50 protein-coding genes and 1 tRNA gene (2 of these 51 only partly in view) are annotated in these 56,478 nt (G+C 68.9%); 13 read left to right on the forward strand and 38 right to left on the reverse strand.

What is annotated here, in order from left to right; all coding sequences use genetic code 11:
• The 13 genes from rpoB to HBB12_RS11255 all read right to left on the reverse strand — a co-directional run.
• Positions 1-609 carry the 5' portion of a DNA-directed RNA polymerase subunit beta gene (gene rpoB / locus HBB12_RS11195; RefSeq protein ID WP_236989406.1) on the reverse strand. The gene continues 3,516 nt to the left of window position 1, outside the view, so only the first 609 of its 4,125 coding nucleotides appear in the window; its start codon is at positions 607-609; the stop codon falls past the left edge of the window.
• 355 nt (positions 610-964) lie between these two features.
• Positions 965-1,342 carry a 50S ribosomal protein L7/L12 gene (rplL, locus tag HBB12_RS11200; protein WP_236989407.1) on the reverse strand — a complete coding sequence of 126 codons (378 nt, stop codon included), beginning with the start codon at positions 1,340-1,342 and terminating at the stop codon, positions 965-967.
• A gap of 51 nt (positions 1,343-1,393) precedes the next feature.
• Positions 1,394-1,927 carry a 50S ribosomal protein L10 gene (gene rplJ / locus HBB12_RS11205; protein WP_203157569.1) on the reverse strand — a complete coding sequence of 178 codons (534 nt, stop codon included), beginning with the start codon at positions 1,925-1,927 and terminating at the stop codon, positions 1,394-1,396.
• A gap of 584 nt (positions 1,928-2,511) precedes the next feature.
• Positions 2,512-4,125 carry a B12-binding domain-containing radical SAM protein gene (locus HBB12_RS11210; protein WP_236989408.1) on the reverse strand — a complete coding sequence of 538 codons (1,614 nt, stop codon included), beginning with the start codon at positions 4,123-4,125 and terminating at the stop codon, positions 2,512-2,514.
• Between the two features lie 184 nt (positions 4,126-4,309).
• Complete coding sequence (gene rplA / locus HBB12_RS11215; RefSeq protein ID WP_048430286.1) at positions 4,310-5,017, reverse strand: 50S ribosomal protein L1; 708 nt, start codon at positions 5,015-5,017, stop codon at positions 4,310-4,312.
• A 12-nt stretch (positions 5,018-5,029) separates the two neighbouring features.
• The gene (rplK, locus tag HBB12_RS11220) at positions 5,030-5,479 is read right to left on the reverse strand and encodes a 50S ribosomal protein L11 (protein ID WP_048430287.1); all 450 of its coding nucleotides are present in this window, start codon (positions 5,477-5,479) and stop codon (positions 5,030-5,032) included.
• A 182-nt stretch (positions 5,480-5,661) separates the two neighbouring features.
• Positions 5,662-6,195, reverse strand: coding sequence for a transcription termination/antitermination protein NusG (gene nusG / locus HBB12_RS11225; protein WP_109975431.1), 534 nt, complete (start codon positions 6,193-6,195; stop codon positions 5,662-5,664).
• Between the two features lie 66 nt (positions 6,196-6,261).
• Complete coding sequence (gene secE, locus HBB12_RS11230; protein WP_236989409.1) at positions 6,262-6,567, reverse strand: preprotein translocase subunit SecE; 306 nt, start codon at positions 6,565-6,567, stop codon at positions 6,262-6,264.
• A 208-nt stretch (positions 6,568-6,775) separates the two neighbouring features.
• Positions 6,776-6,852 (reverse strand) — tRNA-Trp (locus HBB12_RS11235).
• Positions 6,853-7,332: 480 nt separating this feature from the next.
• A complete protein-coding gene (gene tuf / locus HBB12_RS11240) occupies positions 7,333-8,523 on the reverse strand; it encodes an elongation factor Tu (protein WP_048437545.1) in 1,191 nt (396 codons plus the stop codon).
• 109 nt (positions 8,524-8,632) lie between these two features.
• Positions 8,633-8,998: a hypothetical protein gene (locus HBB12_RS11245; RefSeq protein ID WP_236989410.1), complete on the reverse strand. Its 366-nt coding sequence runs from the start codon at positions 8,996-8,998 to the stop codon at positions 8,633-8,635.
• 133 nt (positions 8,999-9,131) lie between these two features.
• Positions 9,132-10,832, reverse strand: a complete 1,701-nt coding sequence (locus HBB12_RS11250) for a lysine--tRNA ligase (RefSeq protein WP_236989411.1) — start codon at positions 10,830-10,832, stop codon at positions 9,132-9,134.
• 111 nt (positions 10,833-10,943) lie between these two features.
• A complete protein-coding gene (locus HBB12_RS11255) occupies positions 10,944-11,969 on the reverse strand; it encodes an LLM class flavin-dependent oxidoreductase (protein ID WP_236989412.1) in 1,026 nt (341 codons plus the stop codon).
• A gap of 289 nt (positions 11,970-12,258) precedes the next feature.
• Here HBB12_RS11255 and HBB12_RS11260 point away from each other — a divergent pair, with 289 nt between their 5' ends.
• A complete protein-coding gene (locus HBB12_RS11260) occupies positions 12,259-13,041 on the forward strand; it encodes an SDR family NAD(P)-dependent oxidoreductase (RefSeq protein WP_236989413.1) in 783 nt (260 codons plus the stop codon).
• Positions 13,042-13,051: 10 nt separating this feature from the next.
• Positions 13,052-13,840: an SDR family NAD(P)-dependent oxidoreductase gene (locus tag HBB12_RS11265; RefSeq protein ID WP_236989414.1), complete on the forward strand. Its 789-nt coding sequence runs from the start codon at positions 13,052-13,054 to the stop codon at positions 13,838-13,840.
• Between the two features lie 10 nt (positions 13,841-13,850).
• Here the strand turns inward: HBB12_RS11265 and HBB12_RS11270 are convergent, their stop codons facing one another.
• Positions 13,851-14,648: a transporter substrate-binding domain-containing protein gene (locus tag HBB12_RS11270; protein ID WP_442919355.1), complete on the reverse strand. Its 798-nt coding sequence runs from the start codon at positions 14,646-14,648 to the stop codon at positions 13,851-13,853.
• 169 nt (positions 14,649-14,817) lie between these two features.
• Between HBB12_RS11270 and HBB12_RS11275 the strand changes: the two genes are divergently transcribed.
• Positions 14,818-16,686, forward strand: a complete 1,869-nt coding sequence (locus tag HBB12_RS11275; RefSeq protein ID WP_236989416.1) for a glycosyltransferase family 2 protein — start codon at positions 14,818-14,820, stop codon at positions 16,684-16,686.
• Between the two features lie 4 nt (positions 16,687-16,690).
• Here HBB12_RS11275 and HBB12_RS11280 read toward each other — a convergent pair whose 3' ends face one another.
• The gene (locus HBB12_RS11280) at positions 16,691-17,287 is read right to left on the reverse strand and encodes an SCO family protein (RefSeq protein ID WP_236989417.1); all 597 of its coding nucleotides are present in this window, start codon (positions 17,285-17,287) and stop codon (positions 16,691-16,693) included.
• Positions 17,288-17,550: 263 nt separating this feature from the next.
• Between HBB12_RS11280 and serA the strand changes: the two genes are divergently transcribed.
• Positions 17,551-18,798 (forward strand): phosphoglycerate dehydrogenase, encoded by a 1,248-nt coding sequence (gene serA / locus HBB12_RS11285; RefSeq protein WP_236989418.1) that lies wholly within the window; start codon positions 17,551-17,553, stop codon positions 18,796-18,798.
• Between the two features lie 116 nt (positions 18,799-18,914).
• Here the strand turns inward: serA and HBB12_RS11290 are convergent, their stop codons facing one another.
• Positions 18,915-19,328 carry a hypothetical protein gene (locus HBB12_RS11290; RefSeq protein ID WP_236989419.1) on the reverse strand — a complete coding sequence of 138 codons (414 nt, stop codon included), beginning with the start codon at positions 19,326-19,328 and terminating at the stop codon, positions 18,915-18,917.
• A gap of 97 nt (positions 19,329-19,425) precedes the next feature.
• Positions 19,426-20,316, reverse strand: coding sequence for a hypothetical protein (locus HBB12_RS11295; RefSeq protein ID WP_236989420.1), 891 nt, complete (start codon positions 20,314-20,316; stop codon positions 19,426-19,428).
• A 428-nt stretch (positions 20,317-20,744) separates the two neighbouring features.
• Here HBB12_RS11295 and HBB12_RS11300 point away from each other — a divergent pair, with 428 nt between their 5' ends.
• Both HBB12_RS11300 and amaB read left to right on the forward strand, forming a co-directional pair.
• On the forward strand, positions 20,745-21,779 hold the full coding sequence (locus HBB12_RS11300; protein WP_236989421.1) for an aspartate-semialdehyde dehydrogenase: 1,035 nt from the start codon (positions 20,745-20,747) through the stop codon (positions 21,777-21,779).
• 109 nt (positions 21,780-21,888) lie between these two features.
• Entirely contained in the window at positions 21,889-23,418 is a 1,530-nt protein-coding gene (amaB, locus tag HBB12_RS11305; RefSeq protein ID WP_236989422.1) for an L-piperidine-6-carboxylate dehydrogenase, read from the forward strand.
• Between the two features lie 21 nt (positions 23,419-23,439).
• Here the strand turns inward: amaB and HBB12_RS11310 are convergent, their stop codons facing one another.
• Both HBB12_RS11310 and HBB12_RS11315 read right to left on the reverse strand, forming a co-directional pair.
• Positions 23,440-24,813: a hypothetical protein gene (locus HBB12_RS11310; protein WP_236989423.1), complete on the reverse strand. Its 1,374-nt coding sequence runs from the start codon at positions 24,811-24,813 to the stop codon at positions 23,440-23,442.
• 146 nt (positions 24,814-24,959) lie between these two features.
• Positions 24,960-26,129: a M20 aminoacylase family protein gene (locus HBB12_RS11315; protein WP_236989424.1), complete on the reverse strand. Its 1,170-nt coding sequence runs from the start codon at positions 26,127-26,129 to the stop codon at positions 24,960-24,962.
• 299 nt (positions 26,130-26,428) lie between these two features.
• Here HBB12_RS11315 and HBB12_RS11320 point away from each other — a divergent pair, with 299 nt between their 5' ends.
• The 5 genes from HBB12_RS11320 to HBB12_RS11340 all read left to right on the forward strand — a co-directional run bounded on the left by HBB12_RS11320 (position 26,429) and on the right by HBB12_RS11340 (position 32,340).
• Positions 26,429-28,036, forward strand: a complete 1,608-nt coding sequence (locus HBB12_RS11320) for an ABC transporter substrate-binding protein (protein ID WP_236989425.1) — start codon at positions 26,429-26,431, stop codon at positions 28,034-28,036.
• 330 nt (positions 28,037-28,366) lie between these two features.
• Complete coding sequence (locus HBB12_RS11325; RefSeq protein ID WP_236989426.1) at positions 28,367-29,347, forward strand: ABC transporter permease; 981 nt, start codon at positions 28,367-28,369, stop codon at positions 29,345-29,347.
• A gap of 16 nt (positions 29,348-29,363) precedes the next feature.
• The gene (locus HBB12_RS11330) at positions 29,364-30,308 is read left to right on the forward strand and encodes an ABC transporter permease (protein WP_236989427.1); all 945 of its coding nucleotides are present in this window, start codon (positions 29,364-29,366) and stop codon (positions 30,306-30,308) included.
• A 5-nt stretch (positions 30,309-30,313) separates the two neighbouring features.
• Complete coding sequence (locus HBB12_RS11335) at positions 30,314-31,297, forward strand: ABC transporter ATP-binding protein (protein WP_236989428.1); 984 nt, start codon at positions 30,314-30,316, stop codon at positions 31,295-31,297.
• Positions 31,294-32,340 carry an ABC transporter ATP-binding protein gene (locus HBB12_RS11340; protein ID WP_236989429.1) on the forward strand — a complete coding sequence of 349 codons (1,047 nt, stop codon included), beginning with the start codon at positions 31,294-31,296 and terminating at the stop codon, positions 32,338-32,340. Before HBB12_RS11335 ends, HBB12_RS11340 begins: the two co-directional genes overlap by 4 nt.
• A gap of 44 nt (positions 32,341-32,384) precedes the next feature.
• Here the strand turns inward: HBB12_RS11340 and HBB12_RS11345 are convergent, their stop codons facing one another.
• From HBB12_RS11345 to HBB12_RS11370, 6 genes are all read right to left on the reverse strand, one after another.
• On the reverse strand, positions 32,385-32,783 hold the full coding sequence (locus HBB12_RS11345; protein ID WP_236989430.1) for a hypothetical protein: 399 nt from the start codon (positions 32,781-32,783) through the stop codon (positions 32,385-32,387).
• 49 nt (positions 32,784-32,832) lie between these two features.
• Entirely contained in the window at positions 32,833-33,690 is an 858-nt protein-coding gene (locus HBB12_RS11350; RefSeq protein WP_236989431.1) for a hypothetical protein, read from the reverse strand.
• A gap of 11 nt (positions 33,691-33,701) precedes the next feature.
• Positions 33,702-34,568, reverse strand: a complete 867-nt coding sequence (locus HBB12_RS11355; protein ID WP_236989432.1) for an SMODS domain-containing nucleotidyltransferase — start codon at positions 34,566-34,568, stop codon at positions 33,702-33,704.
• A gap of 305 nt (positions 34,569-34,873) precedes the next feature.
• The gene (locus tag HBB12_RS11360) at positions 34,874-35,779 is read right to left on the reverse strand and encodes a carbohydrate ABC transporter permease (RefSeq protein ID WP_236989433.1); all 906 of its coding nucleotides are present in this window, start codon (positions 35,777-35,779) and stop codon (positions 34,874-34,876) included.
• On the reverse strand, positions 35,776-36,645 hold the full coding sequence (locus HBB12_RS11365) for a carbohydrate ABC transporter permease (protein ID WP_236989434.1): 870 nt from the start codon (positions 36,643-36,645) through the stop codon (positions 35,776-35,778). Before HBB12_RS11365 ends, HBB12_RS11360 begins: the two co-directional genes overlap by 4 nt.
• A 397-nt stretch (positions 36,646-37,042) precedes the next feature.
• The gene (locus tag HBB12_RS11370) at positions 37,043-38,422 is read right to left on the reverse strand and encodes an ABC transporter substrate-binding protein (RefSeq protein ID WP_236989435.1); all 1,380 of its coding nucleotides are present in this window, start codon (positions 38,420-38,422) and stop codon (positions 37,043-37,045) included.
• A gap of 316 nt (positions 38,423-38,738) precedes the next feature.
• Between HBB12_RS11370 and HBB12_RS11375 the strand changes: the two genes are divergently transcribed.
• On the forward strand, positions 38,739-39,827 hold the full coding sequence (locus tag HBB12_RS11375) for a mandelate racemase/muconate lactonizing enzyme family protein (protein ID WP_236989436.1): 1,089 nt from the start codon (positions 38,739-38,741) through the stop codon (positions 39,825-39,827).
• A 7-nt stretch (positions 39,828-39,834) separates the two neighbouring features.
• On the opposite strand, the gene HBB12_RS11380 is transcribed toward HBB12_RS11375, so the two are convergent.
• Positions 39,835-41,067, reverse strand: a complete 1,233-nt coding sequence (locus tag HBB12_RS11380) for a GGDEF domain-containing protein (protein ID WP_236989437.1) — start codon at positions 41,065-41,067, stop codon at positions 39,835-39,837.
• Positions 41,068-41,424: 357 nt separating this feature from the next.
• The gene (locus HBB12_RS11385) at positions 41,425-43,836 is read right to left on the reverse strand and encodes a heavy metal translocating P-type ATPase (protein WP_236989438.1); all 2,412 of its coding nucleotides are present in this window, start codon (positions 43,834-43,836) and stop codon (positions 41,425-41,427) included.
• A 136-nt stretch (positions 43,837-43,972) separates the two neighbouring features.
• On the opposite strand from HBB12_RS11385, the gene HBB12_RS11390 reads away from it, so the two are divergent.
• On the forward strand, positions 43,973-44,611 hold the full coding sequence (locus tag HBB12_RS11390; RefSeq protein ID WP_236989439.1) for a DUF1007 family protein: 639 nt from the start codon (positions 43,973-43,975) through the stop codon (positions 44,609-44,611).
• Here the strand turns inward: HBB12_RS11390 and HBB12_RS11395 are convergent.
• From HBB12_RS11395 to HBB12_RS11445, 11 genes are all read right to left on the reverse strand, one after another.
• A complete protein-coding gene (locus HBB12_RS11395; protein ID WP_236989440.1) occupies positions 44,578-46,014 on the reverse strand; it encodes an ATP-binding protein in 1,437 nt (478 codons plus the stop codon). The two genes, HBB12_RS11390 and HBB12_RS11395, sit on opposite strands and share 34 nt — an antisense overlap.
• Positions 45,983-47,107, reverse strand: coding sequence for a lysylphosphatidylglycerol synthase domain-containing protein (locus tag HBB12_RS11400; protein ID WP_236989441.1), 1,125 nt, complete (start codon positions 47,105-47,107; stop codon positions 45,983-45,985). Before HBB12_RS11400 ends, HBB12_RS11395 begins: the two co-directional genes overlap by 32 nt.
• 169 nt (positions 47,108-47,276) lie before the next feature.
• A complete protein-coding gene (locus HBB12_RS11405; RefSeq protein WP_236989442.1) occupies positions 47,277-47,900 on the reverse strand; it encodes a uracil-DNA glycosylase family protein in 624 nt (207 codons plus the stop codon).
• Entirely contained in the window at positions 47,897-48,646 is a 750-nt protein-coding gene (locus tag HBB12_RS11410) for a PIG-L deacetylase family protein (RefSeq protein ID WP_236989443.1), read from the reverse strand. The genes HBB12_RS11405 and HBB12_RS11410 overlap by 4 nt, the downstream gene beginning before the upstream one ends.
• 370 nt (positions 48,647-49,016) lie before the next feature.
• A complete protein-coding gene (locus tag HBB12_RS11415) occupies positions 49,017-50,252 on the reverse strand; it encodes a glycosyltransferase family 4 protein (protein WP_236989444.1) in 1,236 nt (411 codons plus the stop codon).
• Positions 50,249-51,073: a sugar phosphate isomerase/epimerase family protein gene (locus tag HBB12_RS11420; protein ID WP_236989445.1), complete on the reverse strand. Its 825-nt coding sequence runs from the start codon at positions 51,071-51,073 to the stop codon at positions 50,249-50,251. Before HBB12_RS11420 ends, HBB12_RS11415 begins: the two co-directional genes overlap by 4 nt.
• Positions 51,070-52,626, reverse strand: a complete 1,557-nt coding sequence (locus HBB12_RS11425; protein WP_236989446.1) for a YcaO-like family protein — start codon at positions 52,624-52,626, stop codon at positions 51,070-51,072. The genes HBB12_RS11420 and HBB12_RS11425 overlap by 4 nt, the downstream gene beginning before the upstream one ends.
• Positions 52,627-52,864: 238 nt before the next feature.
• The gene (locus HBB12_RS11430; RefSeq protein ID WP_236989447.1) at positions 52,865-53,899 is read right to left on the reverse strand and encodes a Gfo/Idh/MocA family protein; all 1,035 of its coding nucleotides are present in this window, start codon (positions 53,897-53,899) and stop codon (positions 52,865-52,867) included.
• Positions 53,899-55,071, reverse strand: a complete 1,173-nt coding sequence (locus HBB12_RS11435; RefSeq protein ID WP_236989448.1) for a class I SAM-dependent methyltransferase — start codon at positions 55,069-55,071, stop codon at positions 53,899-53,901. Before HBB12_RS11435 ends, HBB12_RS11430 begins: the two co-directional genes overlap by 1 nt.
• A gap of 103 nt (positions 55,072-55,174) precedes the next feature.
• Entirely contained in the window at positions 55,175-56,101 is a 927-nt protein-coding gene (locus HBB12_RS11440; RefSeq protein WP_236989449.1) for an HD domain-containing protein, read from the reverse strand.
• A gap of 2 nt (positions 56,102-56,103) precedes the next feature.
• Positions 56,104-56,478, reverse strand: the 3' portion of a protein-coding gene (locus HBB12_RS11445; protein ID WP_236989450.1) for an inositol-3-phosphate synthase. The gene runs 816 nt beyond the window's last position; only the last 375 of its 1,191 coding nucleotides appear in the window; its start codon lies beyond the right edge, outside the window; the stop codon is at positions 56,104-56,106.

Raw genomic sequence — 56,478 nt, forward strand, 5'->3', positions numbered from 1 at the left:
GCGCGCGTGCACGATGTCCTTGGCGTCGAACTCGACGTCGAGCCAGGAGCCGCGATACGGGATGATGCGCGCCGCGAACAGGAGCTTGCCCGAGGAGTGGGTCTTGCCCTTGTCGTGGTCGAAGAACACGCCCGGCGAGCGGTGCATCTGCGAGACGATGACGCGCTCGGTGCCGTTGACGATGAAGGTGCCGTTCTCCGTCATCAGGGGCATGTCGCCCATGTAGACGTCCTGCTCCTTGATGTCCTTGACCGACTTGGCGCCGGTATCGGGATCGACATCGAACACGATCAGCCGCAGGGTCACCTTCAGCGGGGCGGCGAAGGTGATGCCGCGCTGGCGGCACTCGTCGACGTCGTATTTCGGCTGCTCGAACGTGTACTTGACGAACTCGAGGAGCGCGGTCGAGGAGAAGTCGGAGATCGGGAAGACGGACTTGAAGACCGATTGCAGGCCCTCGTCGGCGCGCCCGCCTTCGGGCTCGTCCACCATCAGGAACTGGTCGTATGACGCCTTCTGGACCTCGATGAGGTTCGGCATCTCGGCGACTTCCCGAATCTTGCCGAAGAACTTGCGAATGCGCTTGCGACCGACCAGCGTGTTGGCCATGGGTTGACCTCGCTCCTCATCCACCGCTTATACGGCCCCGGTGGGACGCTGGCCGAATCGAGCCCGCATCAACCTGCCGTCACCGCGCGGACCGCCCGTGCACCGGCCGCCCGCATCCCTTGAAAACCTATATGGTGATCCGTACCCCGGATCCCGAGGGGGTGCGCCAAGTGTCTCTCATGAAACTCCCGATCACCGTCGTCGCTCGCTTGTGGCCACGTCGGCGCAGCGGGAGTTTCATGAGAAGCACTTGAAGCGACCATAGCCCGCGAGCGCGAGGCCCGCGGGCTGGTGGCCCCGGACCAGCCTGAGACTGGTCCGGAGCGCGCGGCGGGCCGGGTGGCCCGCCACCGTCTTACTTGAGCTCGACCTTGGCGCCGGCCTTCTCGAGCTGGGCCTTGAGCTTGGCGGCGTCGTCCTTGGACACGCCCTCCTTGATCGGCTTCGGAGCGCCCTCGACCAGGTCCTTGGCCTCCTTGAGGCCGAGGCCGGTGATCGCGCGGACCTCCTTGATGACCTCGATCTTCTTGTCGCCGGCGGCGGCGAGCACGACCGTGAACTCGGTCTGCTCCTCGACGGGGGCGGCAGCGGCGCCACCGGCCGGGCCGGCAGCGACGGCGACGGCGGCAGCGGCCGAGACGCCCCACTTCTCCTCGAGCATCTTCGCGAGCTCGGCGGCCTCGAGAACGGTCAGCGAGGACAGGTCGTCGACGAGCTTGGCAAGATCAGCCATTTTTCACTTCCTGATGTTGTCGGTTTGAACGGTTTGGTCTCGAACAGCCCGTTAGGCCGCTTCGTCGGTCTGGGCGTCGCCGGTCTTGGCATAGGCCCCGAACACGCGCGCGAGCTTGGCGGCCGGCGCGTTGACGACCTGGGCGATCTTGGTCGCGGGAGCCTGGACCAGGCCCACGATCTTGGCGCGCAGTTCGTCGAGGGACGGCAGCGAGGCCAGGGCCTTCACGCCGTCCGGGTTCAGGGCGGTCGTCCCCATGGCTCCGCCGAGGATGACCAGCTTCTCGTTGGCCTTGGCGAAGTCCACCGCCACCTTGGCGGCCGCGACCGGATCGCTCGAATAAGCGAGCAGGGTCGGGCCCTTCAGGAGGGGCTGAATGGAGGCGACGTCCGTGCCTTCGAGAGCGATGTTGGCGAGGCGGTTCTTCGCGACCTTCACGGTGGCGCCGGCCTGCTTCATCTGCGAGCGCAGCTTCTGCATGTCGGCGACCGTGAGGCCCTTGTAGTGGGCCACGACGACGACGGAGGTGCTGGTGAACACCCCGTTGAGCGTCGAGACGAGATCAGCTTTTGCTGCTCTGTCCACCTTGGCTCTCTCCGGTTGGCGGAACCCGGATGGGCCCCGCCGGTTGCAGTTGCCGCCCAGGATGAGCCGGGGCCTTCACAGGAAGACCGCGGCGTCCCGAACGACGCTTTCACGGCCCTGCCCCCGATGCCAAGGACCGTGCGGTCCCTCGCCTCGGGCGAGATGGTTCAAACCGACGCCCCGCTTGACCCGGGTAAGGCCAGGGGGCGGTGAAACTCGGTCTTCCCCGTCTGTGCAGGCTTTGCGGATTAAGCCGGCGGATGCCGGCGCCTGCAGTCTCGGACAGGACATGGCCGGACGGGGCGCGAGGGGTTTCCCCCTGAGCCCTTCCGGCCACTCTGGTCACCCGGTCGCCCGGGGACCTCTCTCCAGGACCGGCCTGTCGGCCGAATCCTTTCGATCTCGGAAACGTGGAGCCGGGTCTATAGCGGCGTGCAAACGCCCTGCCAAGTGCCCCGGCAGGGGAAATTTCGCCCGGCACGAGGAAATTCGGTCGCAGGGGCGGATTTCCCGTCAGACCCTCCAGGTCATGCCGTTGGATTCCCGACCTTCGCGGCTCACGCCAGACTCGTGGTCGTCGCGGCTCACGCCGCCTGCCGGGCCCCTCCCCTCGCGGCGGCCTCCGCCTTGGCCTTGTCCTGTGCCGCGTAGAACGAGGCGTTGTGCTCGCCGCGCAGCGCCTCGCGGGTGAAGCGGATCAGGTGGTGGGCGACGAAGCCCATGTTGAACACCGCCTCGATCTGCCCGCGCTTGAGGGCGTATCCCGCCGCGCGCCAGAACGGCTTGCGGTAATCCGAGAACAGGCCGACCCGGGTGACGATGTTGAAGCCGAGGATCAGGCCGCGGCGCAGGTTGGTCAGCGTCAGCTTGCCGGCCGTCGGCGTGGTGATCCGGTTCGGGTAGGTGACGTCGCATTGGCGCTTGAAGCGCTCGAACAGCTGCTCGGGCGAGTAGGCATGGGCGATGGCCCGGCGCCAGGATCGCACCACGTCGTCGTGCGGTCGCTTGAACAGCACGTTCGATTCGAGGCTGGCATCGTGGACGAGCCGGCCCTCGCGCTCCAGGCGGTCCCAGAGCGGGGTCTTGGGCAGGGCCTGGAGCAGGTTGATGGTGAGGACCGGAATCGCCGAGCGGTCGATGAAGTCGATCAGGTTCTGCTCGGACTTGTCGGTGTCGGTGTCGAGGCCGAGGATGATGCCCGAGGTCACCTCCAGCCCGTAGGAGTTCAGGGTCTCGATCGCCTCGTACATCGGCACGGCGGCGTTGTGGGTCTTGTCGATGCCCTTGAGCGCGTCGGCCTCCGGGGTCTCGATGCCGACGAACACCGTCATGAAGTTGGCCTGGCGCATCAGCTCGAGGATCTCGGGCTGCTTGGCCATGTTCAGCGTCGCCTCGCAGGCGAACTGCAGGGGATAGTTGTTCCGCTTCTGCCACTCCACGAGGTGGGGCAGCATCTCTCGGGTCGCCTTGCGGTTGCCGATGAAGTTGTCGTCGACGAAGTAGACCACCGCCGGGTGAGCGGGCTGCGCCACGATCGCGTCGAGTTCGGCGCAGAGCTGCTCGGGCGTCTTCAACCGCGGCTGGCGGCCGTAGAGCTGCGGGATGTCGCAGAACTCGCAGCGATAGGGGCAGCCCGACGAGAATTGCAGCGAGCCGATCAGGTAGCGCTTGAGCGGCACCCGCTCGTAGGCCGGGGCCGGGAAGTCGGAGAGCGCGAGCCGGTCGGCGGTCTCGAAGCGCTCGGGCTCTGCCGGCACCGCCACGGTCTCGTCGAGGCGCCGGATCAGCCGGTCGGTGGCGTCGCCGATCTCGCCGAGATGGAGGTAGTCGAAATCCGGGTACTTCTCCGGCGCGCCGGAGACGGACGGGCCGCCGAGGACCGCGACCTTGCCGGCGGCATGGGCCCGGCGGCCGATCTCGTGGATCTGGCCCTCCTGGATATGCATGCCCGAGACGAAGACCGCGTCGGCCCAGGCGAAATCCTCGGGACTGGCCCGAGCGATGTTCTCGTCGATGAACCGCACCTCCCATGCCTCCGGCATGTAGGCGGCGATCACCAGGAGCCCCTGCGGCGGCATGAAGGCCTTGACGCCGCCCATCAGCGGATAGGCGTGCGAGAAGGTGCCGAACGAGGGCGTGTAGGCGGGGAAGACGCAGAGGATGCGTCGCGAGGAGGAGACCGGGACGGTGCTGCGCATGGGGCCTTATCTAGCACAGCGTCGCCGGAAGGCTGCCCCGGCGCGTCAGCTTTTCGCGCAATGCGGCCGCCGGCCGGGCCCCCTGATGCCGCAGGGTCAGACGACCGGGCCGGCCCCAACGCGAAACGCCCGGTCCGTTGCCGGACCGGGCGCCTCAGATCGGTGTCGCGACCGTCGCGCCGGCTCAGGCGCCGGCGGAGACCAGCACGCTCGAGGGATCGACCTTCACGCCCGGGCCCATCGTCGAGGAGACGGCGATGCGCTGGATGTAGGTGCCCTTGGCACCGGCGGGCTTCGCCTTGGCCACGGCATCCGCGAAGGCACGGATGTTCTCGACGATCTTCTGCTCGTCGAACGAGACCTTGCCGATGCCGGCGTGGACGATGCCCGCCTTCTCGACGCGGAACTCGACCGAGCCGCCCTTGGCGCCGGCGACGGCGCCCTTCACGTCCATGGTGACGGTGCCGACCTTCGGGTTCGGCATCAGGCCGCGCGGGCCCAGCACCTTACCGAGGCGGCCGACCAGCGGCATCATGTCCGGGGTGGCGATGCAGCGATCGAAGTCGATCGTGCCGCCCTGGATCGTCTCGAGCAGGTCCTCGGCGCCGACGATGTCGGCACCGGCGGCCCGCGCCTCGTCGGCCTTCGGGCCGCGGGCGAACACCGCCACCCGCACGGTCCGGCCGGAGCCGTTCGGCAGGTTGCAGACGCCGCGGACCATCTGGTCGGCGTGGCGGGGATCGACGCCGAGATTCATCGAGACCTCGAAGGTCTCGTCGAACTTGGCCTTGGCCCGCTCCTTGATCAGCTTCACCGCCTCGTCGAGCGGATAGAGCTTGGTGACCGCGATGCCCTCGCGGGCGGCGCGGATGCGCTTGCCTGTCTGTGCCATGTCGCCCTCCCCTTACGCGGTGATCTCGAGGCCCATCGCGCGGGCGGAGCCGCGGATCATGGCGACGGCGGAATCGACCGAATCGCAGTTCAGGTCGGGCATCTTCTTCTCGGCGATCTCGCGGATCTGCGCCTCGGAGACCTTGCCGGCGGGCGCGCCCTTGCCGGGGGTCTTCGAGCCGGAGGCCGGCTTCTTGCCGATCTTCAGGCCGGCGGCCTTCTTCAGGAAGAAGGAGACCGGGGGCTGCTTCATCTCGAAGGTGAAGGAGCGGTCCTGATACGCGGTGATGATCACCGGGATCGGGGTGCCCTTCTCGATCTGCGCGGTCTTCGCGTTGAAGGCCTTGCAGAATTCCATGATGTTGAGGCCGCGCTGACCGAGCGCGGGACCGATCGGCGGCGACGGATTGGCGGCGCCGGCCGGGACCTGAAGCTTCACGTAGCCCGTGATCTTCTTCGCCATGGGACTGCTCCCAGAATAGCCCTAAACAATGAGGGCGGTTGCAGGTCGCGGTGCGGCCCGGGCTCCCGGAGGCGTTTCCGGGCGGGCCTTCCGCGGGTGAGGGGCGGATCGTTCGGGAACGTAAAAAGACGAGGCGCGCTGCCGCGCCCCGTACGGTTCCCGAACCGATCCGCCGGGTACGATCAGAGCTTCTCGACCTGACCGTATTCGAGCTCGACCGGGGTCGCCCGGCCGAAGATGGAGACCGCCACCTTGAGGCGGGAGCGGCTCTCGTCGACTTCCTCGACGACACCGTTGAAGGACGCGAAGGGGCCGTCCGCGACGCGGACCTGCTCGCCGACCTCGTAGGCGATCGAGGCCTTCGGGCGCTCGGTGCCTTCCTGGACCTGGCCCTTGATGCGCTCGGCCTCGGCATCCGGGATCGGCACCGGCTTCGACTTGTCGGCGCCGAGGAAGCCCGTGACCTTCGGGGTGTTCTTGATGAGGTGGTAGACCTCGTCGGTGAGGTCGCACTTCACCAGCACGTAGCCGGGGAAGAACTTGCGCTCGGCATCGACCTTGCGGCCGCGGCGCACCTCCACGACCTTCTCGGTCGGGACCATGACCTCGTCGAACTTCTCCGTCAGGCCGCGCTGCGCCGCCTGATCCTTGATCGACTGCGCGACCTTGTTCTCGAAGTTCGAATAGGCGTGGACGATGTACCAGCGCTTCGACACGGCGTTCACTCCAGTCCGGCGGCGGCCCCGTCGCGGGCCGGCATCTGCCGGGTCATCTCTGCTCGATCAGGCCCCGATGCCCAGCACCAGCGTCACCGCATAGCGCAGCACCTGGTCGACGACGGTGAAGAACACGCTCGCCACCACCACCATGACGAACACCATCAGGGTGGTGACCAGGGTCTCCTTGCGGGTCGGCCAGGTGACCTTCCGGCCCTCGTCGCGCACCTGCTGGAGGAACTCGAACGGACCGACGCGCTTCTGCGCCGGACGCACGGGCGGGGTCGGAGAAGCGCCGCCGCGGGCCGGCGGGGTGCTGCGGGAGGCGTTGCGCCCGAGGTCCATCTTCTTCGTCGCTTCGTTCGATGCCATGGCTCGGACAACCGATGCGCTCGAAACCAACGGCGGCACGCGGGCTACAGGATCACCCGAAGGATCACCCCGGCCCGCCTCGCCGCCTGTTCGATCTGGGATGGGCGCAGCGTCTAGCGCAGTTGCCTGCGCTTGTCGACTGTCCCGGACGGATTGTTATTCGGAGGTCTGCCGGTGATGGCGGAGGCTCCGGTCGGCTCGCGGTCTCTGGCAGGAGTGGAGGGACTCGAACCCCCAACCCCCGGTTTTGGAGACCGGTGCTCTGACCAGTTGAGCTACACTCCTGCAGCGCCGCGGCGCGACCGCTCTGTAGCCGGATCGCCGGGGGCGATGCAAGCGGAATGTCGCGACAGGATGCGACATCGGCTCGATCGCCCGGCGCGTGGCCGCGGTCCCGCCCGGCTCCATCGCGTCGCAGGGTTGCGTTGCAGGGCCTGCCAGGTGCCCTGACAGCCCGAGCAGGCTTGGCCGGGCATCTCGGGCTGGGATTGCAGCACCTGTCTCCCATTAGCGACCTCATCCTGAGGTGCCCACGCAGTGGGCCTCGAAGGAGGGCTCCAGAAGCCTGGACGATCCCTGGAGCCCTCCTTCGAGGTCAGCCCACCTTCGATGGGCTGACACCTCAGGATGAGGTCCAAGGTGAGATGACGTGAAGTGCCAAGAGCCGAATCGCATTCGAGCAACGAAAAAGGGCGGGCGCCCGGTCAGGCGCCCGCCCCTTCGCTTCAGAGCCCGAGGCCGCCTTGCAGCCCCGGACCGGTCGACTTATTCGGTGATGGAGGCGACGACGCCGGCGCCGACGGTGCGGCCGCCCTCGCGGATGGCGAAGCGCAGCTTCTCCTCCATGGCGATCGGAACGATCAGCGTCACGTCCATCGTCACGTTGTCGCCCGGCATCACCATCTCGGTGCCCTCGGGCAGCTGGCACACGCCCGTCACGTCCGTCGTCCGGAAGTAGAACTGAGGACGGTAGTTCGTGAAGAACGGCGTGTGGCGCCCGCCCTCCTCCTTCGTCAGGATGTACGCCTCGGCCTTGAACTTCGTGTGCGGCTTCACCGAACCCGGCTTGCACACAACCTGCCCACGCTCCACGTCCTCGCGCTTGGTGCCGCGCAGGAGAACGCCGACGTTGTCGCCCGCCTGGCCCTGGTCGAGCAGCTTGCGGAACATCTCGACGCCGGTCACCGTCGTCGTCGTCGTCGGGCGGATGCCGACGATCTCCACCGACTCGCCGACCTTCACGATCCCGCGCTCGACCCGGCCCGTCACCACCGTGCCGCGGCCCGAAATCGAGAACACGTCCTCGATCGGCATCAGGAACGGCAGGTCGATCGGACGCTCAGGCTGCGGGATGTAGGCGTCCACCGTCTTCATCAGCTCGAGGATCGCCTCGTGGCCGATCTTCGGCTCGCGGTTCTCCAGCGCGCACAAAGCCGAGCCCTTCGTGATCGGGATGTCGTCGCCCGGGAAGTCGTACTTCGAGAGAAGCTCGCGCACCTCCAGCTCGACCAGCTCGAGGAGCTCCGGATCGTCGACCATGTCGACCTTGTTCATGAACACAACCAGCGCAGGAACGCCGACCTGGCGCGCCAGAAGGATGTGCTCGCGGGTCTGCGGCATCGGGCCGTCGGCCGCCGACACCACCAGGATCGCGCCGTCCATCTGCGCCGCACCCGTGATCATGTTCTTCACGTAGTCGGCGTGCCCGGGGCAGTCGACGTGCGCGTAGTGCCGGTTCGGGGTCTCGTACTCGACGTGCGCCGTCGAGATCGTGATGCCGCGCGCCTTCTCCTCCGGCGCCTTGTCGATCTGGTCGTACGCCGTGAACGTCGCGCCGCCAGACTCGGCCAGGACCTTCGTGATCGCCGCGGTCAGCGAGGTCTTGCCATGGTCAACGTGACCGATGGTGCCGATGTTGCAGTGCGGCTTCGTCCGCGAAAACTTTTCCTTGGCCATATCCCTCACCTGCGGCAAGCCCGCCCACGACGTCCAGCCGGGCGGAAGGCGCGGCCCGCTTAGAGGGTTAGCGCCGGTTGATCAAGTCCGGCATCGCGCGGGCACCCCCTCAGGGGGTCCCGGCGACGCGCCGGCGGTCGAGGCTGCGGGCATAGGCTTCCGCCGTCTCGCGCTCGTGGTCGGAGAGCAGTTGCTCGACCGCGCCGACGAGGTCCGGCGCCTCGGTGAAGCCCGCGGCGACGAGGGCCACGGCCTTGGCCCGCGCGGCGTCGCGCTTGGCCGGGAGGCAGATATGCTGGGCCCGCACGGCGAAGTGCTCGGCCGTCTCGTGGCGCGTCCGCGCCGCGGCCGATTCCCGCGCCAGGCAGCCCTTCAGCCTTGCGATCGCCGCCGCCTCGCGGGCCGGCCGCGCCACCTCGATGGCGTGGGACGGACCCGACAGGGCGATGAGCAGAAGCGGCATCACGGCGCGCATGGCGAGGTCCCGGGGCGTTTGTTCCTGTTCTGTTCCATACCACCACTGATTCCCTGCTGCCAAGGTAACCGGGGGAATGGATGGGGACAACGCCGGGACGACCCCCGCCGCGAGGCGGGGGCCGATGCGTGGATCAGGCCGCTTCCGGAGCCTTGCGGCTCTTCAGGAACGCCGCGTGTTCCTCGGCGAGCGCCCCCGACAGGGCGCGGGCGATGAGTGCCCGGGTCTCCTCGACGCCGTAGAGCGCGACGAAAGAGCCGAAGCGCGGGCCCCGGGCCTCGCCGAGCAGGATGCCGTAGAGCGTGGTGAACCAGGTCTGCGACACGCCCGGCCGCCCGTCCGGGCTCTTCGACTTGCCCGACAGGTCGGGGAAGTGGCGCCGCCCGACCTCGTAGACCGCAGCCTGGAGGGCCTCCGGATCGGTCGAGCCGGTCTGCGCAGCGAGCGTTTCGGAGAGGTCGCGCAGGGCCGCCGCCTCCTCCTCGCTCGGGGCCCGGTAGGTCTTGGCCGGGCGCACGAAGTCGCGGAAGTAGCGCACGGCGTGTTGGACCAACCGGTCGAGGCGCGGATGCGTCGCGGGCGAGGCCTCCGGCGCGTAGCGGCGGATGAAGCCCCAGAGCACCGCCGGATCCTCGGTATTGGCCACCGCCACGAGGTTGAGCAACATCGCGAACGGGATCGCCCCGCCATTCCCGACCCGCTCCGGCTCCGGCGGCGCGCCGGCATGCAGGTGCCAGACCGGGTTGCCGAGCTTCAGCTTCGGCTCCTGGCCGGGGAACTTGTCGAGGAACGACAGGTAGTCGTCGACGTGGCGCGGGATGACGTCGAAATGCAGGCGCTTGGCCTCGCGCGGCTTGTTGTACATGAACAGGGCGAGGCTCTCGGGCGTGCCGTAGGCCAGCCACTCGTCGATGGTGAGCCCGTTGCCCTTCGACTTCGAGATCTTCTGCCCCTTCTCGTCGAGGAACAGCTCGTAGTTGAAGCCCTCGGGCGGCTCGGCGCCGAGCGCCCGGGCGATCTGCCCGGAGAGCTTGACCGAGTCGATCAGGTCCTTGCCGGCCATCTCGTAATCGACGCCGAGCGCGACCCAGCGCATCGCCCAGTCGGGCTTCCATTGCAGCTTGGCGTGGCCGCCGGTGACCGGGGTCTCGTAAGATTCGCCCGTGGCGGGATCACGCCACACGATGGTGCCCGAGGACACCTTCACCTCGTCGATCGGCACCTGCATCACATGGCCCGTGACCGGGTGGAGCGGCAGGAACGGCGAGTAGGAGGCCGAGCGCTCGGCGCGCAGGGACGGCAGCATCACCGCCATCACGGCGTCGTAGCGCTCCAGCACCCGCAGCAGGGTCGCGTCGAACCGGCCCGAGCGGTAGCACTCGGTCGCCGACAGGAACTCGTACTCGAAACCGAACGAATCGAGGAAGCGGCGCAGTTCGGCGTTGTTATGGGCGCCGAAGCTGTCATGGGTGCCGAACGGGTCCGGCACCGCGGTCAGCGGCTTGTTGAGGTTCTCGGAGAGCAGCGCCTTGTTCGGCACGTTCTCCGGCACCTTGCGCAAGCCGTCCATGTCGTCCGAGAACGCGACGAGGCGGGTGGGAATGCGATCGCCGGTCAGCGTCCGGAAGGCCTGGCGCACCATCGAGGTACGGGCGACCTCGCCGAAGGTGCCGATATGCGGCAGGCCCGAGGGACCGTAGCCGGTCTCGAACAGCACCTCGCCTTTGCCCGTCCGTTCCAGCCGGGCGACGAGCTTGCGCGCCTCCTCGAAAGGCCAGGCGGACGCGGAGGCGGCGGCCTCCGCCAGGGCGGGATCGATGCTGTATACGGACATGGCGAGGGGGTTTTCGGCCTGTGAGGCCGCGGGCGCGGCCTTCGGTTGAGCGTTTCGGGAGCCCGGCACCCTATGGGCCGCACTCCCGAGGGTCAACGCGAGGCGATCCGCTCAGGCGTGGGCGGGTTCGCGCACCGCTCTCCCGGCCGCCTGCGACCCGGCCATGATGTCGGCCAGGATCTCGTAGGAGCGCAGGCGCGCCCGGTGGTCGTGGATCGCGGCAGCCACCATCAGCTCGTCGGCCCCCGTGCGGGCCGCGATCGCCGCGAGGCCCTGGCGCACCGTCTCGGGCGAGCCGACCACCGAGCAGGCCAGCATGCCCGACGCCTGCAGCTTCTCGTGGCCCGACCAATAGGTCTCGATGTCGTCGATCGGCGGCGGCAGCTGGCCGCGGGTGCCGCGGAAGATGTTGGTGAAGGCCTGCTGGGCCGAGGTGAACAGCCGCCGCGCCTCGCGATCGGTCTCCGCCGCGATCACGTTGACGCCGATCATCGCGTGGGGCTTGGACAGCTGGCCTGAGGGCTCGAAGCGGGCGCGGTAGACCTCGAGCGCCTGCATCAGGGCGTCGGGCGCGAAATGCGACGCGAAGGCGTAAGGCAGGCCCAGCATCGCGGCGAGCTGCGCCCCGAACAGGCTGGAGCCGAGGATCCAAAGCGGCACGTTGGTGCCCGTGCCCGGCACCGCCTGGATCACCCGGCCGGCATCCAGCGGCCCGAGGAGCGTCTGGAGTTCGAGCACGTCCTGCGGGAAATGGTCGGAGGCCGCCGGGTCGCGGCGGAGAGCCCGTAGGGTGCGCTGGTCGGTGCCGGGGGCCCGGCCCAAGCCCAGATCGATGCGGCCGGGATAGAGCTCGGCGAGCGTGCCGAACTGCTCGGCGATCACCATCGGCGAGTGGTTCGGCAGCATGATGCCGCCCGCCCCGACCCGGATCCGGTGCGTGCCCCCGGCGATGTAGCCCACCACCACCGAGGTGGCCGCGCTGGCGATGCCGGTCATGTTGTGGTGCTCGGCCACCCAGTAGCGGGTGAAGCCCCAGCGATCGGCGGCCTGCGCCAGATCGAGCGTGTTGCGCAACGCGTCGCCGGGCGTGGACCCTTGCGGGATCGGCGCGAGGTCGAGGACGGAGAGTGGCGGCATCGGTGGATCCCGGAGGGTGTGAGTGCATGTCCCCTGCTGGTTTCCAAGATTTGGGCTGATGGCGGCGGATGCAAGCGCGTGAGGCCGATGCGTGACATGCATGGGCGGCGCGGACCGGCCGGTTCCGGCCGAGCTCCGTGGGCATACCGGCTCTTCGGACGAAGCGAGCAGGCCGGGGCGTCCATCCATTCCGAACTTTCGAAAGCGGGCCTTGCCCGGGTCCGGCGTTTCACCGATGCTGACGCCTGCGCCCGCGGCAGCAGCGAGACGGGCGGTCCGAGGAGGATCCATGGCGGGATTGTTCGATCTCACCGGCCGGGTGGCGGTGATCACCGGCGGCAATGGCGGCATCGGCCTCGGCATGGCGGAGGCCCTGGCCGGGGCCGGCTGCGCGGTCTCGATCTGGGGTCGCGACGCGGCAAAGAACCGGCACGCCCTCGCGCGCCTGGAAGCCACCGGCGCCCCGGTCGCGGCCGAGATCTGCGACGTCGCCGATCCGGACGCGGTGCAGCGCGCCTTCGACGCCACGCTCGCCCGCTTCGGCCGGGTCGACGGGATGTTCGCCAATGCCGGCGTGGCCGGTGGCGGGCGGCGCTCGTTCCTGGAGCGGGACGCGGAGGAATGGCGCCGAACCTTCGCGGTCAACCTCGACGGAGTGGTGGCGAGCTTCCAGGTCGCGGGCCGGCACATGGCCGAGCGGGCGGGCACGGGCGACGCCTTCGGGCGGCTCGTCGCCACGTCGAGCGTCGCCTCGCTGCTCGGAGCCGCGCGCAACGAGCATTACGGCGCCACCAAGGGGGCGCTCAACGCGATGGTGCGGGCGCTGGCGGTCGAACTCGCCCGCTACGGGGTGACCGCGAACGCGATCCTGCCGGGCTGGATCGAGAGCGACATGACCGCCGGCCTCCTGGCGAACGAGAAGTTCGTCACGTTCAACCTGCCGCGCATCCCCGCCCGCCGCTTCGGCCGTCCGGAGGATTTCGGGGGGATCGCCGTCTACCTGATGAGCGGGGCGTCCGCCTACCAGACCGGCCAGGTGCTGGTGATCGACGGCGGCTACACGGTCGCGTGAGGAGGATGCGATGGCACGATTCACCGACAAGGCCGTCCTCGTCACCGGGGCCGGCAGCGGCATCGGCCGCGCCTCGTCCCTGCTCTTTGCCCGCGAGGGCGCGGCCGTCGCGGTGGTCGACCGCGACGCCGCCGGCGCCGAGGAAACCGCGGCGCTCGTCGCGGCGGAGGGCGGCCGGGCCCTGGCGTTGACGGCGGATGCCGGCCGCGAGGCCGACGTGACCGGCTTCCTCGCCGCCACCGCCCGCGAATTCGGCCGGCTCGACGCGATCCATGCCAATGCGGGGATCGGCGGCGGCACCGTGCCGTTCACCGAGCAGAGCGTGGAGCTGTGGGAGGAGGTGCTGCGGGTCAACCTGATCGGCGCCTTCCTGGCGATCAAGCACGGGGCTCCGCTGCTCCTGCGCCACGGCGGGGGTTCGATCGTCTGCACCGCCTCGGTGGCGGGACTTCGCGCCAACGCGGCGGGGGCGGCCTACAGCGCCAGCAAGGCCGGGGTGATCAGCCTCGTCCAGACCGCCGCCGACGCCTTCGCGGGGACGGGCTTGCGGATCAACGCCGTCTGCCCCGGCCTGATCGAGACCGGCATGACGGCGGGCCTGTTCGCCGCGGCCCGCGCCAAGGGCAAGGAGGACCGCATCGGCCAGCTCAATCCGCAGCGCCGGGCGGGCCTGCCTGAGGAGATCGCCGCCGCGGCCCTGTTCCTGGCGAGCGAGGAGGCCTCCTACGTCAACGGCCAGGCGCTCAGCGTCGATGGCGGGTTGTCGAGCACGCATCCCTTCGTGCCGCGGAAGGCATGACGGCACCCGCTCAGAACGGGCCGACAGGAAAGAACCGCAGGTACAATTCGGCATACTTCCCCTCGTCCCACAGGCGCTGGAGCGCGTCGTCGAGGGCGCGGGCCAGGGCCTCGTCCTCCTTGCGGGTGACGAAGCCGATGCCCTCGCCGAAATAGCGGTTCTCCAGGTAGTCGCCGCCCGAGAAGGCGCAGCACCCCGCCGCCTCGGTGCCGCCGATCCACAGGGCGAGCGCCAACCCGTCGCCGAACAGGTACTCGATCTCGCCCCGGCGCAGGGCCGCCTCGGCGGTGCCGAGATCCGGATAGGTCTTCGGCGTCGCGTGGAAGAAGGTGCGGAGATACGCTTCGTGCGCGGTGCCCGAGACCACGCCGACGGGATGCTCGGACACCACCTTCGTGTCGGGGGCCGGCAGGCTCTTGTCGCCCCGCACCGCGAACCGGGCCGGCCAGCGGAAATACGGCCGAGTCGCCCGGTGGTCGGCCCTGAGCGCCGCGGTGAGCGGGATCGCGGCGGCCACCACGTCGCCCTGGTTGGCCTGGAGCGCGTCGAGCAGCGTGTCGAAGCGGCGCACCTGCACGGTGCAGGTCAGGCCGAGCTTCTCGCAGGCCGCCCGGGCCAGTTCCACCGCAAAGCCGGTCGGGTTGCCGTCCGGCCCGGCGAAGTGCAGCGGCGGGTACTCGTCGTCGGTGAGGAAGCGGATCGGCCTCGTGGTCTGCGGCGGCTCGGGCCGCTCCAGCCGGGCGCGGGGGTTCCAGAAATTCGGGATCATCACCGCCTCGGCGGCGGCCGCCGGTACCGCGGCGAGCATCAGCACGGCGGCAATCAGGCCTTGCATCTGACGCTGCGGCACTCGCGCCACATTCGCAAGGAATTCGCGGGCGGAGGAGCGCGACGCTGTCGCGGAGACGGTACGGGCCATAGGCTCTCCTACCACGAACCTCCGCCGGTGGGAGCCGGCCTCGTCGAGGGCACTTGCGATGTTCGTCGAGGTCCGGTCTCCGCAGGGTGCAGCCCTCGTCCTGCCCGGCGAGCTCGCCTTCCTGCTCGGCCAGGGGGTCGACCTCGGGCTCGTCCGTGATGCCGCCCTCCTGGCGCGCCGGGAGGGCACGGAGCCGGCCGCAGCCCTGCTGCGCGCGGGACTGATGAGCGAGGCCGATTATTACGCCGCCCTCGCCCGGGCGCTCGGCCGGCCGTTCCGCGGCACCGGCCTCGTCCTGCATCCCGCGGCGCGGTTTCCCGACGACATCCGTCTCGGTGCCGCCGTCGGCGCTGCGGGAGAGGTCTTTCTGGCCCCGCCGCCCGGGGCGGTCGCGGCGCTCCTCTCGGCCGGTGCGCCGCCCGGCGCCGTCTTCACCACGCCGGCGGCGCTCGCCGGCGCCGTGCTCGCCACCGCCGGGCCCCGCGCCGCCGCACGGGCCGCCGAGGCGCTGGAGGTGCGCGCGCCCGACTGGGCCTATCGCCCGGGGCTGCATCCGGCGCAGGTTCTCGTGCTGCTGCTCGGGGTCGCGGCGGCCCTGCTGCTGGTCGAAGCGTCGCCTTGGCTGCAGCTCGCCCTTCTGGTCCTCCTCAACCTCGCGGTCCTGGCGGTGATCGTCTTCCGCCTCGCCGCCCCGCTGCTGCGGCCGGCAGCCCTGCCCGACTTGGGATCCGACTTGGCCCCCGACTTGGCCTCCGATTTAGGCCCCCTGCCGGATGCGGAACTGCCGGTCTACACCGTGCTGGTGGCGCTCTACCGCGAGACGAAGGTGGTGCCGCGCCTGGTGCGCGCGCTCGCCCGCCTCGACTACCCGGCCTCCAAGCTCGACGTGAAATTCGTGATCGAGGCCGACGACACGGCCACCGCGGCGGCTTTGGCCGCCCTGCCGCTGCCGGCCCGGTTCGAGGTGGTCACGGCGCCGCCCGGCCTGCCGCGCACCAAGCCGCGGGCCCTCAACGTCGCCCTGCCGCTCGCCCGCGGCGAGCACCTCGTGGTCTACGACGCCGAGGACGTGCCGGATCCGCGCCAGCTGAAGGCGGCCGCCGCCCTGTTCCGCGCCGGCCCGGACCGGCTCGCCTGCCTGCAGGGCCGGCTGGTGATCGACAACACCGAGGATTCCTGGCTTACCCGCTGCTTCACCCTCGAATATGCGGCTTTGTTCGACGTGCTGCTGCCGCTGCTGACGGCGGCGCACCTGCCGGTGCCGCTCGGCGGGACGACGACGCATTTCCGCACGCAGGTCTTGCGCGAGCTGCACGGCTGGGACGCCTGGAACGTCACCGAGGATGCCGATCTGGGCCTGCGCCTGTCGCTCGCCGGCTACCGGGTCGGCGACCTGCCGCTCGCGACCCTGGAGGAGGCGCCCGCGCGGGTCCGGCCCTGGCTGCGCCAGCGCACCCGCTGGATGAAGGGCTTCGTCCAGACCACCATCACCCATAGCCGGCACCCCATCCGGGCCTGGCGGCGCCTCGGGCCGCTGGGCCTGCTCTGCGCGGTGGCGATGGTGCCCGGCACGGTCGTCTCGGCCCTGGCCTACCCGTTCGGGATCGGGCTGGCGGCCTGGACCCTCGCCGCCGGCCCGCTGCCGGCAGGTCCCGACCTCCTCGCCAACCTGGTGACGGCGACGGGCCTGACCGTCTTCGCCGCCGGCCTCGCGGCGATGTGGCTGCCGGCGCTCGCCGGCGGGTTGCGGCGGGGCTGGTGGAGCCTCGCCCCCTGGGTGCTGATGCTGCCGGTCTATTACGGCCTCGTCAGCGTCGCCGCCTGGCTCGGCCTCATCGAATTGCTGCTCGCGCCCCATCGCTGGAACAAGACCGAGCACGGCCTCTCCGCCACCTCGCGCACGGGCGCGATGCGGCGGAGGAGCTGAACGGTCAGAGCTGGCGCGCCACCTCGGCGGCGGCGTCCTTGGCCGGGCGCATCAGGTTGAGTGAGCCCACGAAGTGGCCGCGTCCATCCATGATGTAGACGAGCGCGGTGTGCTCCATCGTGTAGTCGCCCTCCTTCAGCGGCACCTTGCGGCTATAGGCCCGGTAGGCCTTCACGGTGGCGGCGACCGCCTCGGGCGAGCCGGTGAGCCCGACGATGCGGGGATCGAAGCTCGACAGGTAGTCCTTCAGCGCCTTCGGGTCGTCGCGCTCGGGGTCGACGGTGACGAACAGCGCCTTCACGTCGTTCCCCTTCGGCCCGAGCGCCGCCAGCACGTCGGAGATCTGCTGCAGGGTGGTCGGGCAGATGTCCGGGCAATGCGTGAAGCCGAAGAACACCAGGTGCGGCTTGCCGGAAAAGTCCCGGTCGGTGACCGTGCGGCCGTCCTGGTCCACCAGGGTGAACGGCCCGCCGACCGCGCTGACGCCGGTGGCGACGGGCCGGCCGAGCATCAGGCTGGCGGCAAAGCCCAGCACCGCGAGGCCGAGAACGAAGACGAGGAGCGGGATCGCGGCGCGGCGCATCCGGGGCGTGAGGGGCATCGGCGGGGTCTTCCTGGCTTCCCGTAACGGTCGGAGGCCGGTGGAGCACCGCCCGCCTCTGCCCGCAAGGGGGCACGCGGTCGCCCTACTGGAGATGCAGAGCGGATTGCCCGCGCAGCAGGCGCAGCACTGCCCTGCGCGTGAGCAGGCGTGAGGTAACCGAGCCCCATGTTGCGTTGCGTCGCGGGCTCTCCTATCGGTCGCGGCGACCGGTCCCGCACCTCCCTGCGGTCTCCGCCTCCCGTTTCCAAGAAGAACCGCCAATGGCCGACAAGCTCTCACTGCCCAAGGACAAGATTCGCGTCCTGCTGCTCGAAGGCATCAACGACAGCGCGGTGGCGCTGCTCGAGGCATCCGGCTACGTCACCGTCACGCGGCTGGCCAAGGCCCTCGATCCGGCCGACCTGCACCAGGCGCTGAAGGGCGTCCACATCGTCGGCATCCGCTCGCGCACCCAGCTCGACGAGGCCGCTTTCGAAGCCGCCGACCGGCTGATGGCCGTCGGTTGCTTCTCGGTCGGCACCAACCAGGTCGATCTCGACGCGGCGCGCCGGCGCGGCATCCCGGTCTTCAACGCGCCGTTCTCCAACACCCGCTCGGTGGCCGAGCTGGTCATCGGCGAGATCGTGATGCTGCTGCGGCGCATCGTGCCGCGCTCGGTCTCGGCCCATGTCGGCGGCTGGGACAAGTCGGCCAACGGCTCGTTCGAGGTCCGCGGCAAGACGCTCGGCATCGTCGGCTACGGCAATATCGGCTCGCAGCTCTCGAACCTCGCCGAGGCGATGGGCATGCGGGTGATCTTCCACGATCTCACCGACCGCCTGCGCCACGGCAACACCGAGCCGGTCGAGAGCCTGAACGCGCTCTTGAGCCAGAGCGACGTGGTCTCGCTGCACGTGCCCGAGAACGCCTCGACCCACAACATGATCGGCGAGGCCGAGATCCGGGCGATGAAGCCCGGCGCGTACCTCATCAACAATTCCCGCGGCACGGTGGTCGATCTCGAAGCCCTGGCCTCCGCCCTGAAGGACGGCCACCTGCGGGGTGCGGCCGTCGACGTGTTCCCGGTCGAGCCGAAATCGAACCAGGATCGCTTCGTCTCGCCGCTCCAGGGGCTCGAGAACGTCATCCTGACCCCGCATATCGGCGGCTCGACCGAGGAGGCGCAGGAGCGCATCGGCGCCGAGGTGGCGCGCAAGCTCGTCGATTACTCGGATATCGGCTCGACGGTCGGCGCGGTGAACTTTCCGCAGGTGCAGCTGCCGGCCCGGCCGACCGGCCTGCGCTTCATCCACGTGCAGCGCAACCTGCCGGGCATGCTCGGACGCCTCAACGAGACCTTCGCCCGCAAGCAGATCAACATCGCGGCGCAGTTCTACCAGACCGACGGCGAGGTCGGTTACGTCGTGGTCGAGACCGACACGACCGACGTCGACCCGGACGCCCTGCTCGAGGAGCTGCGCTCCATCGACGGCACGATCCGGGCGCGGCTGCTGTACGAGCGCCGCTGACACCTGTGCCGGGGATCGGCGACGGGCCCCGGCAGCCGACGGAAGAGCCGAGAGGGCCACGAACGCAAACGGGCCCCTCTCGGGGCCCGTCGCACATCCGGTGATGTTCGGTCGTCTCAGTACCCGTAGCGCGCCCGCGAGAGCGGCGAGGTCGGGTCGAGATAGTCGACCGCCGACAGGTCGACCGTGACGGCGCTGCGGCGGGCGCCGATGAACGGGCCGTTGGTGATCGGGTCGGGCAGGATGCCGGCACCGCCGAAACGCTCGCGGTTGGCGATGTAGGGCGGCGAGTTCAGGTAGGACGCGGTGATGAAGTGCGGGTTGGTGGCCGGGTTGCCGGTCGCGCCCGAATTGGCCTCCACCACGTTGCCGGCATCGAGCCAGCTGCGCGGACGCACGCGGATCGCGAGGCCCTGGCCATCCTTGTAGCTGCGGATGACGTAGCTGTCCTGCGCCTGAGAGGCAGCGGTACCGGCGCCCAGGGTGGCGAGGGAGAGAAGCCCGGTCAGGGCGAGAGTCTGGAAGCGCATGCCGCACCTTTGCTGATCGTCGCCAGGGTAGCGCCGCACTCGTTAAGAAACGACGCTTGTGTGGAAAGAGACGTGCGAATGCGGCCGAGGTTCCCGATCACGGCGGGTCGGGTCGCGAATGCCGCACTCTCGCCGCATTCTTTCGAACCGCTTTGCGCAGGGTCGGCATCGCCGCGGTGGTGGCCGGCTCCTCCGGCGGGCAGGATGCCGAGCGGGGCTCGGCCAGCATCGCGGCCACCGCCGCGGACGGCCGGGCTCCCGGCTGGGCGCCGAGGCGCTCGACCGTGCAGGCCACGGCCTGCGGCTCGGGCAATTGCCCGAGCGGGGCGCAGAGCCAGCCTTCGAGCCGCAGGGCCGCACCGATCCGGAACGCCGTGCAGGCGCGCCGCCCCTCGGCATCGGCCAGGGTCGCGTCGACGGTGTCGAGGGTGCCGAACCGCGTCGCGAGCTGGCCGCGCTCCCCGGTACGCGCCACCGAGAGGCCGCCGGCCTCCGCGGCCCGGCGGGCCAGGGCGACGAACAGGCTTCCCTCCCCGTCCGGCTCGGACGTCTCGGTGGCGACGAGGCGCAGGAACGGCGCCTCGTGCACCCCGAAGGTGCCGGCGGTCAGGATGTCCTCGCGCAGGCCGGCCTGCACCCGGGCGCTGCCGGTCGCCTCGCCCAAGCGATAGCGGTCGGCGGCGACCTCGTTCCAGACCGGCGGCGCCAAAGCCGGGGCGGCGTAGCGCGGCACGAAGGCGGCCTCCCGGGCGACCGGCGGGTCGGCTTGAGGATCGGCCTGGCGCCGTTCGCTGGCGAGCACGCTGAGCAGCGCGATCACCGAAGCGGCCCCGATCGTCCGCCCGGCGACGCGCCGGTGCCAGGAGCGCCGCGGGACCGCGCGGGGCAACGGCCGCGGCATCAGCGGCTCGACCGGGCCGATGTCCCGTGAGAGGGCGTGCGCCGCCCGCGCCAGGGCGGCGTCGTCGAAGTCCGGCCTCTGCCGCACGGGATCGCTCCTTACGGTTGCGCGTGATCGCGAAACCAGGATCCCCTCGCATTTTAGCGATTTCGTTGACCCGCCCCGACTTGTCCCCGGCGGAGCGACCGCAGAGTCACCAAAACCCTAACAGGTGACGGCAGGCGGAATCTGTCGCCGTCACACACTCGCGGCGCTTGACAGGCGGGTGCGTTCGGGCTGTTGCTTCCCGCGCTCGCGCACCCCATCTCGGGTGTCGCCTTTTCCGAGGACTGACCGCGCCATGCGGCCTGTGTCGACCACGACGAAACGCAAAGCCACGACGGCGATTACCGCCGCCGGCTGAAGCCTCGCGTCGTCCTCGGATCCCTCCCCGTCCGTGGCGGACGGAGGCCGGGCTCTCGAGAGCCCGCCTGAGATCGTCCGGGGAGGGTCAAGTCCGAACTGGAGCGATTGAGATGGGTTACAAGGTTGCCGTCGTCGGAGCCACCGGCAATGTGGGCCGCGAGATGCTCGACATCCTGGCCGAGCGCGCCTTCCCAGCCGATACCGTGGTGGCGCTCGCCTCCCGCCGCAGCCTGGGCCAGGAGGTCTCCTTCGGCGACAAGACCCTGAAGGTCCAGGCCCTCGACCAGTACGACTTCTCCGACACCGACATCTGCCTGATGTCGGCCGGCGGCGAGACCTCGAAGGAATGGTCGCCCCGCATCGGCAGCCAAGGCTGCGTCGTCATCGATAACTCGTCGGCCTTCCGCTACGATTCCGACGTGCCGCTGATCGTGCCGGAGGTGAATGCCGACGCCGTGGTGGGCTTCACCAAGAAGAACATCATCGCCAACCCGAACTGCTCGACCGCGCAGCTCGTCGTGGCCCTCAAGCCCCTGCACGAGGCCGCCACCATCAAGCGCGTCGTCGTGGCGACCTACCAGTCGGTCTCCGGCGCCGGCAAGGAAGGGATGGACGAGCTGTTCAACCAGACCCGCGCGGTGTTCACCGCCGGCGAGGTCAAGATGCAGAAGTTCACCAAGCGCATCGCCTTCAACGTCATCCCGCACATCGACGTCTTCATGGAGGACGGCTCCACCAAGGAAGAGTGGAAGATGGTGGCCGAGACGAAGAAGATGCTCGACCCCAAGATCAAGCTGACGGCGACCTGCGTGCGCGTGCCGGTGTTCATCGGCCACTCCGAGGCGGTGAACGTCGAGTTCGAGCGCCCGCTCTCGGCCGAGGAAGCCACCCAGATCCTGCGCTCGGCGCCCGGCATCCTGGTCGACGACAAGCGCGAGAACGGCGGCTACATCACCCCCCACGAGGCGGCGGGCGAGGACGCGACCTACATCTCGCGCATCCGCGAGGACATCACGGTCGAGAACGGCCTGTCGTTCTGGTGCGTGTCGGACAACCTGCGCAAGGGCGCGGCGCTGAACACGGTCCAGATCGCCGAGGTGCTGATCAACCGCAAGCTGATCCAGCCGAAGCAGAAGGCCGCTTGAAGCGCGCCTCTGCCGTGAAGCGGGAGCGCATCCCGTAAGGTCACGACCTCTATCCGGCCCGTCTCCCGCAAGGAGGCGGGCCGTCTTTCGTCGAAAGGGAGAACGCCCCATGGCCCCCACCATCCTGTCCGTCCGCGACGACACCCTGGCGCTGCTGGAGCGCCTCGGCGTCCCGGCCGCGGCCTTCGCAGAGAAGGGCCTCCCGGCGCGCTCGCCGGTCGATGGCGGCGTGGTGGCGACGGTCCGCGAGACCACCTCCGACGAGGCCGAGGCGGTGATGGCGAATGCGGCCCAGGCCTTCCTTGCCTGGCGCCGTGTACCCGGCCCGCGCCGCGGCGAGCTGGTGCGGCTGCTGGCCGAGGAGCTGCGCGCCCACAAGGACGATCTCGGCCGGCTCGTGACCCTGGAGGCCGGCAAGATCCTCTCGGAGGGCCTCGGCGAGGTCCAGGAGATGATCGACATCTGCGACTTCGCGGTCGGCCTGTCGCGGCAATTGCACGGGCTCACCATCGCCACCGAGCGGCCGGACCACCGCATGATGGAGGTCTGGCACCCGCTCGGCGTCTGCGGCGTCATCTCCGCGTTCAACTTCCCCGTGGCGGTGTGGTCGTGGAACGCGGCTTTGGCCCTCGTCTGCGGCGATCCGGTGATCTGGAAGCCGTCGGAGAAGACTCCGCTCACCGCCCTCGCCGTCCATGCGCTCGCCATGACGGCGGTCAAGCGCTTCGGTGCGGACGCGCCCGACGGCCTGCTCGGGCTCCTGATCGGCGGCCGGGACCTCGGCGAGCGGCTGGTCGATGACCAGCGGGTGGCTCTCGTGTCGGCCACCGGCTCGACCGCGATGGGAAGGCAGGTGGCGCCGAAGCTCGCCGCCCGCTTCGCCCGGGCGATCCTGGAGCTCGGCGGCAACAACGCCGCTATCGTGGCGCCTTCCGCCGATCTCGACCTGGCTTTGCGCGCCATCGCCTTCGCGGCGATGGGCACCGCCGGCCAGCGCTGCACCACCTTGCGGCGGCTCTTCGTGCACGACAGCGTCTACGATGCGCTCGTGCCGCGCCTGAAGGCCGCCTACGGCTCGGTGCGGATCGGCGATCCGCGCGATCCCGCCACCCTGATCGGCCCGCTGATCGACGTGGCCGCGGCCGACGCCATGGCCCGCGCCCTCGACGAGGCACGCGCCATCGGCGGCACGGTCCATGGCGGCGAGCGCCTGCGCGACATCCGCGGCGAGGCGGCGGCCTATGTCCGACCGGCCCTCGTCGAGATGCCCGAGCAAGCCGGCCCGATGCGCCGCGAGACCTTCGCACCGATCCTCTACGTGACCCGCTACCGCGATCTGGAGGAGGCGATCCTCGCCCAGAACGCGGTCGCGGCCGGCCTGTCCTCGTCGATCTTCACCAAGGACCTGTCGGAGGCCGAGACCTTCCTGTCGGCCTCGGGCTCCGATTGCGGCATCGCCAACGTCAATATCGGCCCGTCGGGCGCCGAGATCGGCGGCGCCTTCGGCGGCGAGAAGGAGACCGGCGGCGGCCGCGAGGCGGGCTCGGATTCGTGGAAGGCCTATATGCGGCGCGCCACCAATACCATCAATTACGGCAAGACCCTGCCGCTGGCGCAGGGCGTGACGTTCGAGGTGTAGGGCGCACCAAGCGCCGCCCGCTCACCACGACGAGAGGGCGGCGCGTTTCCAGGTATTGGCGGCGACGCAGGTATAGACGAAATCGGCGTCGTGGGCCCAGTCGCCGGCCTGGCACGGGGCCTTGGACGAAGCCGGCGTCGCGAGGGGCGAATTGAGGAGGCCGTTCGCGGTCACCCGTGCTGGGGTTGCGGTGAGGGCGGCCGCCCCACCCTGTACGTAGCGGAGCGCCCCATCGGCATAGGACAGGCAGCCGTCGAGGCTGTTGAGGCAGAGGTTCTGCCCTGCACCGGCGATGAGCGCGTAAGGCATGGTGCCCTGGCTGGTATTGACCCCGCTGAAATGCGACCCGGCGATGTTGACGCTCGTGATCGCGCTCGTCCCGTCATAGAACGTATTGTCGCGGATCAGGTGGGCGCCCTGATAGAGGTGCCCGTTGATCATGTTGTAGGTCTCGCGCGTCAGGGTCACCTTGGATCCGGTCGCTGTCGCGGGCTGGTTGAGCGTCGCGGTACCGGAGGACTGATTGACCGCCGCCGGGTCGCCGCCGATCGCCGCGACCGTCGCGAGGCCGGCGAGGCCGGGACCGCTGAGGCGGTCGCCGACATGGAGCTTGCCCGAGAACGTGATGCTCGGGCTGCCCGCCCGGGTGGTCGCGGTGACCGTGGAGGGCGCAGGTGCCTCGCCCGACCACAATTCGGCGGCGGTGATCGGAAAGCCCAGGAAGGTGCGGAACACCGAGGCCGCATTGCCGAGCTTGCCGCCGGGCAGGTACGGCCCGTTGAAGTTCGTCATGTCGATCTCGGTGTTGTAGTGGGACTGCACCCCCGTATTGGCCATGATGGTGAGCGCCGGATTGAACGCCCAGGTGTTGCCGCCGCCCGGCCGCACGATGGTGGGCACGTAGAGCGCCACCTTCTGGCCGTGGTTGGTCTGCGGTCCGGCGCCCGTCATGCTCTCGAAATTGACGACGAGCCCGGATTCCTGACGCATGTTGCCCTGCGTCGTCCGCGCCTGGATGAGCTGCTGGGCGAGCTGGATGTAGGTCCGATCCCCCGGGGGAGGCAACGGATCGGCCATGTTCTCCGGACCGATGCCGACGCTGGCCGCGAAGGGGATTTCGATCCTCGGGGACGCCTTCGTCGTGTAGCAGCTCTGCTGCGGCGACGAGGTGCCGTCGACGTAGCCGGTCCAGGCGCCGGTGTCGCAGGCGCCCGCGGCCGTCGCGCCGGCCCTGGCGGCGGCTCCCGCATCGCGGCCGGGAGCCGGCCCGATATCGAGCTGGGCCAGATCCACGCCGCCCCGGTGCGGGGCCCGGGACACGCCCTGGGCGAGCGCGGAGGCGAGCGGCGAGACGAGGGTGGCGGACAGGACGAGGATGGACGTCAGGCGGGTCATCGGGCTCCCGGGATGCTCGCGGCAACGGCGCCGAGCCGTCGTGCCTGCCGTCATATGGTGCCACGCGAGACCCGGGCGAAGGCCGATGAGCAGGCCCCGACCGAGCGCGCGCCGCCGGACCGGGCGATCCGGCGGCGCACCCCCTCTCACGCCGCCGGCATCGCCCGCTCGATCACCCGGGCGAACAGCGACACGCCGTAGGGCGCGGCCTGGTCGTTGAAGTCGTAGGCCGGGTGGTGCAGGCCCGCACCCGGACCGGTGCCGAGGAAGATGTAGGCGCCGGGCCGGGCGTTCAGCATGTAGGAGAAATCCTCCGCGCCCATCATCGGCTGCACCGCGCGCTCCACCGCGCCCTCGCCCGAGACTTCCGCCGCGACGTCGGCCATGAAGCTCGACCGGCCCGGATCGTTGGCGGTCACCGGGTAGCCGCGGCCGTAATCGGCGGTCGCCGTCGCCCCGAAGGCGGCGGCGACGTTCGAGGCCACCTGCGCGATGCGCGCCTCGCACAGGTCGCGGACGCTCTCGGAGAGGGTGCGCACCGTGCCGTTGAGGATCGCGAATTCCGGGATCACGTTGAAGGCGTCACCGGCCTTCACCTGGGTGATCGAGATCACCGCCGACTCGATCGGGTCGATCGTCCGCGAGGTGATCGATTGCAGGGCGGTGACGATGTGGGAGGCGACCAGCACCGGATCGATGCAGTTGTGCGGCGCCGCCGCGTGGCCGCCCTTGCCGTTGACCGTGATGGTGATCCGGTCGGCCGCCGCCATGATCGCGCCGGGGCGGATCGCGAAGCTGCCCAGCGGCAGGCCCGGCATGTTGTGCAGGCCGTAGACCTCCTGGATGCCGAAGCGCTCCATCAGGCCGTCCTTCAGCATCACGTCGGCACCGCCGCCGCCCTCCTCGGCCGGCTGGAAGATGACGATCGCCGTGCCGTCGAAGTTGCGGGTCTCGGCCAGGTACTTGGCGGCACCGAGCAGCATCGCCGTGTGCCCGTCATGGCCGCAGGCGTGCATCTTGCCCGGCACCGTCGAGCGGTGGGGAACGCCGCTCGTCTCCTCGATCGGCAGGGCATCCATGTCGGCGCGCAAGGCCACGACCTTGCCCGAGCCGGTGTCGCGGCCGCGGATCACCCCGACGACGCCGGTTTTCCCCAGTCCGGTCACCACCTCGTCGCAGCCGAAGGCCCGCAGCCGCTCGGCCACCAGGCCGGAGGTGCGGTCGAGGGCGAACAGCAATTCGGGATGCTGGTGGAAGTCGCGGCGCCAGGCCGTGATCTCGTCGGAGAGGGCGGCGACGCGGTTGATGACGGGCATGTGACAATACGCTCATGGTGGGGCGGGAACGGACGCGCAGGATGCAACAGGCAGACCGGTCCGCGGTCAACTCCCTCGCGCGACTCGCGAATGTCGCGGATCCGGCGCCGGGCGCATGGCGCCGGCCCGGTTGGCCCGGGACTTGTTAGAGCCGCACGATCGTTCCACAGCGCCTCGGCCCCTGGCCGGAAAGGCCGGGACGGTGCATCATTTTTCATCATTCCGCCGTCGCCTGCGGCGTCGGAAGATGCTCTAACGCGCTTGAACGCCCCTTTCGCCCCCGCGGAGTGTCCTCGTCGATGTCGCCTGTGAAGTTCCGTCCGCTGCTGGCCAGCCTCGCCGCCACCGCCCTTGTGGCGATCGCCGGCGCCGCGCCGGCCGCGGCCGCCAACACCTTCCGGTTCGCCTTCCAGGGCGACCTCAAGTCCCTCGACCCGTACACCCTCAAGGAAACGTTCACGATCGCGGCGCACGGCGCGGTCTACGAATCGCTCGTCACCCGCGACAAGGACCTGAAGCTGGTCCCGGGCCTCGCCGAATCCTGGGAGACTCCGGAGCCGACCCGCTACCGCTTCCACCTGCGCAAGAACGTCAAGTTCCACGACGGCTCGCCCTTCACCGCCGACGACGTGATCTTCTCCGCCGAGCGCGTGCGGGCGCCGGGCTCGAACTTCCAGACCAACGTGCCGGCGGACGCCACCTTCGTGAAGGTGGACGACCACACCGTCGACATGGTGCTGAAGAACCCCAACCCGATCGCCCTCTACCAGTTCGGCAACTGGTACATCATGTCGAAGACCTGGGCCGAGAAGCACGACGCGCTGAAGCCCACCCCGGTCGCCGCCACGGCCCCGAGCTACGCCGCGCTCCACGAGAACGGCACCGGCCCGTTCGTCATCACCGAGCACCAGCCCGGCGTGCGCACGGTGTTCAAGAAGTTCGACGGCTACTGGGGCAAGGTCGAGTCGAACCTCGACGAGGCGGTCTTCACCACCATCAGCAACGACGCCACCCGCGTCGCCGCGCTGATCTCGGGCGAGGTCGACTGGATCGACCCGGTCCCGCTCCAGGACCAGAGCCGCGTCAGTTCGAGCCCCACCGCCGTGGTGGTGAACGCGCCGGAGTTGCGGACGATCTATCTCGGCATGGACCAGACCAGCGACGAGCTGCGCGGCTCCAACGTCAAGGGCAAGAACCCGTTCAAGGACGTGCGGGTGCGCGAGGCGTTCTTCCGGGCGATCGACGAGGATGCGATCGTCAAGCGCGTCATGCGCGGCCAGGCGACCCCGGCCGCCCTTCTGATCGCCCCGCCGCTCTTCCCGCTCGCCGGCGAGTTCAAGCGCCCGGCCTACGACCCGAACAAAGCGAAGGCGCTGCTGGCGGAAGCCGGCTACCCGAACGGCTTCGAGGTGCCCCTCGACTGCCCGAACGACCGCTACGTCAACGACGAGGCGATCTGCCAGGCCGTGACCTCGATGCTCGCCCGCGTCGGCGTCAAGGTGAACCTGATCGCCCAGCCCAAGGCGAAGTACTTCGCCAAGATCCTGAAGCCCGCCTTCGACACCTCTTTCTACATGCTGGGGTGGACGCCCTCGTCGATGGACTCGCACAACATCCTGTACGAGATCGCCGGATGCCGGAACGACAAGGCCTCGCCGCGCGGCACCACCAACCTCGGGAATTACTGCAACCCGAAGGTCGATGCCCTGGCCGACAAGATCGAGCGCGAGACCGACCAGGAGGCCCGCAACCTGATGATCAAGCAGGCCTACGAGATCGTCATGGGGGATTGGGGCTACATCCCGCTCCACCAGCAGGCTTTGGCCTGGGGCGTGTCGAAGAAGGTCAAGCTGGTGCCGCGGGCCGACAACCAGATGATGCTGTACTGGGTGTCGAAGGAGCCGTAAGCGGCGCCTGAATCACAGGGCGACCGGGCCGCGCATCCCCTCTCCCCGTGGGCGGGGAGAGGGTCGAGCCCCCCTTGTCGGGGGCGAGACGAGGCGGCAGCCGAGGGTGAGGGGGAGGTGCCGAATGAGGCTCCTCCGGGACCCCCCCTCACCCTCGCCCTTCGGGCTCCCTTCGCACCCGACGAGGGGTGCGAAGGCCTCTCCCCGCCCGCGGGGAGAGGAGATCCCTGTGCCTTTTTTGTTGACGGAAGAATGCGTTAGCCGTCCCGCATCCTTCGCGTTCGAACTCCGAGGCCTCTCGGACCACACCAGAACACAAGAACCCCCCTCATGCTCGCCTTCATTCTCCGCCGCCTGCTGCAATCCGTCGGGGTGCTGCTGGCGGTCGGGCTGATCGCCTTCGCGATGTTCCGCTTCGCCGGCGATCCGGTGAACCAGCTGGTCGCGCCGGATACGCCCTATGCCGAGCGGCTGCAGATCCGCCAGAGCCTCGGCCTCGACGATCCGGTGCTGGTGCAGTTCGCCCGCTATGCCGGCAACGCCGTGCGCGGCCAGTTCGGCAACTCTTACCAGTTCCGCCAGCCGGTCTCGACCTTGCTCGCCGAGCGCATGCCCGCGACCCTCGAACTGGCCTTCTGCGCCACACTGTTCGCGCTCACCGCCGGCATCCTGATGGGGGTCTATTCGGCGCTCCGCCGCGACAGCGTCGGCGCCAAGCTCGTCCAGGCGATCTCGCTGATCGGCGTCTCGCTGCCGACCTTCCTGATCGGCATCCTGCTTATCTTCCTGTTCTCGGTCACCCTCGGCTGGCTGCCGTCCTACGGCCGCGGCGACACGGTGCGGATCGGCTGGTGGACCACCGGCTTCCTCACCGTATCCGGCCTCAAGGCCCTGATCCTGCCCTCGATCACCCTCGGGCTTTTCCAGATGACGCTGATCATGCGCCTCGTCCGGGCCGAGATGCTGGAGGTCCTGCGCACCGACTACATCCGCTTCGCCCGCGCCCGGGGCCTCACCACGCGCTCGATCCATTTCGGCCACGCGCTGAAGAACACGCTGGTTCCGGTCATCACGGTCGCGGGCCTTCAGCTCGGCTCGATCATCGCCTTCTCGATCATCACCGAGACGGTGTTCCAGTGGCCCGGCATGGGCCTCCTGTTCGTGCAGGCGGTGCAGAACGTCGACGTGCCGATCATGGCCGCCTACCTGCTGCTGGTCGCCCTCATCTTCGTGACGATCAACCTCGTGGTCGATCTCCTCTACACCATCGTCGATCCGCGCCTGCGCCTCTCGGTGCGGCGGGCGACGTGAGGATTGTTTGAAGCCCATGGCCTCCCCCGCCCTTCCCGCCGCAGCGCCGCCGTCGCGCCTCGCGCGCTTCCTCGATTCGGATCTCTTCGCCAGCTTCAAGCGCTCGAAGCTCGCGATGGCGGCGTTCTTCGCCACGGTCCTGTTCGTCGCGCTCGCGCTGCTCGCCCCCGTCATCTCGCCGCAGAACCCCTACGACCCGGCCCAGCTCGAGCTGATGAACGCGAGCCTGCCGCCGCTTTGGTACGCCGACGGCCAGGCGCCGTTCCTGATCGGCACCGACGACCAGGGCCGCGACGTGCTCTCGGCGGTGTTCTACGGCATGCGCCTGTCGCTCCTCGTCGGCGTGCTCGGCGTGCTGCTGTCGGGCTTCATCGGCATCGGCCTGGGGCTCATCGCCGGCTATGCCGGCGGCTTCGTCGACACCATCATCATGCGCGTCGCCGACGTGCAGCTGACCTTCCCGGCGATCCTGATCGCGCTCATCGTCGACGGCGTCGCCAAGGCGGTGGCCGGCGGCCACATGGAGGCGGATGCGCAGATCGCGCTCATCGTCGTGGCGATCGGCCTGTCGTTCTGGGTGCAGTATGCCCGCACCGTGCGCGGCTCGGTGATGGTCGAGAAGAACAAGGATTACGTCCAGGCCGGCCGGCTCATCGGCCTGTCGGCGCCGGTGATCCTCACCCGCCACATCCTGCCGAACGTCACCGGCCCGGTCTTCGTCATCGCCACCATCAACCTGGCGCTCGCCATCATCACCGAGGCGACGCTCTCCTTCCTCGGCACCGGCCTGCCGGAGACGATGCCGTCGCTGGGCACCCTGATCCGCACCGGCAACCGCTTCCTGTTCTCGGGCGAGTGGTGGATCGTCGCCTTTCCGGGCCTGGCGCTGGCCGGCCTCGTGCTGGCGATCAACCTGCTGGGCGACTGGCTGCGCGACGCCCTGAACCCCAAGCTGCAATGACCGACATGACCCAACCCGTCCTCTCGGTGCGCGACCTGCGGGTCGAGTTCGCCACCCGCCGCGGCGTGCTGACCGCGCTCGACGGCGTCTCCTTCGAGATCAACCGCGGCGAGGTGCTCGGCGTCGTCGGCGAATCCGGCGCCGGCAAGTCGGTGACCGGCTCGGCGGTGATCGGCCTGATCGACCCGCCCGGCCGCATCGCCGGCGGCGAGATCCGCCTCAACGGCGAGCGCATCGACAACCTCTCACCCGAGGCGATGCGCAAGGTCCGCGGCCGGCGCATCGGCATGATCTTCCAGGACCCGCTGACCAGCCTCAACCCGCTCTACCGGGTCGGCCGGCAGATCGAGGAGACGATCCGCACCCACACCGATCTCTCGGCCAAGGCCGCCCGCCAGCGGGCGATCGACCTGCTCGCCGAGGTCGGCATCCCGGCGCCGGAGCGGCGGATCGACGGCTTCCCGCACGAATTCTCCGGCGGCATGCGCCAGCGCGTCGTCATCGCGCTCGCGCTCGCCGCCGAGCCGGAGCTGATCATTGCGGATGAGCCGACGACGGCGCTCGACGTCTCGGTCCAGGCCCAGATCATCACGCTGCTGAAGCGCCTCGGGCGCGACCACGGCACCGCCGTGATGCTGATCACCCACGACATGGGGGTGATCGCCGAGGCCGCCGACCGGGTGGCGGTGATGTATGCCGGCCGCGTCGCCGAGATCGGCCCGGTGGCGGCGGTGGTGGGCGATCCGCTCCACCCCTACGCCAAGGGCCTGATGGGGGCGATTCCCTCCCTGTCGCACGAGGCCGATCGGCTGGCCCAGATTCCCGGCGCGATGCCGCGGCTCTCGGCGATCCCGCCCGGCTGCGCCTTCAACCCGCGCTGCCCGAAGGTGTTTGCCCGCTGCACGGTCGACCGGCCCGAGCCCCTGACGGTCGGCTCGCACCGGGTCGCCTGCCACCTCTACGACGCGACCGGACAGGCCGCCGCATGAAGCCCCACATCGCCTTGAAGCCCGTGATCACGCCCCAGCCCGACTACGTGCAGGTCCGCGACCTGCGCCGCCTGTTCGATGTCTCGCGCCCCTGGCTCAACCGGGTGATCGAGCGCCAGCCGCGCCAGTACCTGCGCGCCGTCGACCACGTCTCGTTCTCGGTCGCCAAGGGCGAGACCCTGGCGATCGTCGGCGAATCCGGCTCCGGCAAGTCGACGGTCGCCCGCATGGTGGTCGGCCTGATGCCGCCCTCCGACGGCGAGGTGTCGATCGCCGGCATCTCGATGACCGACCCGCGCCAGGCCGCCGAGCGGCGGCAGCTGCGCCGCCGCATCCAGATGATCTTCCAGGACCCCTACGCCTCGATGAACCCGCGCTGGCGGGTCGACCGGATCGTCTCCGAGCCGATCCGCGCCTTCGGGCTCCTCAGCGGCGAGCGCGAAATCCAGGCGCGGGTCGGCGAGCTCCTGACCCTGGTCGGCCTGCACCCCGACGACGGCAAGCGCTACCCCCACGCCTTCTCGGGCGGCCAGCGCCAGCGCATCGCCATCGCCCGGGCGCTCGCCTCCGAGGCCGAGTTCCTGGTCGCCGACGAGCCGACCTCGGCCCTCGACGTCTCGGTCCAGGCCCAGATCCTGAACCTGATGCGCGACCTCCAGGACCGGCTCGGCCTGACCTACCTGTTCATCAGCCACAACCTCGCCGTGGTGCGCCACATGGCGAACCGCATCGGCGTGATGTATCTCGGCCGCATCGTCGAGATCGGCGGCGGCCGCGAGCTCTTCACTGCCCCAAAACACCCCTACACCCGCATGCTCCTCGATGCGGTCCCCGACCTTGCGCATGTCGGCCGGCAGCGCGTGCCGGTGCAGGGCGAGATCCCGAACCCGATCAACCCGCCGTCAGGGTGTACCTTTCACCCGAGGTGCCCATTCGCGAATGAGCGGTGCAAGGCGGAGGTGCCGGTGTTCCGGGATGGGGTGGCGTGTCATGCGGTGGAGGAAGGGCGGTTGATGCCTGGGGGTGTGGCTGCGGTGGCGTAGTGAGATGTGCCGCGGCTGCGATTAGCCGCGGCAATATATTTATTTTATATTAGATTTGTGACATTTTCAGCCCAAATCACTACTACAGCACTACCGTTCCGCTCGACTTTCATTTTTGTAAGATCTGACAGCGCTTTCATCATACCGTCCAATGCCGCGTCCCCAAAACGCTGAGGTTGAAAAGAGGTTTCCGGTTGCCTTGCCTTCGCTGCCTTCATTATTTCTGAGCATATTTCATTAATATTAGTCTTTGCAAAATCATAGCCGCCGTCGAACCCATAAACCGATACGCCTCTGAAGATATATTCTTTTGTATCAGAAAAACTCATCCACATGCCTGAACTAGATATGGCTCTTCTATATACTTCGTGAACTTCGTTTTTAAATTTATCCATTTGCATTTCTCCTCCGTCTTTGACGTTTATAATCTCGATGCCAAACATTCTCGTCTCTTATCTCGCTCGGCAATTCTATTTAGCGCTGTGAATGCGCTTACATATCCGGCGCGACAGCACGTGCCGCTTCACGATCCCGTTGATATTCGCTCCACTTCTGATTCAGATCTTTTTCGCTAAATCTATACGCGAACGGAATACTCTCTGGCGCACTCTCTACTGCAGAATTGTAATCTACCATAGCCAGCAGAACATCGGCCTGCGGATATCCGCTTCTGTCTGCGGCAATTAGTCGAGCTCTTATCTCCTCGATAGACCTAGCGGCGCCTTTGTGCGCAATGTATGCACCAAGAACATCTGATGACATAACAAATACCAATACAGATAGCCCGATTCTAACGACTAGAAGAAGATTATCTCTATCTGCAAATGGAAGCGCAGATAACGCCGCGGATGCAGCAATTAAGGCAAAAATTCCGATGATAACAAGCATTGCATTTGCGCTGGCGCGTTGCAGGTCGGCACTATAAAATGCAGACTCTTCTAGCATCTCACCTAAACGCCTTGGGCCGACAGGCTCTTTCGTTGCATAATAATCAGATTTTTCGTATTTTTTTGCTGTTGCTTCAGACACTGTGAGCCGACTTTTTAAACTTAAAATCTCACTAGGGGAGTATTTATTAACAACACCACCGGATAACAAAGCCGCCCTTCTTGCAGCATGAGCTGCGTTACGTGCAGCCATGTATGATGTGTTTAATGCCCACCATACTATGAGCAAGGCAACGCCTACTATGGCAAGCACATAAGTCCAGAAGGCGTCAACGACGACAACTGAAATTGCAGCAGGCAACGCAATGGCCAATTGCACAAAAAACAACCAAACTCTACGATTAGCCGCTTTTGCAAATTCAGCTCTCAAGTAGCCGACAAGGCTTCCCGGCGTAAGCGACATAACTACATCTCCTAATAATAAGAAGGAAATTTGTTGTCAAAAACTAAATTCCACCAATAAAATGCATCAGATATATTCCCTTTATTTTCGCACTCCAATGCTTTCTCTGCACGCTTGAGAGCTGTTTCAACTTTAGAAAGCGCTGTTGGCTTAACTGCTGCCGTACATGGATAAATATATCCCGATATACCTTTCGGATCCTGCATCGCAGCCAACTCCTTTTTATATAAGTGCCGCAAAACACGCGCTACATCGAATTTATAAGATATATATTTTTCGCCCAAGACGTATTCCGTTGTTCTGAGCTCCAAATAGAACGATCTTATACCTCCGCTTTTATAATAATTCCAAGCTTTTATCATGCATATAAGTGGCTTGAGTTTATTATTTAATCGTTGGTGCTCATCAGTAACCCACTTGTTATGGGCCGCCGGGCTTGATCGCATCCACCCATCATGTCGATCCGGTATATCATATACCCTATGTCCATTACTCAATTCGACATAATCCGCTGGCACAATTTCATGTTTTTCACTGGGAGAGTTTCCAAAAGGAATTATAACCGCCGGACTGCGAACAGATATTTCAGTGTACGGAAAGCGAAGCTGCAAAGAGTCTTTGATTGCTCTCAGTGTGCTTCCTGAATTCCGCTTTAGCTTCTCAGCTGGAATTACGGCGAAATAATCAATATCACTGTAACCACTTACGCCAGTATCGTGCCCAAATGACCCAGACCTGAACATATTCTTTAAATCGAAATCAGTGGTCAATCTACCTTGTATGCTTCTTCTATGCGATGCTGCCTTCTCAGTTTCAGTTGTCGTTGCTTTTAACCAGCCAGCAAAAATATTGAAAGCATCATCGACTGTCTTTGCCATTGTGCTCCTCAGTCGGTAGTATTTTATTCCATAGACTTGCCGACATTCGAGGTCTTGTCAATTCTCGAAAATAAAATTTCAAATTTCTCATAAAATCAATAACAGGATGCGCAATTACTGCCTGCTGACGCAATGCATTCGCTTCGACAAGGGTGGCTTTTTTCCAGTCGAAATGTAAATATCTATACAATTAAAAGTTGATAGCGAGCCATTGATACGCGTCGCTAAAATATATACTTGTAAAATAAAGCCGGCCACGAACGCCTCCGTTCCTGGCCGGCAACAAATATTGGCTTGAACTATTATCAGCTCTTGACCGCCCCAGCCGTCAACCCACCCACCATGTACCGCTTGAACACGTAATAGATCGCGGCCGGCGGCATGGCGTAGATCAACCCGGTGGTCATCAAGAGCTCCCACGGCGAGTCATCCGCCGCCAGGAAGCTGCCTAAGGCCACCGGCAGGGTCACGTCGGTGTCGCGGGAGAGGAGCAGGAAGGCGAACAGGTACTCGTTCCAGGCGAGCAGCAGCGCGTAGACGCCGATCGCGACCAGCGACGGGACCATCAGCGGCAGGTAGACGAAGCGGAAGAGCTGGGGCGGCGAGGCGCCGTCCATGATCGCGGCTTCGTCCAGCTCCACCGGCAGCTTGTCGGAGGCCTGCTTGAGCACCCAGATCGCGTAGGGGCTGGCGATCGTCACCATCGCGAGGATCAGCGCCCACTTGCTGTTCAGCAGCCCGTACGCTCCCATCGTCTTGTACATCGGCACGGCCAGGAACGCGGCCGGGATGAAGTAGGTGAACAGTGCCATGTTCATCACGGTCCGGCCGCCCTTCACCTTCAGGCGGCTGATCGCGAAGGCCGCCGCGGTGGCGACGAACAGCGTCAGCACGCCGGTCGCGAAGGCGATGACCGCCGAGTTCCAGAATTGCTGCCAGAAGTTCGACAGGAAGTAGTGCTGCTGCCCGAAGACGATCCGAAAATTCTGGAGCGTCGGGTGGGCCGGAAACAGCGCGCCCGACATCGCGTCCTGCTTGGGCGAGATCGCGAACAGGACGAGGTGGTAGATCGGGATCACGGTCCAGAGCAGGACCGGGATGCCGATGAGGAGGAGCTTGGCCTCCGTGCCGGCCGCCTTGAGCCAGTTGGTGCGGGCGGCGGCGCGCTCCTCGGCGGACGGCGTCGCGCGGGCTGTCAGGGTCGTGCTCATTTCGAGAGCCTCTTCATCAGCACGTAGACCAGCGGCAGCACGAAGGGCATCGCGCAGACCACCGCCGCCATCGAGGCGTCGACCTGATCGAGGCGGAGATACCGGATGCCGAGGGTCGCCAGCACGTGGGTCAGGTCGGCGGGACCTCCGCCGGTGAGCAGGTAGACCGAGTTGAAGTCGCCCAGCGTCCAGATCATCGACAGGATGGTGCAGGTCACGTAGAGCGTCCGCATCGACGGCCAGGTGACGTGCAAAAACTTCTGCCACTTGGTAGCGCCGTCGACGGAGGCCGCCTCGTAGAGGTCGGCCGAGATGGCGAGCCGGCCGGCGAGCAGGATCAGCGTCCAGAACGGCAGCGACTTCCAGATATGGACGCCGATGGCGAGCGTCAGCGCGAGGCTCGGGTCGTTGAGCCAGTTCGGGCCGTCGTCGCCGGTCAGCCGGAAGATCAGCGAGTTCACGATGCCCCATTCGGGGTTCAGCATGAACCGCACCGACAGGATGGTGGGGATCGACGGCACCGCCCAGGGCAGGATGAACAGCACCGACAGCCAGCGGATCCACTTCCGCTCGTTGGTGAAGAAGCCCGACAGCACGAGCGCGATCGCCATCTTCACGTTGATGCCGATGACGAGGAAGATCAGCGTGTTGACGACGGCGCGGGCGAAGATCGGGTCTTCGGCCAGATGGACGTAGCTCGCGGGGCTGCGCGCCAGCCACAGGCCGTAGCCGATCGGGTAGATGACGAAGAACAGGAAGATGAGCAGGTAGGGCGCGATCAGGATCAGCCCCCAGGCCTGCCACGAGGTCAGGCGGAAGGGCTGGGCCGCGGCGACCGGCGCTGCCTCAGCGACCGTTGCGGACATGGTCGGTCTCCTCGATGAGGCCGGGATGGGGGGTACGCGAAAACCGAGAGCGGGCCCCGAGCGCCACGCGATCGGACCCCGCTCTGGATGGTGTGGGTGGAGGCACGTGTGCCTCTCCTGTTGTTCCGTCGAGCCGTCTGTAAAAAAGAAGAGCACCGGTCTCCCCTCTCCCCGCGGGCGGGGAGAGGGCCGTGTTCCCGTTCAGGGAACACGGCTAGCGGAGGCGCAGCCGGAGCGAGGGTGAGGGGGTGTTTCCGGAGGAGCCTCATCCGTCGAGACCCCCTCACCCTCGCCCTGCGGGCTTGCCGCGCCCTCTGAACGAGGGCTCGGCCCTCTCCCCGCCCGCGGGGAGAGGTGTATTCCCGCGCCTTTCCTCATCCCGAACAGCCCTTGTTGGCTACTGCCCGGCGATCTGCTTCACCCGGGCCAGCATCTCGTCGGCGGCCTTCTCGACCGGGACCTTCTCGCTCACCACCCGGTTCATCGCCTTGGCGAACACGTTCTCGTTGTTGACCAGCGTGAACTTGTAGTTCTTCACGTAGTCGAACGGCTCGGTGCCGGACTTGAACTGGTTGTAGACCGCCTTGCGGTGCTTGTCGGCCTGCCAGAACGGGCTCTCGATCGACGCGGTGGTGACCGGGAACCAGCGGCCGATCGCGCCCTCGACGTAGGGACGGAGGTTGTCCTCCTCCATGATGAATTTTACGAATTCCTTGGCCGCCGCCTTGTTCTTGGCGCCCGAGAAGACCACGCCCTGCTTCACGTCGGCGCGGTAGGTCATCGGCTTGCCGTCCGGCCGGTTCGGGAACGGCGCGGTGATGATGGTCTCCTCGTAGGCCTTCTTCGAGGCCTCGCGCTGCTCGGGCGTGTTGTTCGGGTTGACGCTGTCCTCGTACCACTTCGCGGCGATCGAGATGGTGAAGTTGTGCGTCATCACCGTGGTGCGGTTGTGGAAGGCGACGTTGTTGTCGGGGTCCTTCCAGGTCGTGGCCGACGGGGGCACGCAGCCCTTGATGTAGGGGTCGGTGTAGTCTTTGAGCGCCTTGACCACGCCCTCGCGGGTCTTCGGGTCGTCGACGGTCAGCTTGCCGTCGGCGTCGACGAGCTTGGCGTCGTAGGCGTCCATGAAGGCGTAGAAGGACTGGAAGCTGTCGGTCGATTCCACGCCCATCGGCGCGCCGATGCCGTAGGTGCGGGTGCCGGACGCCTTGCGGTAGGCCGGCTGGACCTTGTCGCACCAGAACGCCCAGTAATCGGACCATTTCTGCGGGATGTCGGCCTGCTTGAAGCCGGCCTTCTCCAGCATGTCGCCCCAGATCTCGGTGTGGAGGGTCTGGCGCTTGAGCGGGAAGCCGTAATAGGCCTTCTTGCCGGTCTGGCCGTTCATGAGCAGCACGTGCTCGACGGTCTGGGGCGCGAAGCGCGACATCATCGGCTGGAGGACGTCGGTCAGGTCCTCGAGCTTGCCCTCGTAGGCCCACTTGCCGGCGGCCTGGTTGTTGTAGGTGTCGGAATAGCCGACATCCGGCGGCGAGCCGGAATCCAGCGCCGCCACGGTCTTGGGGATCATGTCCTGGATCGCGTATTGCGACAGCTCGACCTTGATCCCGGTCTTCTGCTCGAACTTCTTGATCGTCGCCCAGAGCGACTCGTCCTCGGAGCGGTAGAAGCCCTTGCTGAACCAGACGGTGAGCGTCTTGTTGTCCTGCGCGACGGCCGGCAGCGCTGCCATAATCAGCGCGCCCATCGACAACGCCCCCGCGATCACTCGCTTCATCGATCCGTTCCTCCCATCCGCCCCTGTGATCGGGCGGCTTTCCCGGCATATCAGCACGGGACGGGGCGCGGCGCAATTCGGAGACAGTCAACACAAGGTATAAGCCTGACGTGATTATATTGCGCGCCACAGGGTCACCCCCGGGCGACGCTCCGGCAAATCAGGAAACTCCCGTCATAATAATCGCCCGGCGCTCCCGAACAAGACACCACGATCACGTCTTGACGATCCGGCGGCCCGTTCCCATACGATGCCCGCAACACGACAGTGACCTGTCGATAAGCGGCCGACGAGCCGCACAAAAGGGAGGAGCGCCATGGCCCGCATCGTCTCGCTGGAGGCCGGGTATTACCGCGTGACGCTGTCGGTCACCCTCAGCGACAGCATGCACGGCGACATGCCGGCCTTCGAGCTCAACACCGTCCGCCTGCGGGATGCCGACGGGGCGGAGGGCACCGGCTACACCTATACCTGCGGTCGCAACGGCGCCGCCATCGACGCGATCCTGCGGCGCGACATCCCCGACCAGATCGTGGGCCAGGAGGCCGACCGGATCGCGCATCTGTGGCAGCGGATCTGGTGGGGCCAGCATTACGGCGGCCGCGGCGGGCCGGCGGTGCTCGCCCAGTCGGCCCTCGACATGGCGTTGTGGGACCTGAAGGCGAAGCGCCTCGCCCAGCCGCTCTGGACGCTGCTCGGGGGCCACGATCCGCGCGTGCGGGTCTATGCCGGCGGCATCGATCTCCAGCTGCCGCTCGACCGGCTGCTGCGCCAGACCGACGACAACCTGAAGAGGGGGTTCCGCGCCATCAAGATGAAGGTGGGGCGCGAGCGGCTGTCCGAGGATGTCGAGCGGGTGCGGGCGATGCGCGGGCATCTCGGCGACGGGTTCCCGCTGATGGTCGACGCCAACATGCGCTGGAGCGCCGACGAGGCCATCCGCGCCGCCCGCGCGCTCCGGCCCTTCGACCTGACCTGGCTGGAGGAGCCGGTGATCCCCGACGACGTCGCCGGCCAGGCCCGGGTGGTGCGCGAGGGCGGGCTGCCGATCGCCGCGGGCGAGAACCTGCGCTCGTTGTGGGACTTCAAGCAGTTGATCGCGGCCGGCGGCGTCACCTATCCGGAGCCCGACGTGACGAATTGCGGCGGCGTCACGCCGTTCATGAAGATCGCGCACCTCGCCGAGGCCTTCAACCTGCCGGTCACGTCCCACGGCGCGCACGACGTCACGGTGCACCTGCTCGCCGCCGTGCCCAACCGCTCCTACCTGGAGGCGCACGGCTTCGGGCTCGACGCCTACATCGCCGAGCCGCTGGCGATCGAGGACGGGTTCGCGGTGGCGCCGGACCGGCCGGGCCACGGCATCGTGTTCGACTGGAAGGGGCTCGCGGCGATCCGGGCCTGATCCCCGGTCACGCGCGCCGCGCCGCCTCTCGCAGCCCGCCCCCCTCGGCATCCGCCACCCGGAACCGCCCGCGCCCCTCCGCCTTCGCCGCGTAGAGCGCCGCATCCGCCGCCACGAAGAGGTCGGCGGAGGGGCGGCCGTCGGTGCGGGCGATGCCGATCGAGGCGCCGATCGTGAAGGCCCGGCCGGCCCAGGTCATCGGCCGGCTCAGGGCGGCGATGAGGCGGGCCGCCACCTCCTCGGCGATGCCGGGGGCCGTGGTGGCGAGCAGGATCGCGAATTCGTCGCCGCCGATCCGGGCGACGAGGTCGTCGTCGCGGCACGACAGGCGCAGCCGGGCCGCGACCTCGACCAGGCAGGCATCGCCGGCGGCGTGCCCGAACGTGTCGTTGACCGGCTTGAACCCGTCGAGATCGATGAGCAGCAGGGCGCCGAAAGGGGCCCGGCCGGGCGGGGGCCGGTCGAGCGCGGCGAACCGGTCCTGGAACGTCGCCCGGTTGGCGAGCCCCGTCATGGCGTCGAACTCGGCGAGGTAGCGGGTCCGGTCGGCGAGCAGCTTCTCCTCGGTGATGTCCTGCTTCATCCCGAAGATCCGCACCGGCATCCCGCCCTCGCACTCGACCAGGGCGGTGATGCGGATCCAGCGGCGGCGGCCGGTGAAGCTGACGATCTCGGCATCGAGGGTGAAACCGCCCCGTTCGGCGATGGCGCGGCTGCGGGCCGCGGCCAGCGCCTCGCGGGATTCGGGCGCGTAGCAGGCGACGATCCTGTCCCGGTCGAGGGTTGCGCCGCGCGGCAGGTCGAACATCGCGTAGACCTGATCGGTCCAGGTCAGGGCCTCGTCCGGCAGGCCGCATTCCCACACCCCGATCCGCGCCGCCGCCGAGGCGCGGTCGAAGATCTTGCGGCTCTGCACCAGCGCCAGTTCCTGACGGGCGAGGGCCTCGCGAAAGCCCAGGGTTGCCCGGGCGAGGGACTCCGCGGCGGCGGCGAAATCGGCGAGGCGCCGGCGCTGGGCGAGGGTCAGGCGGCGGGGCGCACGATCGACGAGGGCGAGGACGCCCGATCCGGGGCCGAGGGCGTGGATCGCCAGGAACCGGCAGCCCGGCACGCCGGTGACCGCCGGGTGAGTGCGCCACCGCACGGCGGTGCGCAGATCGGCGACGACGCGAAGACCGTCTTCCGATTCCTCGACCGATGCGGCCCGGCAGAGATCGACGAGGGCCTCCGGGACGCCCACGCCGGCCGCCGCCAGGGGCGGGCCGGAATGGGAGCCGTCTTGGGAGCCGTCTTGGGGGCCGTATTGGGAGCCGAGCAGGAGGACGGCGTGAACGGCGAAGGCACCTCGGACGCGTTCGAGGAACGCCGCCAAGGCTTCCGCCCCGGGAACCGGGGGCGAACAAAGGTCAGTTGCAGGTTGCAACCCAGTGCTCGCGCGCATTGCAGGTGATCGTCACGTCCCATCGATCCCGGATGACCCTGGCAGACGGGACTTAAGGCATGATTGATCGCCCGGACGTCCACGGTCAAGCTGGAGACGATGCGCGGTCCCGGCACGGATACGTTCGCCTCCGGGCGGACAGCGATGGCGCGCCGCTCAGACCCGTCGCAACCGCAGCGCGTTCCCCACCACGAACACGCTCGACAGGGCCATGGCGCCCGCCGCCAGCACCGGCGACAGGGACGGCCCGCCGACCGCCCGCAACACGCCCGCCGCCACCGGGATCAGCGCCACGTTGTAGGCGAAGGCCCAGAACAGGTTCTGGCGGATGTTGCGCATCACCGCCCGCGACAGACGCAGCGCCTCGGCAACGGTGGCGGGATCGCCGGCCATCAGCACCACGTCGGCGCTCTCCACCGCCACATCGGTGCCGGTGCCCAGCGCCAGGCCCGCATCGGCCTCGGCGAGCGCCGGGGCGTCGTTGATGCCGTCGCCCACGAAGGCGACCGGACCGTGCGCCTCGCGCAAAGCCCGGACGGCGTCGCGTTTGCCGGCAGGCAGCACCTCGGCGAGCACCGTGGCGATGCCGAGGCTGCGTGCGACGCCCTCGGCGGTACGGCGGTCGTCGCCGGTGACGAGGGCGACGGCGAGGCCCTGGTCGATGAGCGCCCGCACGGCAGCGGCGGCGCCGGGCTTGATCGGATCGGACACCGCCAGCAAGGCCGCCGGAACGCCGTCGAGGGCGAGGTAGAGCGGGGAGCGCCCCCCCATCGCCAGGCGCTCGGCCTGGGGCGCGAGTCCCGAGAGATCGGGGCCCGCGAGGTGACGGGCGGCGCCGATGGCGACCGTGCGGTCCCCGACGCGGCCGGTGATGCCGTGGCCCGGCACCGCCGCGAACGCGCTCACCGGCGGCAGGTCCAGGCCCTGGTCGGCGGCCGCCGCCACGATGGCGCGGCCGATCGGGTGCTCGGAGCGGGTTTCGAGGGCGGCGGCCAGGGCCAGCACGTCGTCGGCGTCGAAGCCGGGGGCCGGGATCAGGTCGGTGAGGGTCGGGCGGCCCTCCGTCAGGGTGCCGGTCTTGTCGAAGGCGACGACGCGCACCTCCTCCAGGGACTGCAGGCCGGCGCCGCTGCGAAACAGGATGCCGCGTTCCGCCGCCCGGCCGGTGCCGACCATGATCGAGGTCGGGGTGGCGAGCCCCATGGCGCAGGGGCAGGCGATGATCAGCACCGCGACGGCATGGACCAGGGCGGGGCCGAGGGCGGGCGGCGGCGCGAGGGCGAGCCAGGTGAGGGCCGTCAGGAGGGCGAGCGCCAGCACCGCCGGCACGAACCACGCGGTGACCCGGTCGGCCAGCGCCTGGATCGGGAGCTTCGCTCCTTGCGCCGCCTCGACCATGCGGACGATCTGGGCCAGCGCCGTGTCGGCGCCGACCCGCTCGACCCGAACGGTCAGGGCGCCGGTGCCGTTGACGGTGCCACCGGTGACGGGATCGCCCGGCCCCTTCGCCACCGGCACCGGCTCCCCGGTGAGCATGCTCTCGTCGATGCGGGAGGCGCCCTCGATCACCCGTCCATCCGCCGGCAGGCGCTCGCCGGGGCGGACGCGGACGTGGTCGCCGACCGCGAGGTCGGCCACCGGCACCTCGGTCTCGGCGCCGTCCCGCAAGGCGAGCGCGGTCTTCGGCGCGAGGCCGACGAGGCGCGCCACCGCCGCGCCGGTGCGGCCCCGGGCCCGCGCCTCCAGGCTGCGGCCGAGCAGGATCAGGGTGACGATGAGGACCGAGGCCTCGAAATAGACATGGGCCGCACCGGCCGGGAGCCAGTGCGGCACCAGCGTCGCGACCAGGGAGAACAGGTAGGCGGCGCCGGCGCCAAGCGCCACCAGGGCGTTCATGTCCGGGTGGCCGCGCACCAGGCCGGGCAGGCCGCGGACAAAGAAGCGCCGGCCGGGCCCGAACAGGACCAGGGTGGCGAACGCGGCCTGGATGCCGGCGCTCCAGGCCTCCGGCAGGAGGCCGTGACCGACGACGTGGCCCCCCATGTCGAGCACGACGACGGGGAGCGACAGGAGAGCCGAGAGAATGAGGTCGCGGGTCAGCGTCTCGGCCCCGCGCGGGGCCGCCGGAGCGTCCGTCCCCGCACGCACCGGGCGGGGCTCGTAGCCGGCCTCCCGCACGGCGGCTTCCAGGGCATCGAGGGGGACGAGGCCGGCGGGGTGGCGCACGCTCACCCGGCCGGTAGCGAGGTTGGCGCTCGCCTCGCGCACACCCGGCACGGCTTTCAGCACCCGCTCGACCCGCCCGGTGCAGGACGCGCAGGTCATGCCCTCCACGGTGAGTTCGCTCACCGCCTCGGGCACCGCGTAGCCGGCATCCTCCACGGCCGCGGCGAGCGCCGCCGGGTCGTTGTCCGGGGTCAGATCGAGGGTGGCGCGGCCGGTGGCGAGGTTGACGGCCACGGCCTGCACGCCCGGCACCCGTTTCAGCACCCGCTCGACCCGCCCGGTGCAGGAGGCGCAGGTCATGCCCTCGACGGGCAGGGTGAGGCGACGGGCGGGTGCGGTCATGGTGCGGTCTCCCACGAGCGGATGTGGGGTGCGGAACCGCCCGGCGATACCGCCCCGATCGCCGCCGGCCGTTGCGTCACGAACATGCTTTCGCCGCGCTCGGGCGCCAGAGCGCCGGGCGAAGCGGGAGCAGGCGATGATCGGGCGGGTTCTGGCGGTATCGGCGATGGTCTGCGGCGGGGCGGGGGCGGCTCTGGCGCACCCCCATGTCTGGGTGCAGGCGCGGGCAGAGCTGGTGCTCGACCAGAAGCGCAACCTGGTGGCGATCCGCGAATCCTGGACCTTCGACCCGGAATATTCCGCCTTCTCGGTGCTGAACCTCGATTCGAAGCGCGACGGCGTGCCGGACCCGGCGAAGCTCGACGAACTCGCCGTCGAGCGCCTGGGGGCGATGGCCGAGACGGCCTTCTTCACGCAAGGAAAGCTCAACGGGCGCCCGCTCGCCCTGAAGGCCGGCCCCTCCCCGAAGGCGAGCTTCGCGCAAGGGCGCCTCACCCTCGACTTCACCCTGGTGCCGCAAGGCCCCGCCGGCCCGGTGCGCAATCTGGTGGTGAGCTTCGACGATCCGGATTTCTACGTCGCCTTCGGGCTGCCGCCGGGCGAGCCGGTCAAGCTGTCGGGCAGCGCGGAATGCGTGCTGAAGCTCAACCGTCCGAGCCGGCAGGCGCAGGAGGGCGAGCAGCTGATCCCCGACGACGAGGCCACCGGCACGCCGGGCGCCGCCGCCGCGGCGGCCGTGGACTATATCGGGCGGCTGCTCGTCGCCTGCCCCTGATCCAGGGCCTTCTTCGGGCCGCCCTCCTTCTTTGCGTCGCCCGAGTTCTTTGCGTCGCCCAAGGCCGGGATCAGGGCCCGGAACGTCGCCCCCTCCCCCGGGGTGCTCTCGATCACCAGCCGGCCGCGATGGCGGTTGAGGATGTGCTTGACGATGGCGAGGCCGAGGCCCGTTCCGCCCTGCTGGCGGCTGGAGGCGGCATCGACCCGGTAGAACCGTTCGGTCAGGCGCGGCAGGTGCTCGGGAGCGATGCCCGGGCCCTCGTCGCGCACCGCGATCTCGACCTGCGGCGGCCGGTTCTCCTCCGCCGGCAGGGTGTCGAGGGAGACCGCGACCCGGCCGCCGTCACCACCATATTTCACGGCGTTCTCGACCAGGTTCTCGATCACCCGCAGGATCTCGTCCCGGTCGCCCAGCACGCGGTGCGGCCCGGGCGCGGCGTCGAGCGTGATGGCGACGCCGCGCTCGCCGGCGATCGGCCCCAGCGCATCGGCGATCTGGCGGGCGAGCGGCACGACGTCGACCCCTTGCGTCGGCGGCACGTGGACGCGCAACTCGATGCGCGAGAGCGACAGGAGGTCGTCGATCAGCCGCGTCATGCGCAGGGCCTGCACCCGCATGATGCCGAGGAAGCGCTCCCGCGCCTTGGCGTCGTCCCGGGCCGGGCCCTGCAGGGTCTCGATGAAGCCGAGCAGCGAAGCGAGGGGCGTGCGCAGCTCGTGGCTGGCATTGGCGACGAAATCGACCCGCATCGTCTCGAGGCGCTGGGCCGAGGTGAGGTCGCGCAGGAACAGCACGACGTTCGGCCCGGCCCGCCCGGCCTCGCCGCCCTGCATCGCGCCGATCTGCACCTCGAAGGTGCGCTCGGTCGGCACCCGCGGCGAATAGAGCGTCTTCAGCGGCTCGCCGGTGCGTAGGACGATCTCGATCCCGTCGAGCACGTCGGGGTCGCGCAGCGCGAAGGAGAGGGGGTGGCGCGGGCGCAAGGACGGCAGGAGCGCGCGGGCGGCGGCGTTCGATTCGATCACCAGGGAGCGGCGGTCGATCAGGATGACCGGATCGGGAATGTTGGCGAGCAACGCCTCGGCGAGGCCGTGGCGGCCCCGGCTTCCTTGCGCATCGAAGCGCGGTACCGGCTCGCCCCGGCGCGGCGCGGCGACGAGACCGCCGACCAGGAGGGCGAGGAGTCCCAGGAGCCCGGTGCCGAGATCGAACCCGTGCAGCCAGGCATGCCCGGCCAGGAACGTCAGCACGGCCCCGAGCGCGCCCCGCCACGCCGCCCGGCGGGCGGCCGGGAGGGCGCCCGCGGCGCTGGGGAAGACCGGCGGCGAAGCGGCGTCGGGAGGCCCGTCCTCCGGCGGATCGCCGGAATCAGGGCTTGGCGTCGCTCTCGGCGGCATCATCGTCGGGCGCCTCCCGCGGGGTGAGGCGCGCCCGCTTGGCGATCTCATAGGCGCCGAGCGCAGCGAGCGCCACCACGAACGGGATCAGGTAGTAGCAGACCCGGAACAGCAGCAGCGCGCCGAGGACCGATTCCCGCGGCAGCCCGGAGAGCGCCAGCAGCACCGTGGCCTCGAACACCCCGAGCCCGCCCGGCGCATGGCTGGCGATGCCGAGCATCGCGGCGAGCACGTAGATCGCCACGAAGGCCTCGAAGCTGACGCCGTGGCCGGCCGGCAGCAGCACGTAGAGCACGCCGGCCGCCGCGCAGACGTCGCCGGCGCCGACCAGCATCTGGCTCAAGGAGAGCTTGAGACCCGGCAGTTCCAGGCGCCAGCCCCGCACCTTGACGCTGCGGCGCTTGACGGTGACCCAGGCGAGATAGGCCAGCACGGCGGCCAGCGTCGCGACTCCGAGCACCTGGTTGAGGAGGACGCTGGTATAGGTGAGGTGCGAGAGCGGCTCGGCCTCGCGGATCAAGCTGATTCCGAGCACCGCCCCCATGCCGAGCCAGAAGGTGAAGCCGGCAACGATGGTGAGCGCGGCGATGCGCCCGGGGCTCAAGCCCTGCCCCGAATAGATCCAGTAGCGCACCGTGCCGGCAGTGAGCAGCGGGAAGCCGAGATTGAAGCTGACCGCGTAGCTGGTGAAGGAGGCGAGCGCGGTGGTGCGGTAGGGCACCTTCAGCTTGAGCTGTCTGAGCGCCAGGGCGTCGTAGCAGGTGAGGAAGAGGTAGCTCACCACCACGAGGCCGATGGCCAGCCCGACCTGGTTCGGCGTCGCCGCCAGGAAGGCGGTGCGCAGGTCGGCCCAGGTCACGGTGGAGACGAGCTTGCCCAGCACCCCCAGCGAGATGACGAACAGCACGACGCTGGCGAGCGTACCGATCCAGGCATAGCGGCGCCGGTGGCGGGCATGTTGCCCGCCCGCAACCTGCGGATCCTTTCCCGGATCCTGCCCGGCCGGATCCTCGTCGCGCGGGAGGTCATCCCCCGCACCCGCGTCGCGCAGGGGTCTGGCCTGCGCGAGGTTCTTGTCCTGGCTGGCGAAATTCATCGCGTCGGCGTCCGACCCCGCTGGTCGCGGGCACGAGCCCGCAGCCGATCGCGGCCAGGCTCGCGCACAAAGGTGCCCGGCGGCACTCCGACCGAGCCCCGCTCGCATGAGGGGCCATGTAGGCCCTCTGCCGGCGAATGACCAGCCGGACCATGCGGCAGCGGGCGAATCAGCCGGGGAGACCGAGCTGCCGGGCGGCCTCGCCGAGGCCGGCGGCGATGCGGGCCGGCACCGCCGGGCTGGTGCAGACATAGGTCGGGCTCGGATGCGGGATCGCCACGACCGGAAGGCCCGGCCGCGCCGCGCCGAGGACGGGCGCCAGGGCCTGCGCGACCCTGCCGGACAGGACGACGACGGCGAGGTCCGGCATCAGGTCGACGAGCGGCTCCAGGTAGGCCCGGGCCGCCCGGATCTCGCCCGTGCGCGGCGCCCGGTTGCGGGCACCGGGGGCGTGGATCACCCAGGGCACGGCGTTCCAGATCAGGGTGTCGGTCCGGGCGATGCCGGCTCCATCGAGGAAGCGAAAGAGATTGGCGGCGGTGCCGGTCGGGTTGTCGCGGGAGACGAAGGCGGTGCGGCCGGTGGCCGGGCCGGGGGTCTCGAGGAGGAGGAGCAGGCGGGCCGAGACGCCGCCGTCGAGGGGATCGGCCTCGGGCACCGGCCTATCCTGCTCGGCCCGGATGCGCTCGGCGAGGCGGCGCAAGGGCGCGAGGTGGAGGCTGACCTCCGCGAGGGCGTGGCGCGCCGCGACGGCGCCGGGATCGGCCAGGCTTTTCGGGGCCGCCGGGTTCACGCCAGCGTCAGCCCGTCCGGCATCGGGCCGGCGAGGCGGAAATGCTCGCGCGCGTCCTCGGCGCTCAGACGCTCGGCGAGGCCGGCGGGGCCGCCGAACTGGAACCCGATCTGGCTCGCATAGGCCGCGCAGGCCGCGTGCTTGGCCGCCTCCTCCTGCGGGGACAGGCGCACGGTGACGGGGCTCAACGCCCCGAAGGTTTCGCGGAACGGCTCCTTCGGATCGGGGTGGCGCACCGTATAGGGAAAGTCGCGCCACCACAGGATCGGGCAGGCGGGGGCGAGCGCGGTCAGCGCGCGGACCAGCTGCACGTGATCGACATGACCGCCGACGCCTTGAGGCGCCAGCAGCAGGTCGGGCACCGCCTCCTCCATCAGGCGGGCGAGGACGGGGCCGAGATCGTCGGCGAGCGGGTCGTCGGGCCGCGTATCGGCGAAGAGCGCGGGCGCCGAGGCGTAGCCGCGATGCGGCGCCTCGGTCAGGGCGACGTGGACCGGCGGGGTCAGCCCGAGCAACGCCGCCGCCGCCCGATCCTCGTCGCGGCGCAACGCCATGTAGTCGACCTCGGGCCCGAGCCCCTTGTCGAGCTGGCAGGCCAGCGCGAAGCCGGCCGGGTCGGGCACGCTGGCGGTGAGCAGCGTCACCATCACCACCCGCCACCCCCCGCTCGCGAGCTGCGCCAGGGTGCCGCCGCAGGAGAAGGCGGCATCGTCGAGATGGGGCGAGAGGGCGAGGGCTGTGGGCATGGGACTCGACTGAGACAACCAGTGTGGTGCGGGTTCCCCCTCTCCCCGCGGGCGGGGAGAGGGCTGTTCCGCCGTTCAGGGGGAACAGCAAGCCCGCAGGGCGAGGGTGAGGGGGTCTAAGCAGATTTCGCAAAAGTGGCCGCCGGTTTTGCGGAAAAATCTGCGATAAAACAAGGATCTAAGCGGACGAAGCGTTGGCCTGCCAACGCAAGTCTGCTTAGACGAGTGAGACTCTTTCGGTAGCACCCCCTCACCCTCGGCTGCCGCCTCGTTTCGCCCCCGACGAGGGGGGCGAAACCCTCTCCCCGCCCGCGGGGAGAGGAGGGATGCGCACCGACCCAGGCGTAAGCCTTCCCCGCGGGAGCGAGCCTCACAACAGATGCGGCTCGGCCCGGAAGCGGCAGCTCGGATCATGCGGTAGATCCGGGTCGAAGGCCGGGTCCGGCCGCTCGTCCTTCACCGACGCATAGACGTCCATGATCTGCCGCCCCACCGCCTGCCAGGAATAGACCCGCCGGCACTCCTCCAGGGCCGCCGCCGCCAGGCGGGCGCGTAAGCGGCGGTCGGTGACGATCCGATGCAGGGCCTCGGCCAGAGCCGGCACGTCGCCGGGCTGGACCAGCAACCCGTTCTCGCCGTCGCGCAGGCAGTCGGAGACGCCGACGGAATGGGTCGAGACCACCGCCTGCCCCGCCGCCATGGCTTCCAGGATGGTGTTGGAGAACCCCTCCGCGTAGGTCGGCGAGACGAAGACGTCGCCCATCGCGTAGAGGTCCGGCACGGCGTCGTATTCGGCATAACCGGTGAAGCGGACCTGGCTCTCCGGGAAGCCGAGATCGGCGGCGAGGTCGCGGGCCGGCTCCACGTCGGGCCCGATGCCGGAGATGATGGCGGAGAACGGCGTGCCGCGCAGGCGCAGCAGGCTCAAGGCGTCGAGGAAGTCGAGCACGCCTTTCCGGCGATCGACCCGGCCGTGATAGAACAGCCGCACCGGGTCGGCCGCGTCGCCCGGCTGCCATCCTTCGGGCGGACGGAAGCGCGTGGTATCGACGGCGCCGGGCACGATGGTGAAGCGATCCGGATCGCTGCCGAGCCGGTCGCAGACCTCGGCCACGAAGGAGCGCCCGCCGATCAGCAGCGCGTTGGCATGGGCCAGCACCCGCACCATGGCGAGGCGATGGGTCTCGCAGCACGAGCCGACCCAATGGCCGTCGCCGCCCTGGATCGAGACCACGTTCGGGACGCCCAGGCGTTGCGAGGCGATCAGCGTGGCAAAGCCCGTCGGGTAGCCGTACTGCGCGTGCAGCACGTCGAACGGCTTTTTCTGGTGCTCGGCCACGATCGTCTCGACCATCGTGGCGATGTCGCGCTCGAAATCGCCGCTCTCCTGCTCGCCGCGTTGTTCGAGGCCGATCACCCGGACGCCCGGCACCGCCGGCGGCGGGCCGCCGCCATAGACCTTCGTGCCGAAGGCGTCGCCCCGGTACTGGCTCACCATGGTCACGTCGTGGCCCGCGCCGACGAGTTCACGCAGCAGGTTCTGCGCGTAGACGCTCATGCCGGAAATCGCCGGGAAGTAGCGCCGGCTGACGAAACAGATCCTCATCGGCGGCACTCCCGCAAGTAGCGCAGCGAATCCGGGATCATCCGGTCGGCCCGGTGGCTCTCGCGGGAGAGTTCGACGCAGACGAGTTTCTGGAAGTGGATCGCCTCAAGGGCGTGGAGCACACCTGGGATGTCCATGTCGCCCTCGCCGAAGGGCAGGTGGATGTGGGTGCCCCGCGCCATGTCCTCGATCGCCACGGTGCCGAGCCGGTCGGCGAATTCCGTCACGGCCGCGGCAGGATCGCGCTCCTGCGTCACCAGGCAATGGCCGGTATCCAGCGCCAAGCTCAAGGACGGGATCGCCAGCGCCGCGTAATCGTCCAGGGTCTCGACCAGCATCCCGGGCTCGGGCTCCAGAGCCGCCACGACCCGGCGCTCGGCGGCGTAGGCCGCGACCTCTTCGAGGCCCGACCGCAGCCAGCCCTTGGCGGCTTCCGGATCGACGCCCGGCTTCGGTACCCCGGCCCAGAACGACACCGCTTCCGAGCCGAGGATCGCCGCGATGTCGATGGCGCGCTGCAGGAAGGCGACCCGGCGGGCCCGCCCGGACGCATCCGCCGTCACCAGGGTCGGCTCGTGCTTGGCCCGCGGGTCGAGGAGGAAGCGGGCCCCGGTCTCGATCACCGAGCCGAGGTTCAAGGCGTAGAGCCGGCCGCGCACCCGCTCGGCGTCCTGCGCCCAGCTCGACGCGAAGGGGTCGAGATGGTGGATGTCGAGGGTCAGCGCGACGCCGTCATAGCCGGCATCGGCGATGAGGCTCAGCGCGTCGTCGAGGCGGTGATTGGCCGCCCCGTTGGTGTTGTAGGCGAAGCGCAGGCTCATGCCGCCCTCCCCCGGCGCTCGAGCCGGAACGGCGCGTGGTGCGATTCCGGCTCGCGGTAGAGCGGATAGAGCGGGCCGACGATCCGTTCGGCCAACGCCACGTCGAAGAGCGGCTGGCCGCCGAAGCGCTCCAGTGCCTCCGGGGTCAGGCGCACCGGGCGTAAAGAGCCGCTCTCCTCACCGAAGCGGATCAGCGGGTGGTCGCGCTCGATGAGCTTTCGGGTGTTGCGCTCGCCGATGCGGTAGTAGCTCATGGTCTCGACCTCGAGACCCGGCACGATCGCCTTGACGATGCCCACCCCGCCCCCCGGCGGCGAGGCGTCGACGTAGAGCACGTCGAAACCCTCCGCCTCCAGCCGCTCGCGGGCGATGCGGGCGCGGTCCTGGCCGGTCGGGGCTGCTTGCGTCGGCAGGTCGGCGAAGCGCTTGGTGCCGCGCTCGGAATAGACGGTGTCGGAGAGATAGTCCCGCAAGGTCTCTGCCGGCTTGTCGATCCAGTCGAGCATCGCGGAAAGCGCCCTCCCCTCCTCCAGGTCGAGGCTCGGCAGCGCCTTCTCGATGAAGGCGTCGACGTAGCCGGGCGGGGTGATCGAGCGGGCGAGCGCCAGGGGGCCGTGCCCGAAGGTCTTGCGCACCCGGGCCGCCTGGAATTCCAGGATCGCCTTGCGAAGCGCCCGCTCGCGGTCGGGATCGCAGGCCTCGCCGCAGGCCGAGAGCGCGATCGGCGCGGGCGTGCGCGCGGCATCGACGTCGTAGCCGACGCAGTAGACGTTGGTGAAGCCGAACTGGTCGGTGGCGAATTTCGGCATCGCGCGGATGCCGAGAGACTCCAGCCGGTCGAGCATCGCGCGCGTCTCCGGCCCCAGACCCTCGGAGGTGTCGAGCATCACGCCCTGGTCGAGGGCGCGAAACAGAAGGCCGTTGCCGTCGCGCTGGAGCAGTTCGAGGAGCCCGTGCCCGAGGGCGAAATCCACGTCCGGCCCGGCGCCGAGCCCGTTGGTGATGAGGTTTGTGAAGGGCTGGTAGCCCTCCGACAGCTCGAAATAGTCGGTCGCCGCGAGGTCGAGCGGCATCAGCACCGTCTCACCGGTCCGAGCCCGGACCGTGCCGGTCCATTCGAGCACCGTGTCGCGGTCGACCGGGCTTCCCGCCGGCAGGCCGAGGGTCAGGGGATCGGCGACGGACTTGGCGCCGAAGACCCGCACGAGGTCGTGGTAGCTGCCGCGCTCCTTCTTGCGCGGGATCAGCGCCAGGCTCGGCATCAGGTTCTCGGCGATCTCCGCCACCGAACCGATGATCGCCTCGTCGTCGGTGGCGCCGTAGCCGATGCCGCTCGGCATCGCGCCGACGAAGTAGGGATCGTCGAGGAACAGCGAGACGAACCAGCACGGCACCCCGGTCCGGTCGAGGGGCGCCAGGGGAAAGCCGACGATCCTTCCCGGCGGCAGCACGTCGAGATAGGCGCGGACGGCGTCGGGCAGGCGCTCGGGCAGTCCTTCGATGATGCGGGACTGGCCGAAGGCGTAGGGGCGGGGTGCGGCGGGTCTGTCCACGATACGAAAACTCCTCCGCGGGCATCTGAGCTTGTTTGAGCGCGATCTTGTACTGATGACTTGCGATCATCAGGGATATCCCACCCGCTCACCTCATCCTGAGGTGCGAGCGTGGCGAGCCTCGAAGGAGGGCTCCAGGTACCCCGGCGACCTCTGGAGGTCTCCTTCGAGGTCAGTCGATCTTCGATCGACTGACACCTCAGGATGAGGTGCGAGGATGGGAAATTTCATAGTGCTCTCAACATTCCGAAGATGAGGCAGGACGATGCGAGGGGGATGCGGCGTAGGCGCGGGCGAGCAGCCGCATGGTGTGCAGATCGCGCTCGGCCGACCAGGCGTCGCGCCCGGACGGATCGCGTAAGCAGCGCCCGAAGGCCCGGACCTGCTCCAGGAACGGCGAGGCCTCGGTGTCGAAGGGGAGCGGGGTCGTCTCGCCGGTGGCGCCGTCGGTGAAGCTGACGCTTCCGCCGGCCTCCTGCCCCATCGTGTTCTGCGCGACGAGCAGGCCCTTGGTGCCGGCGATCTCGAGGCGGCGACGCGGCAGCGCGTCGGGACAATTGTAGGCGACGTGCAGACTCGCGAGCACGCCGGATCCGGTGCGGCCGATCAGCAATGCGCCATCGTCGACGGCATAATCCTGCGCCCTCGCCTGGGTCAGCGCCGTGATGTCGAGGATCGGTTCGTCGAGCAGGAAGTCGGTCAGGTCGAGGCCGTGCGGGGCCAGATCCATCAGTGCGCCGCCACCGGCCTGGGCCTGGTCGATGCGCCAGTTGGCTTGCCCCGGTATCGCCGTCCAGCCCCGGTCGAGCCAGCAGGCATAGACGATCCGGATCGCCGTCACGGTGCCGACCCGGCCGGCGCGGATCGCGTCGCGCAGGAGCCGGTGGGCCGGGTGGTGGCGCTGGTCGAAGGCGGTGCCGTAGAGCGCGCCCGTGCGGGCCACCGCCGCCGCCATCGCCTCGGCGTCGGCGAGGGAGGCCGCCATCGGCTTCTCGCACAGGATCGCCTTGCCGGATGCGGCGAGCGCCTCGACGGCGCCGCGATGGAGATGGTTGGGCGTCGCGACGTAGACCGCCTCGACCTCCGGCTCGGCGAGGAGCCCGGCGAGATCCGCATGCCCCCGCGCGCCCAGGCGGGAGGCCGCCTCCCGCGCCTCGGCGCCAGGATCGCAGACCGCCACGAGACGATGCCCGGCCTCCCGGATCGCCGGCGCCATGAAGTCCCGGGCGACCCAGCCGAACCCGACGATGCCCCAGCCGATCGGGTCTCCCATCACCACCGCTCCGGCAGGTCGACGAACTCGCGGGTGCGGGCGCGGTCGAGGGTCTCGGGCGTCATCTCCAGGGTCTCGGGCCCTTCGGAGTGCATCGGATAGGTGGCGCGGGCCGCATATTCGTCGCGGTAGCGCTCGGAGGGCCAGGCGATGGTGGAACCACCCGCCGGATCGGGCGCGTAGAGCGGATTCAGGCGCAAGGTGGCCCCCTCCCGCGGCAGGGTCAGCCCATCGACCAAGGGGCGGGGTGCCGGTCGCATGCCGGGGCCGCAGACCACCGAGAAGGCCTCGACGTGGTCGAGGGCGGTGGGTTCCGCCGGCACCGGAGCGCGGGCCTCGACGAGGGCGCGGGTGAGTTCGTCGTCGTCGTAGACGAGCCCGTCGGGAAACAGCTCCTCGATCTCGGCCGCCGAGACCGCGTGCCCGGTTGAGAAGCCGGGCCGGGCGCTGTTGTGGACGTGGCTGAGCGCGAGCCAGCCTTCCTCGCCGGCGGTCTTGCGCAAGGCTTCGAGGATGCGGGCCTTCTCGGGCAGGAAGTAGAACGCGTCGTGGCACATCACGAGGTCGACCGGCGCCTGGTCGATCGGCCAGTGCGGCGAGGCGGCGTCGAAGCAGACGAGCTGCGGTCTCTGCCCGGCGACCCAGTGGCGGGCGACCCAGAGCTTGGAGAAGACCACGTCTCCCCCCGACACCCGCACGCCCCGCCCCTGCAACTCGCGTAAGTAATGCCCGATGCCGCAGGCCAGTTCGAAGGCGCGAAGAGGCTTGTTCCAATGCGCCTCCAGCAAGGCGAGGCCGGCGAGATAGGTCGGGTCGCTCCAGCGATTGACGAAGTAGTCGCCGACCCGGCCCCAGCCGAGGCGGGCGCAGGCCTCGCGTAAATTGACGTATTTCATCTCGCGCACGAGATCGCGCAAGGCGGCGGGATCGGCCTTGGGACCGGTCCACCAATCGTCCTGGTCGGCGAGAAGGAGTTCGAGGGCGTGGCCCGGCGCGCCCCTGTCGAGATGGCCCAACACCTCGCCGATCAGGCCGTCGCGGCCGACCCTCAGGTAGGGAATGCCGTCGACCACCGGCCAGCGCGGGCCGCGTTTGCCCTCGCGCAGGGAATGGGGCGTATCGTGGTGCAGCGCCTCGCCGGTCACCGGCGAGAGGAGCCCGAACGGGATCACGGATGCGTTTCCTCGCGGCGCCCGCCCTGCGGCAGGCTCTGACGTGAGATAGGGCGCGAAGGCCCAAGGACTTGCGGATTCCCGAGGGCGCCCGCCATCGGCCTCACGGCAGCCGCATGTCGGCGAGGACCCGATCGTGAAAGCCCTTCACCGGGCCGTCATGGACGAGCGCCATCTCGCCCAGCACCGTGTCCATGGTGAGCGAAGCCGCCCGCAGGTGCTGGGCGATCTGCAGCACCCGGTCGATCACGTCGGCGGCATGGAAGGCGCGGCCCTCCGCCGTGCGATCGTCCGCCAGGATTTTTCGCGACGAGGCGACCACATCCCGCAGCGGCGCGTCCAGTTCGGACAAGGCCCGCTCGCTCAAGGTCGCGATGACCGCATCGAGATGGTCGCCGAGCAGGATTTCGCCGGTGAAGCCGGCATCCGGCATCAGGGCGTTGTGCAGGTGGTGGGCGAGCGCCGCCACGAAGACCGTGGCCGGATCGGCGCCGTAGAACGGGCTCAAGGACACGCCGTAGACCGCCACCACCAGGCAGTGCTCGGCATGGTTCTCGGGCGGTTCGAGCAGGATGCGCGGCTTGCCCGGGCAGGTGACACCGGCCCGCGGCTGGTCGGCCTGGAGGCGGGCGAAAAGCGGCACGGGGCCCGCCGCCCAGTCCGACGGCTCGGAGAGACGCGTGCGCAGACGCCCAGCCAAGGCCGGATCGAGCGGGCCCGCCACCTCGTCGAAGCCCCGCACCAGCACGGCCGACGCCTGTCCCGGCGAGAGGCCCGCAACGCTCAGGAAGGCCGCGTCGAGATCGCCGAGGCGTGACGCCGCGAGCGCCTTGGCGGTGATGTCGAGGGCGAGCGCCTCGGGATCGGCCCCGCCGGTCAGCGCCGACCAGGCCTGGAGAAAGAGCCGCTCGGCGATCGAGCCGCGGCGCCCGGCGGACCGGACGCGCTTGATGTTGTTGAGCTCGACCAGGAGCTCGCGGAGAGGAAGCGGGGCCTGAGCCCCGCCCGCCGCGTCGGGATTGACGGCCATCCCTAGTGGACGCCGAGCCAGTCGAGCAGCATGCGCTCCTGCACGCCGAAGGCATGCTCGGGGTTGTGGCCGTTCTTGACCATCGGCGCCTTGAAGAACAGCGACAGCTGCTCCTGCACGCCGCCGTCGCCGCGCTTCTTGGCGAGATCCAGCACGCGGGCGATCTCGATCACCAGGGGCGCGGCCAGGATCGAGTCCTTGCACAGGAAGTTGACCTTGATCTGCATCCTCTGACCGAGGAAGCCGGTGACGTCGATGTTGTCCCAGGCCTCCTTGTCGTCGCCGCGCGGGCGGTAATAGTGGATGTGGACCAAGTGGTCCTCGACCGGATAGCCGAGGATCGAATCCAGCACCGTGCCCTTGGTGTTGAGCTTGGA

The sequence above is a fragment of the Methylobacterium sp. SyP6R genome, from assembly GCF_019216885.1.
Taxonomy (GTDB): Bacteria; Pseudomonadota; Alphaproteobacteria; order Rhizobiales; family Beijerinckiaceae; genus Methylobacterium.

Bases quoted from the DNA above. Each gene is read 5' to 3' on its own strand.
- rplL (WP_236989407.1), bottom strand. From the start codon at position 1,342: ATGGCTGATCTTGCCAAGCTCGTCGACGACCTGTCCTCGCTGACCGTT.
- HBB12_RS11210 (WP_236989408.1), bottom strand. From the start codon at position 4,125: ATGCGCAGCACCGTCCCGGTCTCCTCCTCGCGACGCATCCTCTGCGTC.
- rplA (WP_048430286.1), bottom strand. From the start codon at position 5,017: ATGGCACAGACAGGCAAGCGCATCCGCGCCGCCCGCGAGGGCATCGCG.
- rplK (WP_048430287.1), bottom strand. From the start codon at position 5,479: ATGGCGAAGAAGATCACGGGCTACGTGAAGCTTCAGGTCCCGGCCGGC.
- secE (WP_236989409.1), bottom strand. From the start codon at position 6,567: ATGGCATCGAACGAAGCGACGAAGAAGATGGACCTCGGGCGCAACGCC.
- tuf (WP_048437545.1), bottom strand. From the start codon at position 8,523: ATGGCCAAGGAAAAGTTTTCGCGGACGAAGCCGCACTGCAACATCGGC.
- HBB12_RS11245 (WP_236989410.1), bottom strand. From the start codon at position 8,998: ATGCGCGCCGTGATGCCGCTTCTGCTCATCGCCCTGTCGGGTCCGTCC.
- HBB12_RS11250 (WP_236989411.1), bottom strand. From the start codon at position 10,832: ATGTCCGTATACAGCATCGATCCCGCCCTGGCGGAGGCCGCCGCCTCC.
- HBB12_RS11255 (WP_236989412.1), bottom strand. From the start codon at position 11,969: ATGCCGCCACTCTCCGTCCTCGACCTCGCGCCGATCCCGCAAGGGTCC.
- HBB12_RS11260 (WP_236989413.1), top strand. From the start codon at position 12,259: ATGGCGGGATTGTTCGATCTCACCGGCCGGGTGGCGGTGATCACCGGC.
- HBB12_RS11265 (WP_236989414.1), top strand. From the start codon at position 13,052: ATGGCACGATTCACCGACAAGGCCGTCCTCGTCACCGGGGCCGGCAGC.
- HBB12_RS11270 (WP_442919355.1), bottom strand. From the start codon at position 14,648: ATGCTCGCCGCGGTACCGGCGGCCGCCGCCGAGGCGGTGATGATCCCG.
- HBB12_RS11275 (WP_236989416.1), top strand. From the start codon at position 14,818: ATGTTCGTCGAGGTCCGGTCTCCGCAGGGTGCAGCCCTCGTCCTGCCC.
- HBB12_RS11280 (WP_236989417.1), bottom strand. From the start codon at position 17,287: ATGCCCCTCACGCCCCGGATGCGCCGCGCCGCGATCCCGCTCCTCGTC.
- serA (WP_236989418.1), top strand. From the start codon at position 17,551: ATGGCCGACAAGCTCTCACTGCCCAAGGACAAGATTCGCGTCCTGCTG.
- HBB12_RS11290 (WP_236989419.1), bottom strand. From the start codon at position 19,328: ATGCGCTTCCAGACTCTCGCCCTGACCGGGCTTCTCTCCCTCGCCACC.
- HBB12_RS11300 (WP_236989421.1), top strand. From the start codon at position 20,745: ATGGGTTACAAGGTTGCCGTCGTCGGAGCCACCGGCAATGTGGGCCGC.
- amaB (WP_236989422.1), top strand. From the start codon at position 21,889: ATGGCCCCCACCATCCTGTCCGTCCGCGACGACACCCTGGCGCTGCTG.
- HBB12_RS11310 (WP_236989423.1), bottom strand. From the start codon at position 24,813: ATGACCCGCCTGACGTCCATCCTCGTCCTGTCCGCCACCCTCGTCTCG.
- HBB12_RS11315 (WP_236989424.1), bottom strand. From the start codon at position 26,129: ATGCCCGTCATCAACCGCGTCGCCGCCCTCTCCGACGAGATCACGGCC.
- HBB12_RS11320 (WP_236989425.1), top strand. From the start codon at position 26,429: ATGTCGCCTGTGAAGTTCCGTCCGCTGCTGGCCAGCCTCGCCGCCACC.
- HBB12_RS11325 (WP_236989426.1), top strand. From the start codon at position 28,367: ATGCTCGCCTTCATTCTCCGCCGCCTGCTGCAATCCGTCGGGGTGCTG.
- HBB12_RS11330 (WP_236989427.1), top strand. From the start codon at position 29,364: ATGGCCTCCCCCGCCCTTCCCGCCGCAGCGCCGCCGTCGCGCCTCGCG.
- HBB12_RS11335 (WP_236989428.1), top strand. From the start codon at position 30,314: ATGACCCAACCCGTCCTCTCGGTGCGCGACCTGCGGGTCGAGTTCGCC.
- HBB12_RS11340 (WP_236989429.1), top strand. From the start codon at position 31,294: ATGAAGCCCCACATCGCCTTGAAGCCCGTGATCACGCCCCAGCCCGAC.
- HBB12_RS11345 (WP_236989430.1), bottom strand. From the start codon at position 32,783: ATGTTTGGCATCGAGATTATAAACGTCAAAGACGGAGGAGAAATGCAA.
- HBB12_RS11350 (WP_236989431.1), bottom strand. From the start codon at position 33,690: ATGTCGCTTACGCCGGGAAGCCTTGTCGGCTACTTGAGAGCTGAATTT.
- HBB12_RS11355 (WP_236989432.1), bottom strand. From the start codon at position 34,568: ATGGCAAAGACAGTCGATGATGCTTTCAATATTTTTGCTGGCTGGTTA.
- HBB12_RS11360 (WP_236989433.1), bottom strand. From the start codon at position 35,779: ATGAGCACGACCCTGACAGCCCGCGCGACGCCGTCCGCCGAGGAGCGC.
- HBB12_RS11365 (WP_236989434.1), bottom strand. From the start codon at position 36,645: ATGTCCGCAACGGTCGCTGAGGCAGCGCCGGTCGCCGCGGCCCAGCCC.
- HBB12_RS11370 (WP_236989435.1), bottom strand. From the start codon at position 38,422: ATGAAGCGAGTGATCGCGGGGGCGTTGTCGATGGGCGCGCTGATTATG.
- HBB12_RS11375 (WP_236989436.1), top strand. From the start codon at position 38,739: ATGGCCCGCATCGTCTCGCTGGAGGCCGGGTATTACCGCGTGACGCTG.
- HBB12_RS11385 (WP_236989438.1), bottom strand. From the start codon at position 43,836: ATGACCGCACCCGCCCGTCGCCTCACCCTGCCCGTCGAGGGCATGACC.
- HBB12_RS11390 (WP_236989439.1), top strand. From the start codon at position 43,973: ATGATCGGGCGGGTTCTGGCGGTATCGGCGATGGTCTGCGGCGGGGCG.
- HBB12_RS11395 (WP_236989440.1), bottom strand. From the start codon at position 46,014: ATGATGCCGCCGAGAGCGACGCCAAGCCCTGATTCCGGCGATCCGCCG.
- HBB12_RS11400 (WP_236989441.1), bottom strand. From the start codon at position 47,107: ATGAATTTCGCCAGCCAGGACAAGAACCTCGCGCAGGCCAGACCCCTG.
- HBB12_RS11410 (WP_236989443.1), bottom strand. From the start codon at position 48,646: ATGCCCACAGCCCTCGCCCTCTCGCCCCATCTCGACGATGCCGCCTTC.
- HBB12_RS11415 (WP_236989444.1), bottom strand. From the start codon at position 50,252: ATGAGGATCTGTTTCGTCAGCCGGCGCTACTTCCCGGCGATTTCCGGC.
- HBB12_RS11420 (WP_236989445.1), bottom strand. From the start codon at position 51,073: ATGAGCCTGCGCTTCGCCTACAACACCAACGGGGCGGCCAATCACCGC.
- HBB12_RS11430 (WP_236989447.1), bottom strand. From the start codon at position 53,899: ATGGGAGACCCGATCGGCTGGGGCATCGTCGGGTTCGGCTGGGTCGCC.
- HBB12_RS11440 (WP_236989449.1), bottom strand. From the start codon at position 56,101: ATGGCCGTCAATCCCGACGCGGCGGGCGGGGCTCAGGCCCCGCTTCCT.